47 protein-coding genes, 1 tRNA gene and 1 pseudogene (1 of these 49 only partly in view) are annotated in these 54,430 nt (G+C 67.6%); 18 read left to right on the top strand and 31 right to left on the bottom strand.

Translation table 11 applies throughout. From position 1 onward, the window contains the following. Positions 1-406: 406 nt before the first annotated feature. From HUK65_RS02565 to HUK65_RS02540, 6 genes and pseudogenes are all read right to left on the bottom strand, one after another. Positions 407-2,344 (bottom strand): annotated as a pseudogene (locus HUK65_RS02565) (PAS domain S-box protein); the annotation flags it as partial. A gap of 194 nt (positions 2,345-2,538) precedes the next feature. Beyond that, entirely contained in the window at positions 2,539-4,986 is a 2,448-nt protein-coding gene (locus HUK65_RS02560; RefSeq protein ID WP_179904558.1) for a GcvT family protein, read from the bottom strand. 7 nt (positions 4,987-4,993) lie between these two features. Beyond that, a complete protein-coding gene (locus HUK65_RS02555) occupies positions 4,994-5,872 on the bottom strand; it encodes a phosphotransferase (protein ID WP_179904557.1) in 879 nt (292 codons plus the stop codon). Beyond that, complete coding sequence (locus HUK65_RS02550; protein ID WP_179904556.1) at positions 5,869-7,917, bottom strand: ABC transporter permease; 2,049 nt, start codon at positions 7,915-7,917, stop codon at positions 5,869-5,871. Before HUK65_RS02550 ends, HUK65_RS02555 begins: the two co-directional genes overlap by 4 nt. Beyond that, on the bottom strand, positions 7,914-8,942 hold the full coding sequence (locus HUK65_RS02545) for a quaternary amine ABC transporter ATP-binding protein (protein WP_179904555.1): 1,029 nt from the start codon (positions 8,940-8,942) through the stop codon (positions 7,914-7,916). Before HUK65_RS02545 ends, HUK65_RS02550 begins: the two co-directional genes overlap by 4 nt. Before the next feature lie 22 nt (positions 8,943-8,964). After that, a complete protein-coding gene (locus tag HUK65_RS02540; RefSeq protein WP_179904554.1) occupies positions 8,965-9,912 on the bottom strand; it encodes an ABC transporter substrate-binding protein in 948 nt (315 codons plus the stop codon). A 170-nt stretch (positions 9,913-10,082) separates the two neighbouring features. On the opposite strand from HUK65_RS02540, the gene HUK65_RS02535 reads away from it, so the two are divergent. Both HUK65_RS02535 and pip read left to right on the top strand, forming a co-directional pair. Further along, positions 10,083-10,877, top strand: coding sequence for a DeoR/GlpR family DNA-binding transcription regulator (locus tag HUK65_RS02535; protein ID WP_179904553.1), 795 nt, complete (start codon positions 10,083-10,085; stop codon positions 10,875-10,877). A 146-nt stretch (positions 10,878-11,023) separates the two neighbouring features. Beyond that, entirely contained in the window at positions 11,024-11,983 is a 960-nt protein-coding gene (pip, locus tag HUK65_RS02530) for a prolyl aminopeptidase (protein WP_179904552.1), read from the top strand. 443 nt (positions 11,984-12,426) lie between these two features. Here pip and dacB read toward each other — a convergent pair whose 3' ends face one another. The 3 genes from dacB to HUK65_RS02515 form a co-directional block, all read right to left on the bottom strand. Then, complete coding sequence (gene dacB / locus HUK65_RS02525; RefSeq protein WP_179904551.1) at positions 12,427-13,935, bottom strand: D-alanyl-D-alanine carboxypeptidase/D-alanyl-D-alanine endopeptidase; 1,509 nt, start codon at positions 13,933-13,935, stop codon at positions 12,427-12,429. A 96-nt stretch (positions 13,936-14,031) separates the two neighbouring features. Then, entirely contained in the window at positions 14,032-14,655 is a 624-nt protein-coding gene (locus tag HUK65_RS02520; protein WP_179904550.1) for a nicotinate-nucleotide adenylyltransferase, read from the bottom strand. Between the two features lie 98 nt (positions 14,656-14,753). Then, positions 14,754-14,830, bottom strand: a tRNA-His gene (locus HUK65_RS02515). Between the two features lie 115 nt (positions 14,831-14,945). Between HUK65_RS02515 and HUK65_RS02510 the strand changes: the two genes are divergently transcribed. Next, complete coding sequence (locus tag HUK65_RS02510; RefSeq protein ID WP_179904549.1) at positions 14,946-15,167, top strand: DUF6324 family protein; 222 nt, start codon at positions 14,946-14,948, stop codon at positions 15,165-15,167. 43 nt (positions 15,168-15,210) lie between these two features. Here HUK65_RS02510 and edd read toward each other — a convergent pair whose 3' ends face one another. Continuing rightward, complete coding sequence (gene edd, locus HUK65_RS02505; RefSeq protein ID WP_179904548.1) at positions 15,211-17,019, bottom strand: phosphogluconate dehydratase; 1,809 nt, start codon at positions 17,017-17,019, stop codon at positions 15,211-15,213. Positions 17,020-17,203: 184 nt separating this feature from the next. Between edd and HUK65_RS02500 the strand changes: the two genes are divergently transcribed. Next, positions 17,204-17,380 (top strand): RSP_7527 family protein, encoded by a 177-nt coding sequence (locus HUK65_RS02500; protein WP_179904547.1) that lies wholly within the window; start codon positions 17,204-17,206, stop codon positions 17,378-17,380. A 7-nt stretch (positions 17,381-17,387) separates the two neighbouring features. On the opposite strand, the gene HUK65_RS02495 is transcribed toward HUK65_RS02500, so the two are convergent. After that, positions 17,388-17,840 carry an iron-sulfur cluster assembly scaffold protein gene (locus HUK65_RS02495; protein WP_179904546.1) on the bottom strand — a complete coding sequence of 151 codons (453 nt, stop codon included), beginning with the start codon at positions 17,838-17,840 and terminating at the stop codon, positions 17,388-17,390. Between the two features lie 64 nt (positions 17,841-17,904). On the opposite strand from HUK65_RS02495, the gene hisI reads away from it, so the two are divergent. Next, positions 17,905-18,267, top strand: coding sequence for a phosphoribosyl-AMP cyclohydrolase (hisI, locus tag HUK65_RS02490; protein WP_179904545.1), 363 nt, complete (start codon positions 17,905-17,907; stop codon positions 18,265-18,267). On the opposite strand, the gene gluQRS is transcribed toward hisI, so the two are convergent. From gluQRS to HUK65_RS02475, 3 genes are all read right to left on the bottom strand, one after another. Next, positions 18,245-19,093: a tRNA glutamyl-Q(34) synthetase GluQRS gene (gene gluQRS, locus HUK65_RS02485; RefSeq protein ID WP_179904567.1), complete on the bottom strand. Its 849-nt coding sequence runs from the start codon at positions 19,091-19,093 to the stop codon at positions 18,245-18,247. The genes hisI and gluQRS overlap by 23 nt on opposite strands. Before the next feature lie 80 nt (positions 19,094-19,173). Then, on the bottom strand, positions 19,174-20,562 hold the full coding sequence (gene trmFO, locus HUK65_RS02480) for a methylenetetrahydrofolate--tRNA-(uracil(54)-C(5))-methyltransferase (FADH(2)-oxidizing) TrmFO (protein WP_179904544.1): 1,389 nt from the start codon (positions 20,560-20,562) through the stop codon (positions 19,174-19,176). 156 nt (positions 20,563-20,718) lie between these two features. Further along, the gene (locus HUK65_RS02475) at positions 20,719-21,762 is read right to left on the bottom strand and encodes a calcium-binding protein (protein WP_235441720.1); all 1,044 of its coding nucleotides are present in this window, start codon (positions 21,760-21,762) and stop codon (positions 20,719-20,721) included. 250 nt (positions 21,763-22,012) lie between these two features. On the opposite strand from HUK65_RS02475, the gene rpsO reads away from it, so the two are divergent. Continuing rightward, the gene (rpsO, locus tag HUK65_RS02470) at positions 22,013-22,282 is read left to right on the top strand and encodes a 30S ribosomal protein S15 (protein WP_179904543.1); all 270 of its coding nucleotides are present in this window, start codon (positions 22,013-22,015) and stop codon (positions 22,280-22,282) included. Between the two features lie 69 nt (positions 22,283-22,351). On the opposite strand, the gene HUK65_RS02465 is transcribed toward rpsO, so the two are convergent. From HUK65_RS02465 to HUK65_RS02435, 7 genes are all read right to left on the bottom strand, one after another. Beyond that, positions 22,352-23,269: an HAD-IIA family hydrolase gene (locus HUK65_RS02465; RefSeq protein ID WP_235441719.1), complete on the bottom strand. Its 918-nt coding sequence runs from the start codon at positions 23,267-23,269 to the stop codon at positions 22,352-22,354. An 88-nt stretch (positions 23,270-23,357) separates the two neighbouring features. Beyond that, positions 23,358-24,131, bottom strand: coding sequence for an SDR family oxidoreductase (locus tag HUK65_RS02460; protein WP_179904542.1), 774 nt, complete (start codon positions 24,129-24,131; stop codon positions 23,358-23,360). Next, positions 24,121-24,477, bottom strand: a complete 357-nt coding sequence (locus HUK65_RS02455) for a DUF6285 domain-containing protein (protein WP_179904541.1) — start codon at positions 24,475-24,477, stop codon at positions 24,121-24,123. The genes HUK65_RS02460 and HUK65_RS02455 overlap by 11 nt, the downstream gene beginning before the upstream one ends. Then, a complete protein-coding gene (locus HUK65_RS02450) occupies positions 24,474-25,520 on the bottom strand; it encodes a phosphotransferase family protein (protein ID WP_179904540.1) in 1,047 nt (348 codons plus the stop codon). Before HUK65_RS02450 ends, HUK65_RS02455 begins: the two co-directional genes overlap by 4 nt. Next, positions 25,517-26,725, bottom strand: coding sequence for an acyl-CoA dehydrogenase family protein (locus HUK65_RS02445; RefSeq protein ID WP_179904539.1), 1,209 nt, complete (start codon positions 26,723-26,725; stop codon positions 25,517-25,519). The genes HUK65_RS02450 and HUK65_RS02445 overlap by 4 nt, the downstream gene beginning before the upstream one ends. A gap of 6 nt (positions 26,726-26,731) precedes the next feature. Next, on the bottom strand, positions 26,732-28,462 hold the full coding sequence (locus HUK65_RS02440) for a thiamine pyrophosphate-binding protein (protein ID WP_179904538.1): 1,731 nt from the start codon (positions 28,460-28,462) through the stop codon (positions 26,732-26,734). Then, positions 28,459-30,030 (bottom strand): class I adenylate-forming enzyme family protein, encoded by a 1,572-nt coding sequence (locus HUK65_RS02435; protein ID WP_179904537.1) that lies wholly within the window; start codon positions 30,028-30,030, stop codon positions 28,459-28,461. Before HUK65_RS02435 ends, HUK65_RS02440 begins: the two co-directional genes overlap by 4 nt. A gap of 365 nt (positions 30,031-30,395) precedes the next feature. Here HUK65_RS02435 and nrdR point away from each other — a divergent pair, with 365 nt between their 5' ends. Both nrdR and ribD read left to right on the top strand, forming a co-directional pair. Further along, positions 30,396-30,860, top strand: coding sequence for a transcriptional regulator NrdR (gene nrdR, locus HUK65_RS02430; protein WP_179904536.1), 465 nt, complete (start codon positions 30,396-30,398; stop codon positions 30,858-30,860). Between the two features lie 99 nt (positions 30,861-30,959). Continuing rightward, the gene (gene ribD / locus HUK65_RS02425) at positions 30,960-32,057 is read left to right on the top strand and encodes a bifunctional diaminohydroxyphosphoribosylaminopyrimidine deaminase/5-amino-6-(5-phosphoribosylamino)uracil reductase RibD (protein WP_235441718.1); all 1,098 of its coding nucleotides are present in this window, start codon (positions 30,960-30,962) and stop codon (positions 32,055-32,057) included. A 9-nt stretch (positions 32,058-32,066) separates the two neighbouring features. Here ribD and HUK65_RS02420 read toward each other — a convergent pair whose 3' ends face one another. The 6 genes from HUK65_RS02420 to betI form a co-directional block, all read right to left on the bottom strand. Continuing rightward, positions 32,067-32,630 (bottom strand): hemerythrin domain-containing protein, encoded by a 564-nt coding sequence (locus HUK65_RS02420; RefSeq protein ID WP_179904535.1) that lies wholly within the window; start codon positions 32,628-32,630, stop codon positions 32,067-32,069. Between the two features lie 106 nt (positions 32,631-32,736). Then, positions 32,737-33,432, bottom strand: coding sequence for a thermonuclease family protein (locus HUK65_RS02415; protein WP_179904534.1), 696 nt, complete (start codon positions 33,430-33,432; stop codon positions 32,737-32,739). A gap of 108 nt (positions 33,433-33,540) precedes the next feature. Further along, positions 33,541-35,211, bottom strand: a complete 1,671-nt coding sequence (gene betA / locus HUK65_RS02410; RefSeq protein WP_179904533.1) for a choline dehydrogenase — start codon at positions 35,209-35,211, stop codon at positions 33,541-33,543. A gap of 398 nt (positions 35,212-35,609) precedes the next feature. Then, on the bottom strand, positions 35,610-37,067 hold the full coding sequence (betB, locus tag HUK65_RS02405) for a betaine-aldehyde dehydrogenase (protein ID WP_179904532.1): 1,458 nt from the start codon (positions 37,065-37,067) through the stop codon (positions 35,610-35,612). A gap of 11 nt (positions 37,068-37,078) precedes the next feature. Continuing rightward, entirely contained in the window at positions 37,079-38,590 is a 1,512-nt protein-coding gene (betC, locus tag HUK65_RS02400) for a choline-sulfatase (RefSeq protein ID WP_179904531.1), read from the bottom strand. Continuing rightward, a complete protein-coding gene (betI, locus tag HUK65_RS02395; protein WP_179904530.1) occupies positions 38,587-39,168 on the bottom strand; it encodes a transcriptional regulator BetI in 582 nt (193 codons plus the stop codon). Before betI ends, betC begins: the two co-directional genes overlap by 4 nt. 88 nt (positions 39,169-39,256) lie before the next feature. Between betI and choX the strand changes: the two genes are divergently transcribed. The 4 genes from choX (at position 39,257) to HUK65_RS02375 (ending at position 43,092) form a co-directional block, all read left to right on the top strand. Further along, positions 39,257-40,183 carry a choline ABC transporter substrate-binding protein gene (gene choX, locus HUK65_RS02390; protein ID WP_179904529.1) on the top strand — a complete coding sequence of 309 codons (927 nt, stop codon included), beginning with the start codon at positions 39,257-39,259 and terminating at the stop codon, positions 40,181-40,183. A 112-nt stretch (positions 40,184-40,295) separates the two neighbouring features. Next, complete coding sequence (gene choW / locus HUK65_RS02385) at positions 40,296-41,147, top strand: choline ABC transporter permease subunit (protein WP_179904528.1); 852 nt, start codon at positions 40,296-40,298, stop codon at positions 41,145-41,147. Beyond that, positions 41,144-42,235, top strand: a complete 1,092-nt coding sequence (choV, locus tag HUK65_RS02380) for a choline ABC transporter ATP-binding protein (protein ID WP_179904527.1) — start codon at positions 41,144-41,146, stop codon at positions 42,233-42,235. Before choW ends, choV begins: the two co-directional genes overlap by 4 nt. A 149-nt stretch (positions 42,236-42,384) precedes the next feature. Beyond that, positions 42,385-43,092 carry a GntR family transcriptional regulator gene (locus HUK65_RS02375; RefSeq protein WP_179904526.1) on the top strand — a complete coding sequence of 236 codons (708 nt, stop codon included), beginning with the start codon at positions 42,385-42,387 and terminating at the stop codon, positions 43,090-43,092. A gap of 177 nt (positions 43,093-43,269) precedes the next feature. Here the strand turns inward: HUK65_RS02375 and HUK65_RS02370 are convergent, their stop codons facing one another. Next, positions 43,270-44,472, bottom strand: coding sequence for a pyridoxal-phosphate-dependent aminotransferase family protein (locus tag HUK65_RS02370; RefSeq protein WP_179904525.1), 1,203 nt, complete (start codon positions 44,470-44,472; stop codon positions 43,270-43,272). 141 nt (positions 44,473-44,613) lie between these two features. On the opposite strand from HUK65_RS02370, the gene HUK65_RS02365 reads away from it, so the two are divergent. After that, positions 44,614-46,035: a helix-turn-helix domain-containing protein gene (locus HUK65_RS02365; protein ID WP_179904524.1), complete on the top strand. Its 1,422-nt coding sequence runs from the start codon at positions 44,614-44,616 to the stop codon at positions 46,033-46,035. Between the two features lie 56 nt (positions 46,036-46,091). Here the strand turns inward: HUK65_RS02365 and hutU are convergent, their stop codons facing one another. From hutU to hutH, 3 genes are read right to left on the bottom strand one after another with little or no spacing between them, the layout of a single operon-like run. Continuing rightward, on the bottom strand, positions 46,092-47,777 hold the full coding sequence (gene hutU, locus HUK65_RS02360; protein WP_179904523.1) for a urocanate hydratase: 1,686 nt from the start codon (positions 47,775-47,777) through the stop codon (positions 46,092-46,094). Beyond that, positions 47,774-48,568, bottom strand: a complete 795-nt coding sequence (hutG, locus tag HUK65_RS02355; RefSeq protein ID WP_179904522.1) for an N-formylglutamate deformylase — start codon at positions 48,566-48,568, stop codon at positions 47,774-47,776. The genes hutU and hutG overlap by 4 nt, the downstream gene beginning before the upstream one ends. Further along, on the bottom strand, positions 48,565-50,103 hold the full coding sequence (hutH, locus tag HUK65_RS02350; protein WP_179904521.1) for a histidine ammonia-lyase: 1,539 nt from the start codon (positions 50,101-50,103) through the stop codon (positions 48,565-48,567). The genes hutG and hutH overlap by 4 nt, the downstream gene beginning before the upstream one ends. A 310-nt stretch (positions 50,104-50,413) precedes the next feature. Here hutH and HUK65_RS02345 point away from each other — a divergent pair, with 310 nt between their 5' ends. The 5 genes from HUK65_RS02345 to HUK65_RS02325 form a co-directional block, all read left to right on the top strand. Beyond that, positions 50,414-50,875: a universal stress protein gene (locus HUK65_RS02345; protein WP_179904520.1), complete on the top strand. Its 462-nt coding sequence runs from the start codon at positions 50,414-50,416 to the stop codon at positions 50,873-50,875. A 164-nt stretch (positions 50,876-51,039) separates the two neighbouring features. Continuing rightward, complete coding sequence (locus HUK65_RS02340; RefSeq protein WP_179904519.1) at positions 51,040-51,624, top strand: amino acid synthesis family protein; 585 nt, start codon at positions 51,040-51,042, stop codon at positions 51,622-51,624. Positions 51,625-51,652: 28 nt separating this feature from the next. Beyond that, complete coding sequence (locus tag HUK65_RS02335) at positions 51,653-52,627, top strand: TRAP transporter substrate-binding protein (protein ID WP_179904518.1); 975 nt, start codon at positions 51,653-51,655, stop codon at positions 52,625-52,627. Positions 52,628-52,634: 7 nt separating this feature from the next. After that, positions 52,635-53,213, top strand: a complete 579-nt coding sequence (locus tag HUK65_RS02330) for a TRAP transporter small permease (protein WP_179904517.1) — start codon at positions 52,635-52,637, stop codon at positions 53,211-53,213. Then, positions 53,210-54,430: the 5' portion of a TRAP transporter large permease gene (locus HUK65_RS02325; protein ID WP_179904516.1), read on the top strand. 39 nt of this gene lie beyond the right edge of the window; only the first 1,221 of its 1,260 coding nucleotides appear in the window; it begins with the start codon at positions 53,210-53,212; its stop codon lies beyond the right edge, outside the window. Before HUK65_RS02330 ends, HUK65_RS02325 begins: the two co-directional genes overlap by 4 nt.

The following is a 54,430-nucleotide window of genomic DNA, read 5'->3' as shown; positions in this document are numbered from 1 at the left end:
TCTCCGTTCTGTGTCGCAACTGAACAGAATCACAACCTGCTGAATTCACTCAACTCATTTCCGATTGGCCTCTGAGGGCAGGGCACGCATGCCTGCCGGGACCCGGTGAAAGATGAACCGGGCCATGACGGCGGCCCCTCGATGCTGCCAGGGACGCCAAAGCTGATCCGGGGCGTTGAAAGGGTCGGCGCCGTCCCGGCAGACCGGGTTGCAGCAGATGCCCGAGCGGCCCTGGTGTCAGCGACCCGGACCGCGCAGCGCCAGGTCTCTGTGGCGTAGCCCGGGGCGCAGGCGCTCATGAAGGCCGCATCGTTAAAGCATCTATTCTGTCCCCCCCCCTGAGCCGGTTGATGGTGCGGGCAAGCCGCTCAACCCGGTCCCGGGTTGCACCGATCTTTTCGTTGACACTTTCGGTGGCCTCTCGCGCGCGTTCGGCCAGGCTGCGCACTTCGGAGGCCACGACGGCAAAGCCACGTCCGGCCTCACCGGCGCGGGCCGCTTCGACCGAGGCGTTCATGGCCAGCAGATTCGTCTGGCGCGCGATGGCCTCGATCGTCTCGACAACCTCCGAGATCTCCTTGCTGGACCGGGTGACATCATGGACAGCCTCATTCGTGTCCTTCACCGCCTGCGCCCGTGCGGTGATATCCGCCCCATACATCAGGTATTTCTGGATCGTGCCCTTGATATCCGTCAGTGTCAGGAAATAGGCCTCGAAGATGGCGTCCTGCCCTTGGGCGGTTGTGAAGATCACTTCCTTCTGCTGTTCGCCCGTCTGGTTCAGGGCGCTGATGGCGTTGCTGCCCAGCAGATCCTTCAGGGCCGGAAGCTGCTGCCTGCCCAGATACTTCCGAAGGCAGTCATTGGCAGCAATCGCCTGTCCGTCGCTGTCCCATTCCGCCATGGCCGCACTTTTCGAAATCGCCTCCAGCTTGCGCGCGAATTCAAGCGATGCCAGCTTGGTCGGGGTGATGTTGGCCTGGATCGAGATAAAACTTTCGATCCGGCCAGCCTTGTCCCTGACCGGGTTGATGGCCAGCGAAATCCAGTAGGGCGAGCCGTTCCTGTCGTAGTTCAGGATTTCTTCATAGAAGGGCTTGCCTTCGGCCAGGGCCTTGCGGATGCGGTTGACGGTTTCGGGGTCGGTCTCGGGGCCCTGAAGAAAGTGGCCCGGCTTGCGGCCCCGGACCTCCTCTGCGGTATAGCCGGTCAACCGGCAAAAGCCTGCGTTCACATAGACCAGCCGCCCCGAGACATCGGTGATCAGGACAGAATTGTCGGTTTCATCGGCCACCAGCGACAGCAGGCGTATATGTTCGCGCTGCGCCACATCCGCTGTGATATCGCGCAGGAAGGCGGTGTAGGTGATGGCTCCGTTATCGCGCGGAACCTTTGACACGGACAGGCTGGCCCAGCGCTTCTCACCATCCTTGCGCACCAGCTCCACTTCCCGGAAGGATCCGACGATACGGTTCACGCCGGTCATGCGGTTACGGTTCACATAGTCATCATGCTGGGCGCGATGGTGGTGCGGAACCAGCATGTCGACATTCCTGCCGATCACCTCGTCACGCTCAAATCCCCACAGGGCTTCGGCCGCCGGGTTGAAGAAGGTCACCTGGTTCAGGTCATCGATCTCCACCACTGCATCAATGGCCTGGTCCAGGGTTTCGCGCAGCTGCTTTTCCGCCGCCCGCAGCGACGAGATATCCTTGAGGAACGCCGTGTAGCAGATGCCTTCGGCGGTGGTGATCCTGGACAGGGTCAGGCCCACCGTGCATTGGGTGCCGTCGGCGCGTTCGATAAGCACCTCGCGCATTGTGCCGACGATCCGGTTTTCGCCGGTGGTGCGGTTGCGGTTGACCATGGCGTCATGATCCTTGCGCATCAGCGCGGGCACCAGCATCTTGACGTTCTTCCCCAACACCTTGTCGCGCGGGATGCGCCACAGATCCTCGGCCGCCTTGTTGAAGAAGGTCACATTGTTCTGCGTGTCGATCGATACAACCGCATCGAGTGCCTGCTCCAGAACCGCATCCGTGACCGAAGGCGCGGGCAGCTCCAGCGTGACCAGTGTCAGCTTTTGCCCATCGATCCGGACCGGGTGCCGACCCTGCACCGGCGGGATGCCTGTTTCGCCTGCGCGCAGACGCCCCGGCGCCAGAAGCCGGTCTAGCGGCAGGCCCAGAAGATCAGAGCCCCATTTGCCGGTCAGGTCACTGAACGCGCCGTTGGACCCCTGCACGGTGTTCTCGGCATCGACCAGCACCGCGGGTTTGGAGATTTCCTCCAGAAAGCTGAAGGTGCCGGATTTCGGTTTTGATGTCGGGTTCCAGAATCGCATGATGCATCTGCTTGTTGCGGCAACTGCCAGAACGCTAGCCTCGATGCGTTAAGAAGCCGTTTTCGCCAATGCCCGGTTCCCCCGGCAATCAGCCGCCGCCAGAAGGCGCGGTTTCGCGTCCCCTCGCCCATCGGGCTGGAGCCGACCGCCCCGATGGGCGATCGTTTGCCGCGCACAGGCGCCTTGCGGTCCGCTCAGCCCCGGACGCGGGTATTCTCGGGGTCGTATAGCGGTGCCAGATGCAGCGTGGCAGGCACGGTTTCACCTGCAACTTCAATGGCATAGCTGCCGTCGCGCAGCCAGCCCGCATCCACGCCATCACGATTGCGCACATATCCCAGCCCCATCGGGCAGCCCAGGGTATGCCCGAACCCGCCCGAGGACAGCCAGCCCGCGCGCACCCCGTTGCGCAGGATGGTTTCGCGCCCCAGCAGCACCACGGACGGATCGGCGACGGTGAAGGCCGCCAGCCGCTTTTTCACCCCGTCCCGGCGCTGGCGTTCCAGCGCGGCGCGCCCGATGAAGGGCAGGTCGGTGTTCAGCTTCACTGCCCAGTCCAGCCCGGCCTCGACCGGGGTATGGTCGGGGCCGATATCCGCCCCCCAGGCGCGATAGCCCTTTTCCAGCCGCAGGGTTTCGATGGCCCGATAGCCGGCATTGCACAGCCCCAGGGGGCGCCCCGCCGCCATGAGCGCGTCATAGACGGCCTGCGCGACCTCAACCGGCATGTGCAGCTCCCACCCCAGCTCGCCGACATAGGTCACGCGCAGCGCCAGCACCCGCGCCCCCGCAACGATGATGTGGCGCGCAGAGCCGAAGGGCAGCGCGGCGTTGCTGACGTCTTCTTCGGCCACCGCCGCCAGGATATCGCGCGCCCGCGGCCCCATCAGCGACAGCACCGCCGCGCCCGAGGTCACATCCGACAGGGTGGCGCGGGCGCCTTCGGGGATGTTGCGGGCGATCCAGTCGAAATCATGCGTGGCAAAGCCGGTGCCGGTGACGATGTAGAAGCGATCCGCACCCAGCCGCGCCACGGTCAGGTCGCATTCGATCCCGCCCTGTTCATTCAGCATCTGGGTATAGCTCAGCCGCCCCGGCGCGCGCTCGACCCGGCCCGCGCAGATGCGCGACAGCACCGCCGCCGCATCGGGTCCCTGCAAGCTGAACTTGGCGAACGAGGTCTGGTCGATCAGCACCGCCGCCTCGCGCGCGGCGCGGTGTTCGCGGGCCACGGCCTCGACCCAGCCGGGGCGGGTCATGCTGTAGCGGTCGCGCGGTTCCTCGCCCTTGTCGATATCGGCAAACCAGTTGGGGCGCTCCCATCCCAGCTTTTCGCCGAAACAGGCGCCCGCCTCCTTCAGCGTGGCATAAAGCGGCGAGCGGCGCAGAGGGCGGGCGACCTCGGCCTCCTCGCCGGGCCAGGCGATGGTGTAATGGCGCCCGTAGGCTTCCAGCGTGCGCGCCCGCACCCAGTTTGTGGACGCATGCGGCGCGCCGAAGCGGCGGATGTCCACCGGCCACAGGTCGAAGGGCGGCGCGCCGTTGGCCACCCATTCCGCAAGCGCCATGCCCGCCCCGCCGCCCGCGGCAATCCCGAAGGCGTTGAACCCCGCGCCGACAAAGAAACCCGGCAGGCCCGGAGCCTCGCCCAGGATGAAATTGCCGTCAGGGGTGAAGCTTTCGGGGCCGTTGACCAGTTGCTTGATGCCTGCGCTTTCCAGCGCGGGCACGCGGCCCACGGCGGCCTCCATGAACTGTTCGAACTGTTCGTAATTCGATGACAGCAGGGTGTAATGGAAGCCTTCGGGGATGCCATCCACGGCCCAGGGGATGGGGTTGGGCTCATACCCGCCCATGACCAGCCCGCCGACCTCCTCTTTCCAGTAGATCAGGCGATCAGGGTCGCGCAGGGTCGGCAGGTCCGATGTCACGCCTGCAACGGGTTCGGTCACCATATACTGGTGTTCGACCGATACCAGCGGCACGCTGACCCCCACGGTCGCGGCCAGATCGCGGGTCCATTGCCCGGCACAGACGATCAGGCCCTCGCAGTCCACGGTCCCGCGCGAGGTTTCGACCCCGCGCACGCGGCCCTTCTCCACAACAATCCGGGTGACGGCGGTATCTTCGACGATCTGTGCACCCGCCATGCGCGCGCCCCGTGCCAGGCTTTGGGTGATGTCCGAGGGGTTGGCCTGACCATCGGTGGGCAGGTAAGCCGCGCCGATCAGGTCATCGACGTTCATCAGCGGCCACAGCGCCTGCGCCTCGGACGGGGTCAGAAGCTGCATGTCCAGGCCAAAGGAATGCGCCGTGGTGGCCTGGCGCTTTACCTCCAGCCAGCGGTCCTCGGTGCAGGCCAGCCGCAGCCCGCCGTTCATCTTCCACCCCGTGGCGATGCCGGTTTCGGCCTCCAGCCTGCGATACAGGTCCACCGAATACCCCAGAAGCTGCGTGATATTGGCATTGCTGCGCAACTGCCCCACCAGCCCCGCCGCGTGAAACGTGGTGCCCGAGGTCAGCTTGTGGCGCTCCAGCAGCAGCACCTCCCATCCCAGCCGGGCCAGATGATAGGCGGTCGAACAGCCGACGATGCCGCCGCCGATGATGACCGCGCGCGCGGATGTGGGAAACTCGTTCATGTTGTCCTCAGGATTGAAGGAAGTCGGCCATGGCGGCGCGGAACGTCACCAGGTTGGTTTCGGTATAGGCGGCAAAGTCGAAATCGAGCGTCGAATGGGTTTCGGACACCATGCTCCACAGGGTTTCGCGCAGGGCGGCGGCGCATTTCATGGCGCGATAGGCGCGCAGGCGCCCGCCATCGGGGGGTGTTCCGAAATAAGCTTCGAGCATGTGCAGCTCCTGCGCCTCGGACAGCCCGTTGTTGGCCGCCAACCCGCCCAGGTCAAAGAGCGGTGAGCCCCAGCCGGCATAATCCCAGTCGATCAGCCACAGCCGCGCGCCGTCATCGATCAGGTTCGCGGGCAGCAGGTCGTTGTGGCCGAACACCATGTCCACCGGGCCGGTCGCGGCCTCCAGCACCGCCGCCGCCGCCATCAGGTCGGGCACCAGCCCCGCGCGGGGGCTGCCTTCGGCCACCAGCCGGGCGCCATAGTCGCGGATGACGTGATAGACCCAGAACGCCAGCGTTGCCCCGCGCAGATGCGCGGGCATGTCGCGGTGCGCGCGCGCCACCAGGTCCAGCACGCGCTCCAGCATGGCGTCCTGCGCCACGTCCTCGGCCGCCAGTGTGCGCCCGTCGATGAACTCGATCACCAGCAGCCCCGGTTCGGAATGCAGCACCGCCGGAGAAATGCCCGCCGCATGGGCGGCACGGCTGGCCGCCAGTTCGTTGAAGCGCATCACCTGATGCACCGGAATGTCGGCGCCCAGCCGCACCACCGCGCGAACGCGCCCGTCGGTGGCCAGATGGTTGACATTGGTGATCCCGCCATCGAGCGGCGTGAACGTCACGCGCCCCTGCCAGATCGGCAACGCGCGGGCGCGGTCCAACAGCGCTTCGGTCATGATCCTCCCCTCCCTGTCAATCCCAGCCGTGCGCGGGTGCGCGCGGCCCCCGCCGCGATCAGCCGGTCGGCGATGATGGCGATGGCGGCCACGCCCAGCCCGGCGATGATCCCCTGCCCCACATCGGCGCGGGTCAGCGCGATATAGACTTCCTGGCCCAGATCACGGGTGCCCACCAGCGCGGTGATGACCAGCATCGAGAGCGCCAGCATGATGGTCTGGTTGATCCCCAGCAGGATTTCCGGCACCGCCATGGGCAGCCGGATGCGCCAGAGCATCTGCCAGCGGGTGCAGCCGCTGACGGTTCCGGCCTCGATCAGTTCCGACGGCACGCTGCGCAGCCCGTGCGCGGTGTAGCGCACCGCCGGGGCCAGCGCATAGAGCACCACCGCGATCATGGCGGCAAAGTCGCCGACGCGGAACAGCATCACCACCGGGATCAGATAGACAAAGGACGGCAGGGTCTGCAGCGTGTCGATGAACCCGCCGATCACCCGCCCCGCCCGGTGGCCCGAGGCCGCCAGCACCCCCAGCGGAATGCCGATCAGGGCGGCGATCACCACCGACAGCCCGCACAGGTACAGCGTGATCATCGCCGGTTCCCACAGCCCGGCCATGGCGATGAACATGACCAGCGCTGCGCAAAGCCCCGCCAGCCGTGCGCCGCCCAGCCGCCAGCCCGCCAGCGTGACCAGCGCCAGCACCCAGACCCAGGGCAGCGCCAGCAGGAAGCGGCGCAGCGGGATCATCACATTCAGCAGCAGCGCGTTCTTGAACGCCTCCAACTGGTCGAAATAGTTGACGTTGATGGTCCGTACCAGCGATGCCCAGAAATCGCGCGTGGTAATCTGCCACTCGGCCGGGAAGCTCTGCGCGGGGGGCCAGATCAGCCCCAGCAGCCCCGAAAGCACCGCCACCGCCACCAGCGCGGGGGCCCAGCGGTTGCGCGCCAGCCAGGACATGCCGCTGGCAGTGGGCGGGCGGGCACTGCGCCGGGCATAGGCCTGGCTGAGCCGGTCCAGCGCCACGGCCAGCGCGACAATGGCCAGCCCCGCCTCGATCCCCGCGCCGATGTTGAGACGCCGCAGCGCGTTGAGCACATCGAACCCCAGCCCCCCGGCGCCGATCATCGAGGCGATGATCACCATGTTGAGCGAGAGCATGATCACCTGGTTGACGCCCACCATCAGGTCCGGCTTCGCCGCAGGCACCAGCACCCGCCAGATGCGCTGGTTGCGCGTGCAGCCGACCATGGCGGCAAACTCGCGGATTTCCTCGGGGACCGAATGCAGCGCCAGCGTGGTCACCCGCACCATGGGCGGCATGGCATAGATCACGGTCGCCACCAGCGCCGCCACCGGGCCGAAGCCGAACAGGAACAGGATCGGCACCAGATAGGCGAAGATCGGCACCGTCTGCATCAGGTCCAGCACCGGGCGCAAGGCGCGGTCGAACCGGGGCGAGAGATAGGCCGCAACCCCCAGCAGCAGCCCCAACCCCACGCCGAACGGCACCGCAATGACGATCGAGGCCAGCGTGACCATGGCGCTGGCCCATTGCCCGAACACCGCCAGATACAGGAAACACCCGCCCACGAATGCCGCCAGCCGCCAGCCCCCGGCGTGCCAGCCCATGGTGGTGACAATGGCGGTGATGGCGATCCAACTCAGCGGCGGGAAATGGGTGACGGCGCGCGCGCCGCGCCCCTCGACCCAGCCCTCGACCAACACGAACCGCGCCGCCTGATAGGGCTGGTCCACCAGCCAGGCGATGCCGCGCGTCAGCTCCCGAAAGGTGAACAGCCCGAAATGGGCGCGGTTCACCAGCCAGTCCATGAAGCCGCGCACCGCCGCCTGCATGTCGATCACCAGCGCCGATGGCACCCGGATCAGCCAGCCCAGCCCCGGCAGCGCCTCCAGCAGCGGCGCCGCCCATCCCAGCGCCAGCGTCAGCAACAGAGCCACCGGCCAGAGCCAGCGTTGCGCCCCTGGGCGCTGCGGACCGGCCGGTGACGCCGTGGCGTGGTCGGGCGCGGCCAGTGTCATCCCCTCCCCCGGTTCACCAGCACGTCGATCACCGCCTGCCGCCCCACATGCCCGATCACCCGGTCCGCATCGTCGATCACCGCATGAGGCAGCGCGCTGGCCTCGATCCGGGCGGCCATATCCTCGATCCGCGCCGAGGCCGGCAGCCTGCCCGCCGTATCGCCCGGCGGAGCGCCCTCGGTCATGATCGCGCCCAGCGTGACCACCTTGGCCCGCGCCACATGGGCGGTAAAGGCGGCGACATACTCATCGGCGGGGCGCAGCACCAGTTCCTCGGGCGTGGCGACCTGCACCAGCACGCCATCCTTCATGATGGCGATCCGGTCGGCCAGGCGGATCGCCTCGTCAAAATCATGGGTGATGAAAACAATGGTTTTCTGCAAAAGCCTCTGTACGCGCAGGAATTCGTCCTGCATCTCGCGCCGGATCAGCGGGTCCAGGGCCGAGAACGGCTCATCCAGGAACCAAAGGTCCGGCTCGGCGGCCAGGCTGCGGGCGATGCCGACGCGCTGCTGCTGGCCGCCCGAAAGCTCGCGCGGGTAGTGGCCTTCGCGCCCTTCCAGCCCCACCAGCGCAATCACCTCACGCGCGCGATCCTCACGCGCGGGGCGGGCCATGCCCTGCACCTGCAGCGGGAAGGCCACGTTCTGCAACACGGTCAGATGCGGCAGCAGGGCGAAATGCTGGAACACCATGCCCATGCGGTGGCGCCGGATCTCGATCAACTCGCGCGGGGAGGCGCGCAACAGGTCCTGTCCGTCGAACAGGATTTCCCCGGCGGTGGGTTCGACCAGCCGCGACAGGCAGCGGATCAACGTGGACTTGCCGGACCCCGACAACCCCATGATGACGAAGATCTCGCCCGCGCGCACCTCGATGTCCACGCCGCCCACCGCGCAGACATGCCCCGAGGCGGCGATGGCCGCCGCATCGGGGACCGACCCGCCCGCCAGCAGGGCGGACGGATCGGGGCCATAGATCTTCCAGACATTGCGGCAGGCGAGGGTGACCGTGCCTTCTGTCATAGGGTCCGACACCCCGGGTGACTCACCCTTCGACCCAGGCGCGCCAGGTGTCCTCGTTCTCCCACAGCCAATCCTCGACCACATCCTCGACAGCGCCGCCTTCCAGATCAACCAGCGCGATCAGGCCGCCCATGGTGTCATTGTCGATGCTGAAGGCTTCGATCGCCGATGCAGCACCGGGCCATTTGTCGGCCACGCCCGCCCAGGCCACCTTCCAGATGGGGCCGCGCGGCTTTCCGCAATCAAAGGCCATGTCCGGGTTGATGCCCCAGGACGGGTCCTCGTAGCATTCGGCGGTGTATTCGGGGAACTCCACCCATTCACCGTCAAACTGCATCGGCGCCCAATGCGGGGCATAGACCCACAGCAGGATCGGCGCCTGCCGCTGGTAGGCGGATTCAAGCTCGGCGAAGAGCGCGGCATCGGTGCCCGCGTGGATCACCTCATAATTCAGGCCCAGCGCCTCCACCCGCTCGGGGTCGAAGCCGCCCCATGTCACCGGCCCGCCCAGATACCGGCCCCGGGGCGCGGTTTCGGCGGTGGCGAAGACCTCGGCGCAGTCGTTCAGCGCGGTCCAGTCCGGCAGGCCGGGGCACAGCTCCTTGACATAGGAGGGATACCACCACTCCTCGATCGCCTCCATGCCGGTGGAACCCATGTTGACCACGGTGCCGGTGGCGACGGCTTCGTCCATCGCCTCACGCCCGGTGGTTTCCCACATCTCCATCGCCACATGCAGATCGCCGGTCTTCAGCCCCGCGAACTGCGCCAGGTAATCGGCCTGCACCAGTTCCACATTATAGCCCGCTTCTTCCAGCACCCGGGCCATGATGTTGGTGGTGATCAGCTGCCCGGTCCAGTCATGCAGGGTCATCCGGATCGGATCGGACGATTCGACCTGCGCCAGCGCGGGCGCCCCCGCGCCAAGCGCCACAACAGCCGCCGAGGCCATCAAATTCCTGAATGTCATGTCCCTGTCTCCCCGCTGGTATGGCTGCCCTTGCGGCACCCTGTGGGAAAAGCATCTGCGCGCATCACAAAGCTGTCAACAAAAAATGCATATAATGCCGGTTTGGTGTTGCTGATTACGGATTAAACGTTGATAATCTGATTGTTTTCTACGCTGACACAGGCCGGATCATGGACCCATCGCCCCGCGCACGCGCCATACTTGATGCGATTTCGGCCACCGGCACGGGGCGAATCCCCGATCTGTCACGGCGGCTGGGCGTGACCGAGGAAACCATCCGCCGCAACCTGCGCCGGATGGAGGAAGCGGGCCTTGTCACCCGGTTGCGGGGTGGCGTGCGCTTGCGTGACCGGGTGGGTGAAAGCGCGGGCGAGGCAAGTTTCGTGCATCGCTTCGCTGAGAATGCAGCCGCCAAGCAACGGATCGCGGCGCATCTGGCCGGGATGATTGCGGATGGCGCGACCCTGTTTCTGGACGTGGGCGCCACCACCGCCCATGTGGCACAGGCGCTGCGGGTGCGCCGCGATCTGATGGTGGTGACGAATTCCCTGCCCGTGGCGCAGGCCCTGGTCAGCCATAACGGCAACCGCGTGTTCATGGCGGGGGGTGAGTTGCGCGCCCATGACGCGGGCGCCTTCGGGGATGAGGCGCTGAGCTTCGTGCGCCAGTTCCGGGTGCGCCACGCGGTTCTGTCGGCGGCTGCGGTGCAGGCGGACGGCGGCTTCGCCCTCCATGACCTGCGCGAGGCCGAATTCTCGCGCGCGATCATCGACTGCGCCGAACAGGCGATCATCGCTGCCGATGCCAGCAAGTTCACCCGCAGCGCCCCGATCCGCCTGACCGACCCGGCGCGGATTGCGACCCTTGTCACCGACGCTCCGCCCCCATCGGCCATCGCCCGGATGCTGGCCGCCGCCGAGGTCCGCGTGGAAATCGCCCCGCCTCTGCGCCCCGAGGGCGGGTAGGGGCACAACCCGGCCAGAAGGTTGCCTCCCCGGGGCGCACCCGTGACGGCTGCCCCGCGCCCGGGACCTGCAACCCCAAGGTGCCTCCTCCCTTGCCAATCGGTTCGTCACATCGTCAGATGGACGCAAACCAAGGGACAGGTATCATGGACGCATTGCAGGATTTCTACCCCGAGACAGACCCCTATGAGACCGGGTTCCTGGACACCGGCGACGGGCATCAGGTTTACTATGAACGCGTGGGCACGCCCGGTGCGCGCCCGGCGGTGTTTCTTCATGGCGGGCCAGGGGGCGGGATCAACCCTGAGGTCCGGCGTTTCTTCGACCCTTCGCGCTATGACCTTCTGTTGTTCGACCAGCGCGGCTGCGGCCGGTCCACGCCCCATGCCTCATTGGAGAACAACACCACCTGGCATCTGGTCGCCGATATCGAGCGGTTGCGCGTCCTGGCGGGACATGACCAATGGCTGGTTTTTGGCGGCTCCTGGGGATCGGCGCTGGCGCTGGCCTATGCACAGACCCACCGCCGGCGGGTCAGCGCCCTGATCCTGCGCGGCGTCTATACCGTGACCCGAGCCGAGATCGACTGGTACTATCGCTTCGGCGTCTCGCAGATGTTCCCTGATGCATGGGAGCGCTTCATCGCACCCATCCCCGAAGCGGAGCGCGGCGACCTTGTGGCCGCTTTCCGCAAGCGGCTGACCTCGGACGATGCGGGCGCGCGCCTTGAGGCGGCCCGGGCCTGGGCCATCTGGGAGGGTGAGACGATCACCCTTCTGCCGCGCCCGGGCATCGAGGCGAAATTCGGCGATCCCCATTTCGCGCTGGCCTTCGCCCGGCTGGAAAACCACTACTTCCTGCATGATTGCTGGCTGGAGCCCGGGCAGTTGTTGCGCGATGCGCACAAGCTCGACGGGATCAAGGGGGAGATCATCCACGGTCGCTATGACATGCCCTGCCCGCTGCGCACCGCCTGGGATCTGCACAAGCGCTGGCCAGCCTCCCGGCTGCACATCGTGGAGGGTGCAGGTCATGCGGCGACCGAGCCGCAGATCCGCGACCGCTTGCTGCGCGCCACGGACCGTTTCGCGCAAGAGGGCGAATGAAGCTTTTGCCGCGCGACAGGGTTGCGCCGGGGCACGGGCCGGGGGTGAAAGCTGAAACCCCAGGACCTGCCTGGCCATCGCCAGCGCATGGCCCGCGGCGATCTGCGCGGCTTCGCCCGCCAAAGGTTAACGATCCGCTAACGCCCCACATGGCATGGTCATCTTGCCGCGAATGATTGATTCGCATGATGGCAAAAATCATTGATATCGGGCGGTGCGCCCGGGGCCTTGCGCCTCATTCGCCCGCCTCAAGAAGTTAGTCGCATGCCGTAACTCTCCGGCCGACGGAGGGCATGCGCAGTGACGCAAGGCGGTCACGTTCCACGACCCATTTCCGTGGAGGCCGCTCGGCGTGTCGGGGGGGTCCTGAATTTCCAGGGCGCCCCCGACGAATATTCCCTTTTCTGACCGGCGCGCTGCGCCATCTGCTGCCTTGCGGGCCGTCAGCTTTGCAGCGCGGCCCAGCGCTCGATCAGCTCCTGCTGCATCCGTCGGGCGCGGCGTGTCCAGGCCACACCGCCTTCGGGGCGTTCGCGCTGGTCATCCGGCAGCCCCGCGCGGCGCGGCAGGTCGGATGCGGAAATGGCAAAGGCCAATTGCCGCCCGCCCGGCACCTCGACCACGCCCCCCAGGGCCGAGACGAAATTCAGCGTGCCGGTCTTGGCGCGCACGGTCAGCGGATGGTTGCGGATGGCATTGCCATTGGCGTCGCGCATCTCATGGTCGCGCAGCAGTTCAGGCAGGGTGCCCTCGGCGCCGCTGCGGGCAAAGAAGCGCGCCAGATCAGCCATCGAAACCCCCGCATCGGCGCCCAATCCGGAATGATCGGTAAACCCTGCCGTGGTCAGACCGTAGCGTTGACGCGCCCATTGGTTCATGGCCTGGGCGGAATGGGCCAGCGACCGCGGCCCCACGCCCAGCGCCGTGCTGGCGGCCAGGCCCAGGGCCTCGGCGGTGATGTTGGTAGAAAAGCGCAGCATGTCGCGGATCAGCAGCGGCAGCGGGTCGGACTGATGTTCGGCAAGGACGGTGCCGCCGGCGCGCCCGCCAGTCTGCCCGGCAGGCAGGGTCACGCCCTGCCCGGCGGCAAGCGTGCGAAAGACATCAGCCGCATACAGCCCCGGCTGGCGCACCGGCAGCCAGCGCGCCCCGGAATTGCCCAGCGCCGCCTGCGCCACTGTCCAGCGGTCGCGCCCGCCATCGCTGGCAAAGGTGTAGACGGGGGATCGCCGGTTGATCACTTGCATTTCGGCCATGCCGACCACCGGCTGCAGCCGCGCCGAGCGTGCATCCATGGCCACCGCATAGCCCCCGCCGCTGCGCCGCCAGCTGAAATGCACGCGGTTGAAATTCAGGTTGAGCCCCGAGATCGTGGCATTGTACCCCGCCTGCACCGGCTGATCATTTGCAATACGGGCAATCGCGGGCAGGGCGCTGTCATCCACCAGAAACCGCCCCGAAACCCTCTGCACCCCCCGCGCCCGGAGGGCCGCGGCCAGTCCGGCGAGGGCATCGGTATCCAGCACCGGATCGCCGCCTCCGGCCAGCACGAGATCGCCCTGCAGCACCCCGCCCGAAATGCTGCCGGTCGATGTCAGCCGGGTGCGGAAGCGGTGCGCCGGGCCCAGCGCGTCCAGCGCGTAAAGGGCTGTCACCGCCTTGGTCACGCTGGCAGGCGGCAGCGCGCGGGTTTCCGCCGCCGATTCGATCATCCGCCCCGTCTGCATGTCGATCACCGCATAGCCCACAGTGCCCCCCAGCCGTGCGCGGGTGATGATGTCATTGACCGGGGCGGCCGGGGCCAGCCGTGCGGCACCGCCTGCCAGGGGCCGGGCCGCCGGGCGGGGCGAGCGTGAAGGCGCCTGGGCACAGGCCGGAAGCGCCGCCGTGGCGGCGCCACCGGCGATCAGTTGCAACAGGGTTCGACGCGAAAGAATACGGTCCGGGGTCATGCCTGGGTAATGAAAGCTGCAATATGTCCAGGCGTGATTAACCACCCTGCGGCGGCGGCGTTCAAGTGTGGAATCCGGTTTTTGCGAAACTCTTTGTCATCTGTGCGGGGACAATCTGTCCGACTCCTGCCCGGTGCGGCGCAGTTCGGTTGACGAGATCGGCACCATAGGCATGTCGATGAAGCACCAGCGCGGCGCGCGGCGCTGTGCCAGGGTCGGGGCCAGGCGCGCGGGCAGGCGGGCACCCGCATAGCTGCGCGCCGCCACCGATCCAAGCGCCGCCAGCCTCTGACCGGGGCGGGCAAAGACGGCAATCGGCACCGATTCGATGATGCTGCGCCAGTCCTGCCAGCGGTGCAGATCGCGCAGGCCGTCGGCGCCCATCAGCCAGACCGGCCGCAGATGCGGGTACAGCCTGCGCAGCCGGACCAGGGTATCGGCGGTGTAACGGGTGCCCAGCTGCTGTTCGATATCGGTGGCCTGGACGCGCGGATGACCATCCAGAAGCGCCTGCGCCCGGGCCAGGCGTCTGTCCAGCGCTGCCGGCCCATGGGGTTTGAGCGGGTTTCCGGGGCTGACCAGCCACCAGATCCGGTCCAGCCGCAACCTGCGCATGGCCGCCCGGCTGAGCGCCAGATGCCCGGCATGGGCCGGATCGAACGACCCGCCGAACAGCCCGACGCTGGCCCCCGGCGGGGCGAATGGCAAGCGGTGTCGCATGGATTACGCCCCTTGTTGGCCGCAAGACCCTGGGCAGCCCTTGCCATAGCTTGCGCCGGGATGCGAGTCCCCGGGCGGGTGCTGCGTATGTGAAGGGATGGTACCGCCTCCCCGGCTTGAACGGGGGACCTCTGGATCCACAATCCAGCGCTCTAACCAACTGAGCTAAGGCGGCACTGCGCGCGATTTAGCCCCGGCGGCCACCAAATGCAAGGCCAAGATGCTTGAAAACCGCCCTCGCCGGGCGTATCGCTCGGCGCAAGGGAAGCGGCTTGGCATTGGGGAAAGCAATGGGCATCAACAAGGAAAGCGACGTCGAGGCCAGCCTGCAGATCGGCCCGACCAGCCTGGGCATGGTCCGGATCTATATCGCCGGAAACGGCGTGGACCTGCCGCTGGATTTCGACCCTGACGAGGCCGATGAGATCGCCGAGGAATTGGCCTCTGCGGCACGGGCCGCCCGGTCCATGGGCGAAAAGCCAAAACCAAAGGGCGGGAAGCGCACGCGCTGATCTCATCTGACCGGCGCTGCGCCGCAAGCAGCCGGGCGCGCCGTTACAAACCCAGCACCCCGGCACCCGCGGTCGAATCGCTGACATTGGCGCGGAACAGGCCGAACATCTCGCGCCCGATGCCGCTGTGACTGGCGCTCAGATCGGGGCGGGCGGGGGTGCGCGCGTCGAAATCGGAGGCCAGAACCTCCAGCGTTCCGGCATGGGCATCCAGCCGCACCAGATCGCCATCGCGCAACCGGGCCAGGGGGCCTTCCTTGGCGGCTTCGGGGCTCATGTGGATGGCGGCCGGAACCTTGCCGCTGGCCCCTGACATGCGCCCGTCCGTGACCAGCGCAACCTTGTAGCCACGGTCCTGCAGCACCGAAAGGGTGGGGGTGAGCGCATGCAGCTCTGGCATGCCATTCGCCGCGGGGCCCTGAAACCGCACCACCACCACAACATCGCCGGTAAATTCCCCGGCCCGGAACGCTGCCTTGACCGCGTCCTGATGCTCGAACACGCGGGCAGGGGCTTCGATCACCATCCGGTCCTCGGCCACGGCCGAGGTCTTGATGACCCCGCGCCCCAGATTGCCTTGCAGCTGCCGCAACCCGCCGGTGGGCTGGAACCCCTCGGCCACCGGGCGCAGGATCCGGTCATTCAGGCTTTCGCCCGCGCCGTCTTCCCAGACCAGCGCGCCGTCGCGCAGCTTCGGCTCCTGTGCGTAGCGTTTCAACCCGTCCCCCGCCACGGTGCGGGCGTCTTCATGCAGCAGCCCGGCCTCCAGCAATTCGCCGATCATGTAGCCCAGGCCCCCTGCGGCGTGGAAATGATTCACATCCGCCAGCCCGTTGGGATAGACCCGCGCCATCAGCGGCACGGCGGCGGAGATCTCGGCGAAATCCTCCAGGTCCAGGATGATCCCCGCTGCCCGCGCCATGGCAGGCAGATGCAGCACCAGATTGGTGGAGCCCCCGGTGGCCATCAGCCCCACCATCCCGTTGACAAAGGCGCGTTCATCCAGAATTTCCCCCGCCGGGCGATAGTCATTGCCTAGCGCCGTGATCTGCGCCGCGCGTTCGACCGCCGCCGATGTCAGCGCCTCGCGCAGCGGCGTGCCGGGGTTGACGAAGGCCGCGCCGGGCAGGTGCAGGCCCATGAACTCCATCAGCATCTGGTTGGTGTTGGCGGTGCCGTAGAAGGTGCAGGTGCCGGGGCCGTGGTAGCTTTCCATCTCGGCGCGCATCAGGGCGTCGCGGCCGACCTCTCCGGTGGCGAATTGCTGGCGGACCTTGGCCTTTTCATCATTGGGCAGACCGCTGACCATGGGCCCTGCGGGCACAAACACCGCAGGCACATGCCCGAAGCTGGCCGCCGCGATCACCAGCCCGGGCACGATCTTGTCGCACACCCCCAGCCAGAGCGCGGCATCGAAACAGTTATGGCTCATGGCCACCCCCGCCGACAGCGCGATCACATCGCGCGAGAAGAGCGACAGCTCCATCCCCGGCTGGCCCTGGGTCACACCGTCACACATGGCCGGCACGCCGCCCGCCACCTGCGCGGTGGCGCCCGCAGCCCGCGCAGCCGAACGGATCAGGTCCGGATAGCGTTCGAAGGGCTGATGCGCCGACAGCATGTCATTATATGCGGTGACGATCCCCAGATGCGGCGCGCGGCCTTCAGCCAGGGCGGACTTGTCAGCCTCCATCGCCGCATAGGCATGGGCCTGATTGGAGCAGCTCAGATGCGCGCGCACCGGGCCGGTTTCGGCAGCGGCGCGCAGGCGCTCCAGATAGCGGCCGCGCGTATCGGCGGAGCGGTTGCGGATGCGGTCGGTGACCTTGGCGATGCGTGAGTCCAATGGCATGAGCGGCCCTCTCTCGGTCTGCGCCTGGGGGATGATATAGCCAGTTAGCGCTAACGAAGCAATGCCCGCACCATATGCCTTGCGCGGCGTGCATGGCGGGGCTGTGGAAATGGCGGTAGCGGCGCGGCCTGCACCTGCCTAGATCACAGGCAGTTTAAAAAACACCGCTCACGGATCGATTCCCATGCAGACCCACCCGTTTCACCTGCCTTATCCTGATGACAGCACGCTTGAACGCCAGGTGCGCGCCATGCAGGCACGCGCCATGCGCGCGATGCTGGCCAATGCCCTGCGCTGGGCGCTCGCCAAGCTGCCCCGGCACGCGGATGCCAGCGCCGCGCCCGGTAGCCGCATCGCCTAAACGCGGCTCAGGCCGGATTCGTCGCCTCGGCCTCGGCGGCGGCTTCGGCTGCCGCTTCGATCGCCAGCAGGATCGACGCATGGCGGTTGCGATACTCCCGCGCCGGCTCCAAAACCTCATATCCGTCAAAGGGCGCGGAGGGCACCGGCCCCCCGGATTTCAGCATCGCCTGCAACTGATCGCGCGCGGCCTCCAGCTCTGCCCGGCTGCGCCCGATCACTGCCGCCCCCAGCACCGCCGCCGCCGCCTGCCCCAGGGCACAGGCCTTCACCTCCTGCCCGAACCGGCTCACCCGCCCCGCCTCCATGTCCAGCTCAACCGACACCATCGATCCGCACAGCGGTGAGCGGCGCTTGACCCGCGCCTGCGGGTGCTCCAGCCGCCCCAGATGCGGAATATCCGCCGCCAGGGCCAGAATCCGCCCGGAATAGAGCTTGATCAGGTCGGCATTCTCGGTCACCGGGCTTCCCCTTGCATCCATCCTGTCCTAAGCGGTATCCCCGCCCACATTCAGGAGATAACGCATGCGCTTCGATCCGCAATCCCTACGTTATGACGAAATGGGCCTGATCCCCTGCATCGCGCAAGATCATGACAGCGGTCAGGTGCTGATGGTCGCCTGGATGAATGTCGACTCCGTGGCCCGAACTCTGGAAACCGGGCGCGTCACCTATTGGTCCCGCTCACGCCAGGCATTCTGGGTCAAGGGCGAAAGCTCCGGGCATGTCCAGCACCTGGTCGAGCTGCGCATCGACTGCGACCGCGACTGCCTTCTGGCGCTGGTCAACCAGACCGGCCCCGCCTGCCACACCAACCGCCGCAGCTGCTTCTACACCGCCCTGCGCGACGGCGAGGAGGTCGAGATCATGGCCCCGCAGGCAGATTGACCAGCGCCCGTATATCCGCCGGGCTGGCCCCTTCAGCCCGATAGAGCGCAATCGCCCGCGCATCGTCGCGCTTGGCCAGCCGCTTGCCCTTTTCGTCGCGGATCAGCCGATGATGGTGATAGCGCGGCACCGGCAACGCCAGTAGCCGCTGCAACAACACATGAATGAAGGTCGCTTCAAACAGATCGGCGCCGCGCACCACCTCGGAAACCCCCTGCGCGGCATCATCGACCACCACCGCCAGGTGATAGCTGGTGCCCAGATCGCGCCGCGCCAGAACCACATCCCCCACCTGGCTGCGCATCCACTCCGGGTCAAGCGCATGCTCCCCGGCAAACCTCGCGCCGGTTTCCACAAAATGCGCCGGCCCGGCCAACACCAGCGCCCGGCCCATATCCAGCCGCAATACATCCCCGGGCCCGGCACGGTCCATGCCGCGCCCGCGACAGGTACCCGGATAGACCAGCCCGTCCGGCCCAATAGCCGCCGCACCTTCCTGCGGCGCCGAAACCGCGGCCTGGATATCCCTGCGGCGACAGCGGCAGGGATACACCACCCCCATCCCTGCCAGCCGCTCCAGCGCCGCGCGATACGCCCCCATCCGCGTTGACTGCCGCATCACAGGCTCGGGCCAGTCCAGCCCCAGCCAACGCAGATCCTCGAAGATCGCGGCCTCGAACACCGACCGACACCGCGCCTGATCGATATCCTCGATCCGCAGCAGAAACCGCCCCTGCCCCCTCGCGCGCTCCCAGGCCACCAGTGCCGAATAGGCATGGCCCAGATGCAACAACCCTGTGGGCGAGGGCGCAAACCGTGTCACCATCCCCGCAGCGCCCATACCCCTTTCATCCTTGTGAAAATATCCCGGGGGGTCCGGGGGGCTGGCCCCCGGGGCTGAACTTGCTACGGGACGCGCTGGTCACCCGCCGCGCCATCGGCCACCACAGCCCCCTCACCTTCGGCCGCCAGCCACGCGCCAAAGGCCTGTTTCGCCCGATCGGTGTAGGCGCGATACCGCTCCTTGCGTCCGCGCCGCCCGCCACGCGCGTCAATCGGCGGGAACAGTCCGAAATTCACATTCATCGGCTGAAAACTCTTCGCCTCGGCATCGCCGGTGATATGCGCCACCAGCGCGCCCATCGCCGTGTCGCGCGGCGGCGGGGGCAGGGTCCGTCCCAGCAACTCCGCCGCCGCCAGCCGCCCGGCCAGCAGGCCCATGGCAGCGCTTTCCACATAGCCCTCGACCCCGGTGATCTGGCCCGCAAAGCGAATCCAGGGCCGCGCGCGCAACCGCATCTCGCGGTCCAGAAGCGTCGGAGAATTGATGAAGGTATTCCGATGGATCCCCCCCAGCCGCGCGAATTGCGCCGCTTCCAGCCCGGGGATCATCCGGAACACCTCAACCTGCGCGCCGTATTTCATCTTGGTCTGAAAGCCCACGATATTATAGAGTGTTCCCAATGCGTTATCCCGCCTCAACTGCACCACCGCATGGGGCTTCACCTGCGGCGCATGGGGGTTGGTCAGCCCCACGGGCTTCATCGGGCCATGACGCAGCGTCTCGCGCCCGCGCTCGGCCATGACCTCGATGGGCAGGCAGCCGTCGAAATACTGCGCGGTCTCACCCTCGCGGAATTCGGTCTTGTCGGCGGCCAGCAGCGCGTCGATGAACCGCTCATACTGGTCGCGGTCCATGGGGCAGTTCAGATAGGCGGTGCGCTCTTCCTCGGTCTCGCCCTTGTCATAGCGAGACTGGAACCAGGCCTTGGACAGATCCACCGTGTCGAAATGCACGATCGGCGCGATGGCGTCGAAGAACGCCAACTGGTCGGCGCCGGTGGCTTCGCGGATCGCCTCGGCCAGCGGACCCGAGGTCAGCGGCCCGGTGGCGATGATCCACTGCCCCTCATCCGGCAGATCGCGCAACTCATGGCCCACCACGCGGACCCGCGGATGCGCGCGCAGCCGTGCCGTCACCCCGGCGGCAAAGGCATCGCGGTCCACCGCCAGCGCGCCGCCCGCGGGCAGCGCATGGGCGTCCGCCATTTCCATGATCAATCCGCCCGCGGCGCGCATTTCCCAATGCAGCAACCCCACGGCGTTGTTCTCGTCATCGTCCGAACGGAAAGAGTTCGAACACACCATTTCGGCCAGATCGCCCGTCCGGTGCGCAAAGGTGCCGACCTCGGGGCGCATCTCGTGGATCACCACGTTGACGCCCATGTTTGCAGCCTGCCAGGCAGCCTCGGCCCCGGCCATGCCGCCCCCAACAATGTTCAGAACCTGTGTCATGGGCGTGATCTAGCGCCTTGGCGCCCATCTGTGAAGGGTGTTCCGGCCCCCTTTCGCCGAACGCGCCCGCGCGTTCGGCAGCGCCCCCGAGGCGCGCGGGGTGGGCGGGTGGGCGCGGCTCGGGGGCGCTTCTCCCCGGCAACGGCCCGCGCCGCGTCAGGCACCCTGTGCGACTCCGTCCTCCGACCCCTCGGCGATCAGGTCGATATCCTCGACCCGCAGCCCGGCGGCGTTCAGCACCAGGCCGATGTCTTCGCCATCCAGACGGATCACCGCGTTGTTCGGGTCATCCGGGTCCGGGCTGACCAGCAGCTCCGGGTCCGGGTGAATATCCGGGTTGATCAGCAGCTGAATCCGGTCCTCTCCGGGCGTGTAATCCATGATGGTCACACGCTCTCCCGGGCCGATCCAGTCGCCCAGCACAAAGCGGTCCGCGCCGGGGCCGCCATGCAGCACATCATCGCCACCACCGAACAGCGTATCATCCCCTGCGCCGCCATTGAGGAAATTCTGCCCGCCATGGCCATCAATGCCGCCGATCAGCACGTCATCCCCCGCCCCCCCCATCAGGACGTTGCTGCCTCCGCCGGCGATCAGCAGATCATCGCCCCAGCCCCCCACCAGCGTATCATCGCCCGGCCCGCCGATCAGGATGTCATCACCCGGCCCTCCGTTCAGGGCGTTGTTGCCTGCAACGGCAACCAGAATGTCATTCCCCGGCCCACCGTTGAGCGTGTCATTCCCCGCCCCGCCCAGCAATGTGTCATCCCCGGGGCCGCCCTGGAGGGTCTGACCACCATCATGGGCGCGCAGGAGCTGCGGGGTGGTCCGGTCCTCGGGCGGCGGGAAACTGTCGCTGCTGTGCACGCCATCGTCCAGCGCCGGGTCATGCCAGCTGGCGTCCGGACTTTCATGCGCGGGCTGGCCATTGGCAAAGGGATGGCTGTCCATCGGGTCATGGTCCCAGGGCAGCTCGGGCGACAGGCTGGCGCTCGGCTCTGCCATGTATGCGGGGGCGTCGACTTCCTCGGGCGCGGCATAGGCCAGCAGGTCGATGCTTCCGCCACCCTCTGCCAGCGGCGCCGAATCATCCGCGTCAGGATCTTCGGACGACTCCGGCTCATCCAGCGCGTTTTTCATGAACGCATCGGCAGCGCTGCCAGCAAGGGCAGCCGCCAGCAATCCCAGCAGCCAGTACATACCACACCCAATCTGTCACCCACCCCGCAGTATCTGCGATTCGCGCGAACAAACGAAGCACAAGTCATGGTGAACGCCGCGCTTTCCGCGCAAATGGTTAACACAAGCCCGTGCCGCTGCCCGGGGGCTTTTCAACGGCGCGCGGATCGCCTATACGCCGCGCAGCGTCCTGGACGCGTTCCTCCCGGGGCTTGCTGGACGACATCCCGGCCCGCACCCGAAACCCCATCTTCCGGAAAAGGAGACCCCGATGTCGATCACCGTTGAAGAGAAGACCCGCATCATCAAGGAATTCGCGCGCGCCGAAGGCGACACCGGCTCGCCCGAGGTGCAGGTGGCCGTGCTGACCAGCCGGATCGCCACCCTGACCGAGCATTTCAAGACCCACAAGAAGGACAACCATTCCCGCCGTGGGCTTCTGAAACTGGTGGCCACGCGCCGCAAGCTGCTTGACTACCTGCGCTCGAAGGACGAAGGCCGCTACCGTGACCTGATCGGCAAGCTGGGCATCCGCCGCTGAGGCAGCGCAGCCCGAACGCCCTTGCAACGCCCGCCCCTTCGGCGGGCGTTTTGCGTTTTGGGCGAAAGCTCAGGTTGTCTGCGCAATCACATCCGGCACGATCCCCGATGCAGCGATGAACCGCGCCGGATCATGGCCGCGAAACAGCCCGTGGCCCGCGATCAGCACGGTGCCAAACCCCGCCGCCCGCCCGCCCAGCACATCGGTGTGCAGCGTGTCGCCCACCATGGCGATGCGGTGGCGCGGCAGGGTGCCCATACGGGCATAGGCGGCCTCGAAGGCCGGGCCGTGGGGTTTGCCGAAGAACTCGGGGCGGACGGGCAGGTCGGCGGCGAAATGGCCGGGCTCCAGGGCGAATCCGGCCTCGTTCGGTGAGATCACATCGGGGTTGGCGATCACGACCGGGCGCGGGCGGGCGGCCAGTGCGGCGGCCAGCGTGGCGTTGCGCGCCGCAGTCCAGCCGTCCGAGCCCAGGAAGACAAAGCCATCGGCACGCTCCAGCAGGCTGGCGTCCTGCGACAGCGGGGAGACCGGCACGGGAAGGTCATCGAACCCGGCCCCCGGCCCGGCAATCGCCGCCCACAGAAACCCCGGCTCCGCCTGCGCCAGCCGCCCGGCGGCAACATCGCGGCTGGCCACAACCTCGGGCGCGGTGAAATCAAAGCCCCAGGCGGTGTATTTCGCCAGCGCCGTGCGGCGCGGCACGCTGGCCCCATTGGTCAGCACCACCACCGCCTTGCCCGCCGCGCGCATCTGCGCGATCCGCTCCACCGCGCCGGGGATCGCCCGCCCGCCAACATTCAACACGCCGTAAGCATCCAAAATGAAGCCGTCATAGCGGTCGAACACCGCTGACAGGTCGGTGACATGGGTGCTCTGGGCCGGGAAATCGGCCTGGGGCAGAAGGGGGCGCAGGGTTTCATAGCGGGCACAGGCCCAGTCGGCGTCGATCTCGGCCGCGGCAGGGGCGGGGCAGGGCAGGTCCAAGGCGGCGGCTCCGGGTCGGTGAACTGGCCCCGTTTCTGGCCCCTTCCTGCCCGGCTGGCAAGGCGATATCGCCGGTTGCACTGGCCCGTCACAGCGGGCTGGTCAGGTGCCCGCCATCCGCCACCAGAACCGATCCGGTCATGAAGCGCCCGGCGTCCGAGGCCAGCAGCAGAAGTGGCCCGTCCAGATCCTGCGGCTGGCCCAGGCGGCGCTGGGGGATGCGCTTGATCATCGCCTGCCCGTGGGGCCCGGCGAAGTAATCGCGGTTCAGGTCGGTCTGGATATACCCCGGCGCCAGCGCGTTGACGCGGATGCCATGGCGCGCCCATTCCAGCGCGTGGTGTTGCGTCATCTGGATCAGCGCGGCCTTGGTGGTGGCATAGGCGCTGACCCCGGCCCCCTGCCGCAACCCCAGAATGGAGGCCACGTTGACCACCGCCCCGCCTTGGCCACGCGCGACCATGCGCCGGGCGGCCTCCACCGCCATGCGGCGGGCACCGTCCAGATTGACGGCAAAGATACGCGCCCAGTCGGCGTCTGATTGGTCCAGCGCGGCGCCGGGTTCGGCGATACCGCTGTTGTTGATCAGGATATCCACGGGGCCCAGCGTGGCCTCGGCGGCGTCAAAGGCATTGGTGACGGCCTTCGGGTCGGTCACATCCAACGCGACCACCATGGCGCCGGTTGCGGCCAGCCGCTCGCGCAAAGGCTCCATGGCCTGGGTGCGCCGCGCGGCCAGCACCACCGAGGCCCCCGCCCCCGCCAGCGTTTCGGCAAAGCGCGCGCCGAGGCTGCCCGAGGCGCCGGTGACCAGCGCCACCTTGCCCGTGAGTGAAAAGCGGTCGGCAAGATCAGGTGTCATGGAGGTCCTTTGGCAGATGGGTGGCGCGATCCTCGGGGCTGAGGCTGCGCGGGTCGGCGATCCAGGCGCGCAGGGCGGCGCGGGTTTTCAGCCGGGCGTGGAGGCTTGCGTCCTGGTCATGGGCGCCTGCGCGGATGGCGGCGGGGTCGAGCCCGGCCAGCGCGGCATCGGCGGTGGCCAGATGGGGGGCGGCGCGGGCCTCGCGCGCGGCGGTGGCCACGGCATTGGCGGCCAGAAGGGCGTGGTAGCGGGCGGCGCCGGTGAGCTGTGGGGCGAGGGTCTGGCGCAGCTCGGTTGCGGCCTGGTCCAGCAGGTCGATGCCGCGGGGGGGCATGGGGTGGGTCATGGGTTGGAGCCTTGGGGGCTGGAGTTCTGGGGGCCGAAGTTCTGGGGGGCGGTCATGCGCAGCAGGGCAAGCTCCAGCGTGTCGGCGATGCGCCCGGTCAGTTGCAGATGCAGCGCGCGCTCCTGGCCGCTGGTGTGGCGGGCCTCTTGCTGCAGCGCGATGACCGCCCAGCGAAGATGGGCCATCACCTCCCACCAGGCGATGCGCGCAGGGTCGATGGGGGCGCCGCCCTGGCCCGTGTAACCGGCATAGAAGGGCGCGCGCGCGGCGATCCCGCCAGCCTCCAGCTCTGGGCGCGAGAAACGCCAGCATTCGGCGCAGAACCAGCCGATATCGGCCATCGGATCGCCCCAGCCTGCGAATTCCCAATCCAGCACCGCCGTCAGCCCCTGCGCATCCACCATGTAGTTGCCGGTGCGGAAATCTCGGTGCGCAAGGACCACATCGCCGGGCGGGGGCGCGTGGAGTTCGCAGTGCCGCAGCGCCCAGTCCAGCCCGGGATGGGGGGTGCCCAGATCATCGAGCCAGCCGCGCAGAAGGGCGATCTCGGCCACCGCCGGGTCTTCGGGACGATCCCCAAGTATCGCCCGGATCTGCCCCTCGGGGCGGAGTGCGTGGATGGTTGCCAGTTGCTGCCCCAGGGCGTGGGCCAGCGCATCGCGGTCCCCGCCGAGCGTGGTGTCGCGCACCAATTTGGGGCCGTAGCCTTCGCCCGCGACACGTTCGAGCACGGCGAAGGGGGCGCCGAGGATCTGGTCGTCATCGCAGAACCCTACCGGGCGGGGGACGCGCACGCCGCCCGCATGGGCCGCCGCCAGCAGCGCGTATTCCTGCGCGCGGGGGCGCGAGGCGCCGATGGTGGCGGGGGCGTCCCGGCGCAGGACCAGCGCATGGGTGGCCCCCCCGGCGGTGACGTCCAGCGCCCAGTTTTCCTGGATCGCACCGCCCGAGAGTTTGCGCGCCGCCGTGACCTGCGCCTTGGCCGCCCCCAGGGCGGTTGCCAGCCAGTCCGCCAGCGCGGGGTTGGCGGTCAGGTCGCTCATGCGCCCCAGGTCCAGAACCTGTCACCCTCCTGCGCATAGGCGCCCGCCAGCACCATTCGGTGCACTTCGGAGGCGCCATCGACAAGCCGCGCCTGCCGGGCGTAGCGGTAGATCCATTCCACCACCCGGTCCTTGGAATAGCCCTGCGCGCCGCACAGCTGGATGGCCGTATCGGCGGCCTGGTGCAGCGTGTCGGCGACATGGATCTTGGCCATGGACACCTCCTTGCGCGCGAAATCCCCCTGATCGAGCTTCCAGGCCGCGTGCATGGTCAGCAGACGCCCGATCTGGATGTCATGTGCCACCTGCCCCATCATCAGCCGCACCGATTCGCGGTCGGCCAGGCGAATGCCGAAGCCCTCGCGCGTGGCGATGTAATCCTGCGCCTCGGCCATGGCGCGTTTGGCCAGGCCCAGCCAGCGCATGCAATGGGTCAGCCGCGCGGTGCCAAGCCTGATTTGCGTCAGCTTCAGCCCGTCGCCGACCTCCATCAGCCGGTCGCTGTCCGGGATTTCCAGCCCGTCGAAGCTCAGTTCGCAATGCCCTCCGTGTTCCTCGGGGCCCATGATGGGGATGCGGCGGGTGATCTCCCAGCCGGGGCTATCGCGGTGGAACAGGAACGCCGTCAGGTGGCGGCGTTTTTCGTCCGCGTTGTGGTCGGTGCGGGCGATGAGGATGAAATGATCGGCTGCGCCCGCGCCGGTGATGAACCACTTTCGGCCCGTGATCCGCCAGGTGTCGCCGTGGCGTTCGGCGCGGGTGCGGATCATGCCGGGGTCAGAGCCACCGCCCGGCGCGGGTTCAGTCATCACGAAGGCTGAGCGCGCTTTGCCGTCGATCAGCGGTTGCAGCCAGCGGTCCTGCTGCGCGGGCGTAGCGCGGCGGGACAGGATGTCGATATTGCCGTCATCGGGCGCGGCGCAGTTGAAGACCACGGGGCCAAAGAGCGAGCGGTTGGCTTCCTCATACATCACCGCGCGGGCCGTCACCGACAGCCCCATGCCGCCACGGTCCACCGGCGCCTGCGGGCACCAGAGACCATCGCGCATGGCACGCGCGCGCAGGGGCGCCAGCGCGTCCAGGCGGATGTTCTCATGGTCGTCCCAGGTGCTGCGGTCAGCCTCGACCGGCAGGATATGGGCCTCGACGAAAGCGCGGGTGCGGGCGCGAAGGTCCTCGATCTCGGGCGAAAGTGCGAAATCCATCCGGGGTTACTCCTGGCCTCGGCGTTTCAGTTCGGCCGCGTTCCAGGCGGTCAGGGCCTGATAGTCGGGCACGAAGCCCAGCCCCTTGGTGGCATCCGAACTGACAACCTGTTGCGAGGTCACAATATCCACCACTGCGGGCGCATTGGCCAGCGCGCGTTCCAGCGCGGGGGCCAGATCCTCGGGGCGTTCGACGCGCTCGCCATGGGCACCCAGCGCGTGGGCCATCCCGGCATAGTCCGAGTGGCGCAGCGTGGTGCCGATGACGCGGCCGCCGTAATTGTCCTGCTGATCGAAGCGTTCGATGTTCCAGGCGGCATTGTTGGACACGATGAACACGGCCCTGGCGCCATGGCGCACGGCGGTGTCGATCTCCATGGCGTTGAGCCCGAAGGCCCCGTCGCCATTCACGGAAATCACCTGCCGGTCCGGATGGGCCAGCGCGGCGGCCACGGCAAAGGGCACGCCCACCCCCAGGCAGCCAAAGGCGCCCGCGTCCATATAGGTTTCGGCCTGCAGCCCCACGCGGGCAAAGCTGAGCAGATCGCCCCCGTCGGCGATGCCGATGTGATCCGGCGCGGCCAGATCGCGCAGGGCCTCGAATATCGCCATGGGGTGGATCGCGCCATCGGGGCCAGTGGCGGGGCGGTTGGCGGGGGGCTTGCGGGCGCTGCGCTCCAGGTGTTTGGCGTGCAGCCCGGCCAGCCAGTCGCGCGGGGCTTGCGGCGGGCTGGCTTCCAGTGCGTCGGCAATGGCGTCCAGCGCCAGCGCCGGATCGGCCAGCAGTTCGGGATCGCCTCGGCGGTTGTCCAGCAACTCGCCCGCGGTGTCGGCGATGCGGATGAAACGGGCCTCGGGAAAGACCGCCGGCGAGCCGTAACCCAACTGATAGTCCAGCTTGCGCCCCACCACGACCACCAGATCGGCGCCACCCATGGCCTGCGCGCGCATGGCGCCGACCACCGCGCCATGATCGCCCGGCACCAGGCCGCGGCTTTCCTGCGTGTCCAGATAAGCCGCGCCCGAGGCGTCCAGCATCCGCCGCAGCGCTGCCCCGGCCCCGCGCGCGCCCCGCCCGGTGATGACCAGCGGGCGCTCCGCTCTGCGCAGGGCGTCCGCGATCTGCGCCACGGTGTCCGGGTCCGGCAGCGGGCGGCGGAAGGGCTTGGCGCGCATCCAGTCGGCCAGCACCAGGTTTTCGGGCACATGGGTGCGCAGCACGTCGGTGGGAATTTCGATGTAACTCGGCCCCGGCTCTCCCATGTCGCCCATGGCGCGGGACCAGGCCTCGTCCATCTCGCGGATGACCTGATCGGCCACCCGGGCGGTGCGGGCGTAGCGCGACACGGGGCGCAGGATGTCCACATGCGGGATGTCCTGCAACGGCCCCATGTTCGCCTGCGGGCGCGAGGTGCAGCCGCCGATCAGCACCACCGGCACGCGCGCCAGCGACGCATTCGCCATGGCCGTGACCGTGTTCGTCACCCCCGGCCCGGCGGTGACCATGGCCACGCCCACCCCGCCGGTCAGCTCCGCATGGGCGTGCGCCATGTGGACGGCGGCGGCTTCATGGCGCACGTCGATGATGCGGATGCCGAGGCGGCCCAGGAAATCCCAGATCGGCTGGATATGCCCGCCTTGCAGGCCGAACACCCGGTCCACCCCGCGTTCCAGAAGGAAGCGCGCGATCCATGCGGCGCAGGATTGCGGGTCGGTGTTCAGGTCGATGCCGCTCATGTCATTTCTCCGTTCTGGGGGGCGCTGTAGCGCGCGCGCAGTTCGCGATGCAGGATCTTGCCGGTGGCCGTGCGGGGCATGTCATCATAGGACACAAAGGCCACCGACCGCGGGCGCTTGAACCCGGCGATACGGCCCTGCGCCCAGTCGATGATCGCCTGCGCATCCGGCGCGGCGCCCGCGTGGGGCACGATCACGGCATGGACGCTTTCGCCCCATTTCTCGTGCGGCACGCCGATCACGGCCACATCCTGAACGGCCGGATGGCCGCCCAGCACCTGCTCCACCTCGGACGGATAGACGTTCTCACCGCCCGAGATGATCATGTTCTTCTTGCGGTCGATCAGCTTGATGAAACCCTGCTCATCGCGCAGCGCCATGTCGCCCACGGTGCAGTAATCGCCGCGGAAGGCTTCGGCGGTTTTCCCGGGCAGGTTCCAGTATTCCTCGAACGTGTAGGGCGTGCAGTGGTAGAGCTCGCCGGGCTGGCCGTCGGGCACCTCGTTTCCATCCTCATCCAGGATACGAATGGGGGCCGAACCCACGCATTCGCGCCCCACGGTGCCCAGATGGTCGAATTGTTCATGCGGATGCAGGAAGGTGACCCAGCCGCCCTCGGACGACCCGTAAAGTTCGTAGAGGCCCGAGTTCGGGAACATCTCCATCACCGCGCGCTTGGTATCGGCGCGCGCCGGGGCGGAGGAGATCATCAGCTTGCGGATGCGGCTGAGGTCCAGCGCGCTGCGCGCCTTCGCGGGCAGGGACTGCATCAGGATGTAATGCGTCGGCACCAGCGAGGTGAAGCTGACCCCCATCTCGGCGATGGTGCGCAGCGCGTGTTCCGGGTCGAAACTGGCGCGGCTGTAGATGCTGACCCCGCCGCCGCAATAGGCGAAGGAGCCGAAGAAATTGACCGAATTGGCGTGGCACATGGGCATGACCAGCAGCGCATCATCGCTCCGGTGAATGCCCAGCTCGATCTCGGTCACCATGGACAGAAGCGCCGCGCCGCGGTGGCTGCGGATCACGCCCTTGGGGTTGCCCGTGGTACCCGAGGTATACATCAGCGTCCACGGGTCCGAAGCCGCGACCGCCACGCCGGGTTCGCTGTCACTTGCGCGCGCGATCAGGTCCTCATAGCCCTGCCAGCCTGCGGGCGCATGGCCCCCGAAATGGATGAACCGCCCGTCGGGCAGGGCGAGGTCCGCGCGCACCTCCTCCAGCACGCCGTGCAGCCCCTCCTGCACGATGACCGCCGCCGCCCCGCTGTCGCGCACCGCAAAGCCGATCTCGGCCGGGGTGAGGCGAAAATTGATGGGAACCACCACGATCCCGGCCTTGGCCACGGCGACATAGATCTCGGCCCATTCCACGCAGTTCCAGGCCAGAACCGCCAGCCGGTCCCCCTTGACCAACCCCAGCCCCGCCAGCGCATTTCCCAGCGCACAGGCGCGCCGGTTCCACTGCGCCATGGTCATCGCGCGTTCCAGATCACGCGCGCCCGGCGCCTCCGGACGCAAGCGCGCCTGCGCCGTCAGAACCTGACCAAGCGTCAAAAGATCCCGCATCCGCGCCTCCGGTGGCTTACGAGTGAGCAGGGCGTTACCCCTACTGAATTCTGAATTCGATACCAGCCCACTTCCAGGCCGTCAAGGCCTTGGACAAGTGCTGTCTGATCGACAGCACATGAGCACGGCCAGTGCTTTCTGCCCGGATTTCATCAGGCTAACCCGTGGGGTCATCGCTGTCCGGTTCCCGCTGACCCTCGCCCACTACCCGCCCCGGCCCTTCTGCGGCCCTTCTGCGGCCTGAGTCTCAAAGGCAACAGAGGGGCCGCGCCGAATGTGGTGGGGGCCAATTGACGCTACCCAATCTGTCGCGGTGTGCCTATAGTTCTGCGGTTACTGCCCCGCAGCCACCCAAGGGAGAGGTCATGCGCTGTCCATTCTGCGGCAATATCGACACCCAGGTGAAGGATTCGCGCCCGGCCGAAGATCACGTCGCCATTCGCCGCCGACGCTTCTGCCCGGCCTGCGGGGGGCGCTTTACCACCTATGAACGGGTGCAGCTGCGGGATCTGGTGGTGGTGAAATCCAATGGGCGGCGCGAACCGTTCGACCGCACCAAGCTGGAACGCTCGATCCGGATTGCCATGCAGAAGCGGCCGATCGAGCCTGAGCGGATCGATCAGATGATTTCCGGCATCGTGCGGCGGCTGGAAAGCCTGGGCGACACGGATGTGCCGTCCAAGACCATCGGCGAGATCGTGATGGAGACGCTCGCCCGGATCGACACCGTGGCCTATGTGCGTTTTGCCAGCGTATACAAGAATTTCCAGGCGGCCGACGATTTCGACAAGTTTGTGTCCGAGCTGCGGCCACCAACGCCGGGGGAATGACGCCGGGCGAATGATACCGAACGCAGCAGGGGGCGCCGCCCCCGTCGCCCGTTGGGCGCCCCCCCCCGGAGTATTTAGGGCAAGATGAAGCAGGGTGACATGCACGCGCAGGACCTCCGCTTCATGCGTCTGGCCATTGCCCTGGGCCAAAGGGGGCTGGGGCGCGTCTGGCCCAACCCGGCGGTGGGCTGCGTGGTGGTGCAGGACGGGCGCATCGTCGGGCGCGGCTGGACCGCGCCGGGTGGGCGCCCTCATGCCGAACCGCAGGCACTGGCGCAGGCGGGTGCGGCGGCGCGGGGCGCCACTGTCTACGTCAGCCTGGAGCCCTGCGCCCACCATGGCAAGACCCCGCCCTGTGCCCGCGCGCTGATCGATGCGGGCGTGGCCCGCGTGGTCACGGCCCTGACCGACCCGGACCCGCGCGTGGCAGGTGGCGGGCACGCCATGCTGCGCGCCGCCGGGATTTCGGTGACCGAAGGGGTGATGGCGCAGGCGGCGCGCGTGGCAAATGCCGGGTTCCTGATGCGGGTGGAGCAGGGCCGCCCCTGGCTGACGCTGAAACTTGCGCTGACCCTGGACGGGCGCATTGCCACTGCGCAGGGTGAAAGCCGCTGGATCACCGGCCCGCAGGCCCGGCGCGCCGTCCATGCCATGCGCGCGCGCCATGATGCGGTGCTCGTTGGCGCCGGAACGGCGCGGGCCGATGACCCGGACCTGCGGGTGCGCGATCTGGGCACCGAATGGCAGCCGCTGCGGCTGGTGGCCGACCCGCGGCTGAGCCTGCCCAGCGACAGCCGCCTGGGCCGCAGCGCCGCAGCGCCGCCGGTCTGGATGCTGCATGGCGCAAGCGCGCCGCTGCCTGCGCGCAGGGCCTGGGGTGCCACCGGCGCCGGGCTGATCGAAGTTGCGGCCAGTGCCACCGGTCAGCTTGATCCCGCCGCCATGTTGCAGGCACTGGGCGCGCGGGGTCTGACGCGGGTGCTGTGCGAAGGCGGCGGCCTGCTGGCTGCCAGCCTGTTGCGGGCGGGACTGGTGGATGAACTGGTGGTGTTTTCCGCCGGAAAGGTGCTGGGGGCCGAGGCCCGCCCTGGCATCGGCCCGCTGGAGTTGGACCGGCTCGCCGATGCCCCTGGCTTTGCACTGACCGAGTTGCGCACGGTCGGCCCTGATGTGTTGCAGATCTGGCGCCGGGGCTGAGCGCGACCGCTACATGCGCGGTGCGTGGTGCAGGATCACCGGCACAACCAGGTCTTCCTCATCCACCAGATGCCGGTCCAGGAACCCCGCAAAGCGGGTCAGCCGCGCTTCCAGCGTTCCGGCGGCATCGCGCCCGGCGGTGTGGTCACGCGCGCGCAGATGCCCGAGCATCAGGTTGGTGTCAGCCGCCAGCCCGTGCAATTCGCCGTCCAGCGCGTGATGGTCGGAGTCCAGCAACTCGAAGCCTTTGCTCAGCCGGGTTTCCAGCCCCATCAATTGCGGGAAATACTGCATGTCTTCGATCTTGTGATGCCCGTCCAGCTGGTTGAGGAAAAACCCCATCAGCCGTGCGGTGTCCGGCGAAAACCGTGCCGGATCGGCGCCCTGGTCGATGAAGCTGCGCGTCTCGGCCTGCAGGCGCTCCAGCACCTGGCGGAACATCAGATGCCGTTCCAGCCAGAACCGGGTCAAGCCGTCGAAATTGCGGTGCGACTCCCAGATGTTGCGCGGATACTGGGCCAGCAGCACCCGCAGTGCATCGGGCAGGCCGTCACGTTTTGCAAGATCGCTCATCAGGTGCATCCTTCCGCCGCCTTGGATAGCTGCAACCTAGGGACTTCGGCGCCGGAATGACAGCGCGCCTGCCCTGCGCAGATGCAGAGGGGGTGTGCAAACGCCCTCAGCGCTGGGCGGGGCGCCAGCCGGCCTGCTGCGCCTCGGCCTCGGAGCAGAACCAGCGCTTGTCCGGGTGGTTCATGTTGACCCGGTCATAATGCGCCTGCCCCGGCAGGTGATAGATCCGGCCATTGCCCGAGACATTGCCCTTGATCATGCAATCGCCCTCGGGGGCGGGGTTGGCCAGCTCAGCGCGCGACTGGCGCAAGGCACAGAACCCCGCGGGCGGGTTCAGGGGCCCGGCGAAGATGCCTGCCTCGCGGTCGCGGGCGCGATCCTCGGCATGGGCATAGACCTCCAGCACGCCTTGTTCGGCGGCGTAGCGGGGGCAGACCCGGGCGATACCCTGGTCAATCAGGGTTTCCGCCACATCCCGCCCATCGAAATAGCAGCGCGCCACCATCCGGTCATGGCTGCGCGCGCCCAGGTCCACGCAGCGCAACACCTGCCCCTGGAACAGGCGCTCGGTTTCATACCAGGCCCAGCGGCCACAGGCCCAGACCGCGCCCGAAGGATGCGTACAGCTTTCCGCGCGCTCGGGCGCGTCGATCCCGCCGATCCGGATGCGCGTGCCCGAGATCTCGAACGTGTCGCCATCGATCACCCGCGCCGCGCCCACCAGAACCATTTGCCCGGCATCGCTGGGCAGGGCCAGCAAGCAGGCCAGCAAGGGTACAAGAAGGGAACGCAGGCGGAACATGCGCCTGTGATCCGGGAAAGGCGCGCCCCGATCAAGGTAAAAATTAACTAATCATTAACCTTCGTTAACGATGTTGCCGTTCCTGCACGCATTCTCGCGCAAAGCGTGTCAGCGCTGCGCCTGCTGCCAGTTCGGGTTGATCCAGGGCTCCAGGTTCTCGCGCGCAGGCGCCGGACGGCCCAGGATATGATCCGCCATCTTCTCGCCCACCATGATACTGGGGGCGTTGAGGTTGCCGTTGGTGATGCGCGGAAAGACCGAACTGTCGGCCACGCGCAGCCCTTCGACCCCGATCACCCGTCCCTGCGGGTCCACCACCGCCATGGGGTCATCCGCCCGCCCCATCCGCGCCGTGCCGCAGGGGTGATAGGCGCTTTCCACATGCGCGCGGATGAACGCATCCAGCGCGGCATCCTCCTGCGCTTCGGCGCCGGGCTGGATTTCATGGCTCAGATAGGGGGCGAAGGCGTCCTGGCCCATGATCTCGCGGGTCAGGCGGATGCAGGTGCGGAATTCGGCCCAGTCATCGGGGTGGCTCATGTAGTTGAAGCAGATGCGCGGCGCGTCCTCGGGACGGGCCGAGGCCAGCTTCACCCAGCCCCGGCTTTTGGAGCGCATGGGGCCAACATGGGTCTGGAAGCCATGCCCCTCGGCCACGGCCTGGCCGTCATAGCGCACGGCAATGGGCAGGAAATGATACTGGATGTCGGGGTAATCGATGCCAGCGGCCGAGCGGATGAAGGCCGCGGCCTCGAACTGGTTCGAAGCCCCCGGCCCGCGCCCCAGGAACAGCCATTGCGCGCCGACCCAGGCCTTGCCCAGCAGGTTCCAGTATTTGTAGAGCGTGATCGGCTGGCTGGCGGCGTATTGCAGGTAAAGCTCCAGATGGTCCTGCAGGTTCTGCCCCACGCCGGGCCGGTCCGCCAGAACCTCGATCCCGTGTTCGGCCAGATGCGCCCCCGGACCGATGCCCGAAAGCATCAGCAGCTTCGGCGTGTTGATCGAAGACGCCGCCAGCACCACCTCGCGCCGCGCGCGCAGGGTTTCCACGCGGCCCTTCCGGCGCACCTCCACGCCCACGGCGCGCCCGGCATCGAAGATCACGCGTCGCGCCTCGGCCCGGATCAGGCGGCAGTTGTCACGCTTCAGGGCCGGGCGCAGATAGGCCTGCGCGGTGGACCAGCGCCGCCCCTTCCAGATCGTCGCCTCCATGGCGCCGAAGCCTTCCTGCTGTTCGCCGTTATAGTCCGGGGTCACCGGGTAGCCCGCCTGCCGCCCGGCCTCGATGAAGGCGTTGAACAGCGGGTTGTCACGCCCCCCGCGCGAAACATGTAGCGGCCCGGCCTGCCCGCGCCAGACGCCGGCGCTGCCGTTGGCCCGGGCATCTTCGGCGCCGTGCCAGCACTCCATCCGCTTGTAATAGGGCAGAACATCGGCAAAGCTCCAGCCATCGGCGCCGCTCTCGGCCCAATGGTCGAAATCCCGGGCATGGCCGCGGACATAGACCATGCCGTTGATGCTGGAAGAACCGCCGATCACCCGCCCACGCGGACAGGCCAGCACCCGCCCGCCCAGATGCGGCTCGGGCTCGGTCTGGAAGCCCCAGTCATAACGGCGCATGTTCATCGGATAGGACAGCGCGCCCGGCATCTGGATGAACGGGCCGAAATCCGTTCCCCCGGCTTCGACAACCAACACCTGCGCGCCCGCCTCGGCCAGCCGAAAAGCCACCGCCGCCCCGCCCGAGCCCGAGCCAACCACAATGAAATCCGCTTCCATCACTTCACCTTGCCCAGGGCTGCCGAGGACCGGATCAAGGATCGCGCAAGCGACCCCCGAAGGGGGCTTGTCCTTGACCCGGCTCCCTTGCAGCCCAAACACTCGACATGGCGCGTTCAGGGCAGACCTGCCCCTGAACCGCCTCTCAGCACATGCTGCACCCTCTGCCACCATCGCACCGTGTCCATGCCGTGTCCTGAAGACACAGATGGCCGACTGACACAGCGCAGACCCTCCGGCCGATGGCGCTCCCGCCCCCTGCAACGCTCGCAGGTTCCCTGCGACCGCGCAGGCGTTGGGCCGGGCCGCGCGCTTTGCGCGCGGCCCGGCCCAACGGGAGGGGGCGGATTTTCAATCCGAACCCGACGGGCGGGAGCGCCACCTTTGACAGTTGCGCTTCAATAGGGGGCATCAACGCCTCCCATGCTTACATGGACAGTCTTGATCTGCGTGTAATATTCCAGCGCGGCGTGGCCGTTTTCGCGCCCGACGCCCGACAGCTTCACCCCGCCAAAGGGCATTTCCACCGGCGTCAGGTTGTAGCCGTTGATCCAGCAGGTCCCCGCCTGCAGGCGCGAGACCACCCGGTGCCCACGGCTCAGGTCCGCGGTGAACACGCCGCCCGCCAGGCCGAAGCCGGTGGCATTGGCCCGCGCCACGGCCTCGTCTTCGGTGTCGAAGCCCAGAACGCACATGACCGGGCCGAAGATCTCCTCGCGCGCGATCACCATGTCATCGGTCACATCGGCAAAGACCGTGGGCTCCACGAAGAACCCGTCATTGCGCCCGCCATTGCCGCCGCCGCAGACCAGCCGCGCGCCCTCCTCAACGCCCGCCTTGATATAGCCCATCACCTTGTCGCGCTGCGCCGCGCTGACCAGCGGGCCCATCTGCGTGGCCTCCTCCATCGGATCGCCCAGCACGATCGCGCGGCTGCGCGCCTCCAACCGGTCCAGGAACGCCCCAATCGCGCTCTTCTGCACGAAGACCCGCGTCCCGTTGGAGCAGATCTGCCCCGCCGAGTAGAAATTCCCCAGCATCGCCGCGCCCACGGCATCGTCGAGGCTGGCGTCATCAAACACCAGCAGCGGCGACTTGCCGCCCAGTTCCATGGTCACATGCCGGATGCCCTCGGCCGCCGCCGCATAGACCTTGCGCCCGGTCTCCACCGATCCGGTCAGCGACACCTTGGCCACGCGCGGGTCCGTGACCAGCGCCGCACCGACCGCGCCCGCGCCCTGCACCACGTTGAAGAGCCCTGGCGGCAACCCGGCCTCGGTCAGGATTTCGGCCAGCTTCAGGGCCGAAAGCGGCGTCAGCTCCGAGGGCTTGAACACCATGGCATTGCCGAAGGCCAGCGCCGGCGCGGCCTTCCAGCAGGCGATCTGGGTCGGATAGTTCCAGGCCCCGATGCCGGCGCAGACGCCCAGCGCCTCGCGCAGGGTATAGGCGAAGTCGCCGCCGCCCAGGGCGATGGTCTGGCCCGTCACCGTGGGGGCGTAGCCGCCGAAATACTCCAGTGCATCCGCGCCCGAGGCTGCATCGGCCACCAGCGTTTCCTGCAGCGGTTTACCGGTGTCCAGCGTCTCCAGCTCGGACAGGGGGCGGTTACGCTCGCGGATGATCTCGGCGGCGCGGCGCAGGACCCGCCCGCGCTCCACCGGCGGGCGCGCGGCCCAATCCGCCTGCGCGCGCTCTGCCGCCGCCAGCGCGCGGTCCAGCACCGCGGGCGTGGCGGCATGGAGCCGTGCCACCGCTGCGCCGGTATAGGGGTAGATCACGTCGAAGGCTGCGCCGTCGGTATCCTCGACGAACGCGCCGTCGATGTAATGGCTGGCCTGCGGTTGTGCCTGCATCGCCTGTCCTTTCATTCGCCGCGGGGAAACCGCTGGTTTTCCTCCAGCACGTTCAGGTCCATGTGGTTGCGCATGTAGCGGTCCGAGGCGCGCTGCAGCGGCTGGTAATCCCAGGGGTAATAGGCGCCGTTGCGCAGCGCCTCATAGACCACCAGCCGCCGCGCCTGGCTGTGGCGAACCTCGGCGTCATAGGCGGCCATGTCCCAGCGCGCAGCGGCCATGGCGCGGAAGGCTTCCAGCCGTGCGGCATGGGCCGGGTCGGCGGCCAGATTGCGGCTCTCCTGCGGGTCAGTGCGCAGATCAAAGAGTTGTTCCGGGTCCACCGGGCAGGCGGTGTATTTCCACCCTTCGGCCACCAGCGCCACCATGGGCGCCACCGACCCCTCGGCCACATATTCCATCGCCACCGGGGCTTCGCGCGCGGCCCCACCGGCCAGCGGCAACAGCGTTTCACCATCGACCCAAGGCGCGACCTCGGCCATCCCCACCCCGGCCAGATCACAGAGCGTGGGGCACAGGTCCAGCGTGCTCACCGGCGCATCCACCCGCCCCGGCGCCAGCCCCGGCGCGGCGATCATCAGCGGCACCCGGGCGGAGCCTTCGCGGAAGCTCATCTTGAACCACAAGCCACCCTCGCCCAGCATGTCGCCATGGTCCGAGGTGACGATGATCACCGCCTCCTGCCGCGTGGCCTCCAGCACGTCCAGGATCTGGCCGATCTTTTCATCCACATAGCTGATATTGGCGAAATAGCCCTGCCGGGCACGGCGGATGTGATCTTCGGAAATGTCGAAATTCCGCCAGTCATTGGCATCGAACAGGCGCTTGCCATGCGGGTCCTGCGCACCGTAGCCCGGGTCCGGCAGGCCGGGCAGCAGATGCTCGCAGCCCTCATAGAGATCCCAGAACCGCCGCCGCGCCACATAAGGGTCATGCGGATGGGTGAAGCTGACCGTCAGGCACCACGGGCGCGGATCGCCCCCGCGCGCCAGATCATAGAGCTTTGCCTGCGCGTGATGGGCGACCTCGTCATCGTATTCCATCTGGTTGGAGATCTCGGCCACCCCCGCCCCGGTGACCGAGCCGAGGTTGTGATACCACCAGTCGATCCGCTCGCCGGGGCGCCGCCAATCCGGGGTCCAGCCGAAATCGGCTGGATAGATATCGGTGGTCAGGCGTTGCTCGAACCCATGAAGCTGATCGGGGCCGACGAAATGCATCTTGCCCGAAAGCGCGGTCTGATACCCCGCGCGGCGCAGATGATGCGCATAGGTGGGGATGTCCGAGGCGAATTCGGCCGCGTTGTCATAGACGCGCGTGCGGCGCGGCAGCAGCCCGGACATGAAGCTCGCCCGCCCCGGCGCGCACAGGGGACTGGCGGTATAGGCATTGGCAAACCGGACCGAAGCCTCCGCCAGCCGCCGCAGGTTGGGCGTGTGCAGCCAATCGGCGGGACCGTCGGGGAACAGGGTTCCGTTCAGTTGATCCGCCATCAGGATCAATATGTTGGGCGCGCGAGTCATGCGCGCCCCTCCAACTGCGCATCCAGCCAGCCTTCGACCATGCGCGCGGCGGCGCGGCCATCGGGCTCACCCGCACCCAGCGCCTCACGCAGATAGACCCCGTCCACCATGGCCGCCACGCCTTCGGCCAGCGCGCCCGCACGCGCCCCGGCCACGGGGCGCAACGCATGGGTCAGGTTCGATACCAGCCGCCGCTGATAGACCCGCAGCAGCCGCGCCGCATCCGCGCGCGTCTGGGCTAGCACATAGAAGTTCAGCCAGGCGGCAATCACCTCACGCCGGAAACTGGTCGGCGTGAAGCTGGCGCGAATCAGCGCCCGCACCCGCGCCGCCGGGTCATCGGCCACGGCCAGCGCGCCGCGCACCTCGGCCCCGTAAACCGCCAGCACATGGCGCATGGCGGCCAGAAACATCGCATCCTTGGAGCCGAAGTAATGATGCGCCAAGGCCGAGGACATCCCCGCGCGCCGTGCGATACGGCTCACGGTCACCTCCAGATTGCCCGCCTCGCCGATCTCGGCAATCGTGGCTTTGATCAACGCATCGCGCCTGATAGGCTCCATCCCAAGCTTCGGCATATCCTGGTCCCTGCGACAAAATGGTTGCACCCGTGATAGCCGGAGGTTTATTGATTGGTCAATCAACAAAACACAACCGGAGGTCCCAATGACTCTGCGCAATCTTGCCCTTGCCACTTCTGCCGCCGCATTGCTGGCCGCGCCCGCCGCCGCAAATTGCGATAGCGTGACCTTCTCGGACGTGGGCTGGACGGATATCACCGCCACCACCGCTGTCGCCACCACCATCCTCGATGCGCTGGGCTATCAGACGCAGACGCTGGTGCTGTCGGTGCCCGTCACCTACACCTCCATGGCCAATGGCGATGTGGATGTGTTCCTGGGCAACTGGATGCCCACCATGGAGGCCGATATCGCGCCCTACCGCGAGGCCGGGACCGTGGACACCGTGCGCCGCAACCTCGAAGGGGCGAAATACACCCTGGCCACCAACGCCGCCGGGGCCGCGCTGGGGATCGGCGATTTCGCCGATATCGCGGATCATGAAGGCGCGCTGCAGGGCCGGATCTACGGGATCGAACCGGGCAATGACGGCAACCGCCTGATCCTGGACATGATCGAGGCCGACGCCTTTGGCCTGGGCGGCTGGGAACTGGTCGAAAGCTCTGAACAGGGAATGCTGAGCCAGGTCGCGCGTTCCGATCGCCGCGATGAGCCGGTGGTGTTCCTGGGCTGGGAGCCGCACCCGATGAATGCCAATTTCGACCTCACCTACCTTGAAGGCGGCGATGACTGGTTCGGGCCGGATCTGGGCGGCGCCTCGGTCTATACCAACACCCGCGCCGGCTTCGTCGAGGACTGCCCCAACATCGGCCAGTTCCTGGAAAACCTGGAATTCACGCTGGAGATGGAAAACGCCATCATGGCCGCGATCCTCGATGAGGGTCAGGACCCCGAGGCCGCGGCCCTTGCCTGGCTGTCGGACAACCCCGATGCCATGGGGCCGTGGCTGGCCGGCGTGACCACCCTTGACGGCGAAGACGCGCTCCAGGCGGTGACGGCAATCCTGAACTGATCCGCGCCTGCATTTTCTTGCCCCAAATACTCCGGGGGGGACCGGCCCTGAACAGGGCCGGTCGGGGGCAGCGCCCCCATCCCCGCCCGGCCAAGCAGCCTGGACCCGCCCGATGCTCGATATCCTGTCCGATGCCATAACCGGCGCGAAAATCCCCCTCGGCCGTTCGGTGGCCGATGCGTTCGACTGGTTGCAGGACAGCTTCATCGGCTTCTTCGACGGGCTGGAAATGGGGCTGCGCCAGGCGGTGACGCTGCTGGCCAACGCGCTGAACACGCCGCATCCGGTACTGATGATCCTCTTGTTCGGCGCCATCACCTGGGGGTTGCAACGCCGGCTGGCGCCGGTGCTGATCGTGATGGCCTGCGCGCTCTTCGCGCTCAACCAGGGCTACTGGCTGCTGACCATGCAGACGCTGACGCTGGTGCTGGGGTCCTGCTTCGTCTGCATGGCGATCGGGGTGCCGCTGGGCATCTATTCGGCGCATCATCCGCGCTTCTATCGCTGGCTCACACCGGTGCTGGACCTGATGCAGACGCTGCCGACCTTCGTCTATCTGATTCCGGTGCTGGTGCTCTTTGGCCTCGGCATGGTGCCGGGGCTGGTGGCCACCGTGATCTTTGCCATGCCTGCGGCGATCCGGCTGACCGAACTGGGCATCCGCTCCACCCCGAAGGCCCTGACCGAGGCCGCCACCGCCTTTGGCGCCACCACCCGCCAGCGCATCCTCAAGGTCGAACTTCCCTACGCCTTTCCGCAGATCATGGCGGGGCTGAACCAGACCATCATGCTGTCGCTTTCCATGGTGGTGATTGCCGGGCTGGTGGGGGCGCCGGGGCTGGGGGTGCCGGTGGTGCGCGCGCTCAACCAGGTCAACGCCTCCCTGGGGTTCGAGGCCGGGGCCGTAATCGTCGCCGTGGCCATCATGCTGGACCGGATGCTGCGGGTGGAGGTGAAGCAATGACCAGCCCTGCCGTCAGCTTTCGCAATGTCTCCATCGTCTTTGGCGACAGCCCCTATCGCGCGCTTCCGCTCATGGAGACGGGGCAAAGCCGCGCCGATATCCAGACCGCCACGGGCCAGATCCTGGGCGTTCATGACTGCACGCTCGATGTCGCCGAGGGCGAGATCGTGGTGCTCATGGGCCTGTCGGGGTCCGGCAAATCCACGCTGCTGCGCGCGGTCAACGGGCTGAACCCGGTGATCCAGGGCGATGTGCTGGTCAATGACGGGGAACGCATGGTCAGCGTGCCAAAGGCCAGCGCCGCCACCCTGCGGCGGCTGCGGATGCGCCATGTGGCCATGGTGTTCCAGCAATTCGGCCTGCTGCCATGGCGCTCCGTGCGGGAAAATGTCGGCCTGGGGCTGGAACTGGCAGGTGTGCCCCGGCGCGAACGCCGTGACAGGGTGGAGGCGCAGCTGGAGCTGGTGGGGCTCGGCGCCTGGGCCGACCGCGCGGTGTCCGAACTGTCGGGGGGCATGCAGCAGCGCGTGGGTCTGGCCCGCGCCTTCGCGACCGAGGCACCGATCCTGCTGATGGACGAGCCCTTCTCGGCGCTGGACCCGCTGATCCGGACGCGCCTGCAGGATGAATTGCTGGAACTGCAGGCGCGGCTGAAACGCACCATCGTCTTTGTCAGCCATGATCTGGACGAGGCCTTCAAGATCGGCAACCGCATTGCCATCCTCGAAGGCGGGCGGATCATTCAGTGCGGCACGCCCTCGCAGATCTTCACCGCCCCGGCCAATGACTATGTGGCCGACTTCGTGGCCAACATGAACCCGCTGGGGGTGTTGCGGGCCTGTGATGCCGTGGTCCCGTCCAGCTGGCCGCCGCCGGGGGGGCAGATCGATGCCGACACCCCCATCCGTGATGCCCTGCGCGCGTTGCATGGCGCCGCCGAAGGGCTGACCGTGACCCGCGAGGGCCAGATCATCGGCAAGATCACCCTGGATTCGGCAGTGCAGGCCCTGGTGCGCACCCGCGGCATGCAGGCGCCTGCAACCGGGCCGACGGAAAAAGGCGCAACCGGGACTGCAGAGGGGGCATGAGCCGCTGCAGACAGCGCGCCGGGTGGTGATGGCCTTGACCGCTGCGGCGCTATGGTCAAGAAAACAGAATGTCATCAGGGCGCGGCGCGGCAACGGTCAGACCACAGCCCCCGGACCCCGTGACCTGGCCTGGAACAGGAAGTCAGACCTTGCGCCCATTGCAGACCGCCCCCAGCCGCAGCGAACAAGTCTATACCGCCCTGCGCGACAGTATCCGCGACTGCACCCTGGCCCCAGGGACCGCACTGGTGCAGGAAGATATTGCAAATATGCTGGGCGTCTCCCGCCAGCCGGTGCAACAGGCCATGGCCCTGCTGAAGAATGACGGGCTGGTAGTCGAACGCGGTGGCCGCGGCTTGTATGTGGCGCCGATCGATGCTTCGCGCATGGCGCATCACTATCAGATTCGCATGGTTCTGGACCAGTTGGCGGCACGGTTGGTGGCCGACCGCGCCAACCGGCAGCCCGGGTTTCGTGCAGAGGTGGAACAGCGCGGCTTGGCCATCCTTGCCGCCGGTGATGCCGCGCTGAAAGCCGGCAGAGCCGCCGAGGCCGTTGCCCATGATGCCGAATTCCATGCCCTGCTGTATGAACTGTCAGGCAACCCGCTGATCGGCCCCACGGCGGAAATGCACTGGAATTTCCTGCGCCGGGTCATGGTGGGGGTGCTGACCCATGCCAGCCGCGGCGCGGTGGTCTGGGATCAGCACCGCCAGATCCTGGAAGCCATTCTGTCCGGCGATACCGATGCCGCCGCAAGTCTGGCAGCGGATCATGTGATCGGCGCGGAACAGGCGCTGCTGGCAGCCGACCGTGACGGCAGCCTGGTGGACATGACCACACGCCCCGAGGCCTGAGAACTGCCGGGATGTTCCGCCGGGGCATGCAGGGATGCCGCGCGCCTGTGGCCGAAGGTCAGAAAAGCGCCCCCAAGCCGCGCCCACCCGCCCACCCCGCGCGCCTTGGGGGCGCTGCGCGGCGCATGGCTGCGCCGCGCAGGGAAGCTGATGGGCCGGTCTGCTGGCCCTGGGGGATCATTCGGCAGCGATAGCCGGGCGCGCGGACTGCCCGGGCGCCGGGGCATAGACCTGCTGCGCAGCCGCCACGCCGGACCCGTAAGGGATACGCGCGCCAGCGGCATTGAGCGCCATCTCGGCGATGGACAGGGCGCTCAGGCACATGCCTTCGTTCAGGTCACCCAGGTGACCGATACGGAAGGCCCGCCCGGCCAGCGGCCCCAGCCCGGCGCCGAAGTAGCAATTGAACTGGTCGCGGGCGATGGCGATGACCTCGCGCGCATCCACACCATCGGGGGTGTAGATGGCGGTCACGGTGTTCGATGCACAAGCCGGGCTTTCCGCCACGCAGCGAAGACCCCATGCCTCGACCGCGGCGCGCACACCGCGGGCCAGCCGCACGTGGCGGGCATAGACATTGTCCAGCCCTTCGGCATTGAGCCGGTCCAGCGCGGCGCGCAGCCCGTGCAGAATCGGTGCGGGCGGGGTGTAGGGGAAGCTTCCGGCTGCATGCGCATTGGCCATATCGCCCAGGTGGAAATAGGCGCGCGGCATGGTATTGGTCTCGGCCAGGGCCAGGGCCCGCGGGCTGAGCGCCAGCACCCCCAGTCCGGCGGGGCACATCAGCCCCTTCTGGCTGCCGGCGATGGCCAGATCCACGCGCCAGGCGTCCATTTCAAACGGAACCGAGGCCACGGACGACACGCCGTCCACGAACAGGAGCGCGTCATGGCCGCAGGCGTCCATTTCGGCGCGCACGGCCTCGACATCCGAGGCCACCCCGGTCGCGGTTTCGTTCTGGGTCACGAATACCGCGCGGATGCTGTGTTCGGAATCATCGGCCAGGATGCGGGCAAAGGTTTCCACCGGGCAGGGGGCGCCCCAGGGCACATCCACCAGTTCCACCTGCAGACCCAGCCGCGTGGCCATTTCCGCCCAGAGGGTCGAGAACATGCCGTGGCGCGCCATCAGCACCTTGTCGCCGGGGTTCAGCGTGTTGGCGATGGCGGCTTCCCAGGCGCCGGTGCCGGACCCGGGATAAAGCAGTATGGTCCCTTCGGTGGTGCCGAATACGGGTTTGAGGTCCTGCAACAGGGGCGTGACCAGGGCTGCGAATTCGGGCGCGCGGTGGTCCTGCATGGGCACCGCCAGGGCGCGGCGGACGTCTTCGGGCAGGTTGGTGGGGCCGGGGATGTAAAGATGCGACAGGCCGGTTTTCATGGGGGATCCTCCTCAAGATTGGCCCAGCCATGCCCCAGATGCGCCAATCCGTGAAGTGAAATCAGGTTCTGCTGTAAACGCGAGGATTTACAGACCCGGGAATCGGTAATATTGTAAACCCAACAGTATTGGGTATACCACATGCAAGCACGCAAGACCTTCATCGGACCCCATCTGCGGCGGCTGCGCCGGGAGCGCGACCAGACCCAGGCCGAAATGGCCAAGGCGCTGGGGATCAGCGCGGCCTATGTCAACCTGCTGGAAAACAACCAGCGCAGCGTGTCGGTGTCGGTCATGCTGCGGCTGCTGGAAGTCTATGGCGTGGACTGGCGCGAGATCACCGACGAGGACACCGGCGCCCGGCTGGCCGATCTGCGCGGCATCCTGCAGGACCCCATCTTCGATTCCACCCGCCCGGACCTGCAGGAACTTCGCGGCGCGCTGGCCCATGCACCGCGCATGCTGTCAGCCTTTGCACAGCTTCACCATGCCTATCAGGCGGCGATGGACCAGATCCAGGTGATCGCCGCGGGCATGGGGGCGGATGAACCCTTGCTCAACAGCGCCCCCGAGGCTGTGGTCCACAATTACTTTCGCCGCAACCGCAACCATTTTCCCGCGCTTGAAGCTGCGGCCGAAAGCTTCTGGGGCGGGCCTGCGCCGGCATCGGATGACCTGTATGCGGCGCTGAAGGCGCGGTTGCATGCATCGCACAAGATCATCGTGCGACTGGTCAGGGTGGCCGATCTGCCCCGCACCCTGCGCCAGTATGACGAAGCCCGCGCCGAATTGCTGCTGTCCGAGGCGCTGGACCATCCCAACCGGATTTTCCAGCTGGTTCATGTGCTTGGCCTGATAGAATACGAAAAGGTGATCGAAGAGCTGCTGACCGATGCGGCGCTCAACAGCCCGCAGGGGCGCGCCCGCTGCCGGGTGGAGCTGGCCAATTACTTCGCCGCTGCGGTGCTGATGCCCTACGGCGCCTTTCTGGCCGAGGCGCGCGACAGCAAGTATGACTTCGACCATCTGGCCACCCGGTTTGGCGTCAGTTTCGAACAGGCCTGCCACCGCGCCACCACGCTGCAGCGGGACGGGGCGCATGGGGTGCCCTTCTTCTTCCTGCGAATCGACAAGGCAGGGAATGTGACCAAGCGGTTCAACGCCACCGATTTCCAGTTGGCAGAATATGGCGGCGCCTGCCCGCGCATGGATGTGCACATGACCTTTCGCACGCCCGGGCGAATCATCCCGCAGCTTGTCGAAATGCCGGATGCATCGCGCTATTTCGTGATCTCGCGCACGGTGGACCGGCCGACATTCGAGCGCCACGGCCAGGACAACCGCCTGGCGGTTGCCATGGGCTGCACCGTGGAACACGCCACCGACCTGGGCTATGCCGAGGGCATGTCCCTGGGCGATGCCCATGCCACGCCGATCGGGATCAACTGCCGGGTCTGTCCCAGGGTGGGTTGCGAACAGCGCGCCCATCACGCCACCATCCTGACCGCGCCGGTGGATGAACACCGCCGCGGCGCCACGCGCTACGATACCTTTCAGGGCTGAGCCAGGCGTTACGAACGCCGCCTGCGGATGACGGCTGCGGATGGCAGGCCCGCGCCTCAGGTGCCCGGTAGTCCCGGCAGGCGCAGCCCGTGGTCGCGGGCGCAATCGCGGGCGATGTCATAGCCCGCATCGGCATGGCGCATGACGCCAGTGGCCGGGTCATTCCACAACACCCGCTCCAGCCTGCGGTCGGCGTCCTCGCTGCCGTCGCAGACGATCACCATGCCCGAATGCTGCGAGAACCCCATGCCGACCCCGCCGCCATGGTGCAGGCTGACCCAGGTGGCCCCGCTGGCCGTGTTCAGGAGCGCATTCAGCAGCGGCCAGTCGCTGACCGCGTCGGACCCGTCCAGCATCGCCTCGGTCTCGCGGTTGGGAGAGGCGACCGAGCCTGAATCCAGATGGTCGCGCCCGATCACCACAGGGGCTTTCAATTCGCCATTGCGCACCATCTCGTTGATCGCCAACCCGGCGCGGTGCCGGTCCCCCAGCCCGATCCACATGATCCGCGCGGGCAGGCCCTGAAAGGCGATGCGGTCACGGGCCATGTCCAGCCAGTTGTGCAGATGGGTATTGTCGGGGAAAAGCTCCTTCATGCGCGCGTCGGTCTTGTAGATGTCCTCGGGATCGCCCGAAAGCGCGCACCAGCGGAACGGGCCGACGCCCCGGCAGAACAGCGGGCGAATATAGGCGGGCACGAAACCGGGGAAGGCAAAGGCGTTTTCCAGCCCTTCCTCAAGCGCGACCTGGCGGATGTTGTTGCCATAGTCCAGCGTCGGCACGCCCGCGTTCCAGAAATCCACCATCGCGGCGACATGGGTCTTCATGCTGGCCCGCGCGGCCGCTTCCACCGCCTTCGGGTCGCTCTCCTGCTGCGCGCGCCACTCGGCCACGGTCCAGCCGAGCGGCAGATAGCCATGCACCGGGTCATGGGCCGAGGTCTGGTCGGTGACCATGTCGGGGCGCGGGCCGCCGTCCTGCATGCGGCGGGCGAGTTCGGGGAAGATTTCGGCAGCGTTGCCGATCAGCGCCACCGACTTGGCCTCGCCCTTCGCGGTCCAGTCGGCGATCATCGCCAGCGCCTCGTCCAGATCATGGGTCTTGGCGTCGCAATAACGGGTGCGGATGCGGAAATCGGCGCGGGTCTCATCGCATTCCACCGCCAGGCAGCAGGCCCCGGCCATCACGGCGGCCAGCGGCTGCGCGCCGCCCATGCCCCCCAGACCGGCGGTCAGGATCCAGCGCCCCGTCAGATCGCCGCCGTAATGCTGGCGCCCGGCCTCGGCAAAGGTCTCATAGGTGCCCTGCACGATGCCTTGCGTGCCGATGTAGATCCAGCTTCCCGCGGTCATCTGCCCGTACATCATCAGCCCCTTGCGGTCGAGTTCGCTGAAATGCTCCCATGTGGCCCAATGCGGCACCAGGTTGGAATTGGCGATCAGCACGCGCGGGGCGTCGGCATGGGTGCGGAAAATGCCCACCGGCTTGCCCGATTGCACCAGCAGGGTCTCGTCGCCCTCCAGGTCGCGCAGGGCGGCGCAGATGCGGTCGAAATCCTCCCATGTGCGGGCGGCCCGGCCAATGCCGCCATAGACCACCAGTTCATGGGGGTTCTCGGCCACATCCGGGTGCAGATTGTTCATCAGCATCCGCAGGGGCGCCTCGGTCAGCCAGGTTTTCGCGCTGATCTCGGCGCCGGTGGGGGGGTAGATGTCACGGGCATTGTGGCGGGGGTTGGTCATGGCTGGCTCCTCAGGCGGGGGGCAAGGTCGATGAGCGCATTCAGGATGCGCGCCAGCACCGGGCGCAGCCGCGCGGCGCGGGCGGCGTCCCAGTCCCAGGGCGGGCACTCCTGCATATAGGCGGATTGCGCCAGTTCCATCTGGATCGCATGGATGCCACTGTCGGGGCGGCCGTAATGCCGGGTGGTCCACCCGCCCCGGAACCGGCCGTTCACCACATGGCTGAACCCCGGCGCGGCGGCGCAGATATCGGTCACGGTGGCCTGCACCGCGGGGGCGCAGGTGGTGCCATTGTCGGTGCCGATGTTGAAGTCCGGCAGGGTGCCGTCGAACAGGAACGGGATCTTTGACCTGATGGAGTGGCAGTCATAGAGGATCGCCACCCCATGCCGGGCGCGAACACGGTCCAGCTCGGCGCGCAGGGCGGCGTGGTAGGGGGCGTGATGCGCGGCGCGGCGGGCGGTGATCTCGGCCGTATCGGGCGGGTCGGACCAGATGGGGGTGCCATCGAAATCGGTCAGCGGGACCAGCCCGGTGGTGTTCTGCCCCGGATAGAGGCTGGCGCCCGTGGGGTCGCGGTTCACATCGATCACATAGCGGTGCAGGGTCTGGCGCACGGTGGTCACGCCCGCGGCCAGCCCGTCATGCAGGGTATGGATATGCCAGTCGGTATCGGCCAGGACGCGGCCGGTATCGTTCAGCCGGGCGGCAATCTCAGGGGGGAGATCGGTGCCGGTGTGGGGCAGCCCCAGCACCAGCGGGCTTTCCCCGCGTGTGACCTCGATGCTCATGGCGTGACCTCCAGCGGCAAGGAGACCCCGGCGGCACGGGCCAGCGCGCCGGAACGCACCAGCGCGGTGGCAGCCTCGATATCCGGGGCCATGTAGCGGTCAGCGCCCAGCGGCGGCACCTGCGCGCGCAGGCAGGCCAGCGCGGCCTGCAGCGGCGCGCTGCTGCGCAGGGGCGCGCGGAACTCCACCCCCTGGGCGGCGGCCAGCAGCTCCACCCCCAGGATCGCGCCCAGATTGCGCCCCATCCGGTCCAGCCGCACGGCGCCATGGGCGGCCATGCTGACGTGATCTTCCTGATTGGCGCTGGTGGGGGTGCTGTCGGTGCTGCAGGGATTGGCCAGATGCTTGTTCTCGCTCATCAGGGCGGCACTGGTGACTTCGGCGATCATCAACCCCGAGTTCAGCCCCGGATCCGGCGTCAGGAAGGGCGGCAGGTCATGGCTGAGCGTGGGGTCCACCATCAGCGCCACCCGGCGCTGGGCAATGGCGCCCAGTTCGGCCATCGCAAGCGCAATCTGATCGGCGGCAAAGGCCACATGTTCGGCGTGGAAATTCCCGCCCGAGACGATCTGCCCGCTGTCCACCAGCACCAGCGGGTTGTCGGTCACGGCATTGGCTTCGATCAGCAGGGTGCGCGCGGCCATGCGCAGAAGGTCCATGCAGGCGCCGGCCACCTGCGGCACGCAGCGGATGCAATAGGGGTCCTGCACCCGCGCATCGCCGTCACGGTGGCTTTCACGGATGGCGCTGCCCGTCATCAGACCGCGCAGGGCGTCGGCAACCTCGATCTGCCCGGCATGGCCGCGCAGGGCGTGGATTTCCGGCGCCAGCGGCGCGGTGGAGCCCATGATCGCATCGGTGGACAGGGCGGCGGTGACGGCGCTGGCCTCCAGGCAGTCCCAGGCGGCAAACAGCCCCGCAAGCGCGCAGGCGGTGGAAAACTGGGTGCCGTTGATCAGCGCCAGCCCTTCCTTGGGGCCCAGAGTCAGCGGGGTCAGCCCGGCGCGGTCCAGAGCCTCGGCCCCCGGCAGGGGCGTGCCATCATCGACCACGGCCTGCCCCTCGCCGATCATCACCGCGGCCAGATGCGCCAGCGGCGCCAGATCGCCCGAGGCCCCCACCGACCCCTGCAGCGGCACCACCGGGGTGACCCCGCGCGCCAGCATGGCCTCCAGCATCGCCACCACGTCCCAGCGCACCCCCGAGGCCCCCCGCGCCAGCGAGGCGGCCTTGAGCACCATCATCAGCCGCGTGGTGGCCCAGTCCTGCGGCGCACCGACCCCGCAGCAATGCGACAGGATGAGGTTGCGCTGCAATGTGGCGGTGTCTTCGGGGGCGATCTTGCGGCTGGCCAGTTTGCCAAAGCCGGTGTTGACCCCATAGACCGGCGCCGCGCCCTGCGCCGCATCCGCCACAATGCGTGCGGCGCGGTCCACCTGTGCCTGTGCGGCGGGGTCAATGGCGGGCACTGCGGCACCGTCCCGGATGGTGCGCAGCAGGGCAAGGTCAAGTGTCCCGGGGGTCAGGGTCCGCATGGCGCATGTTCCGTGCTGAAGTGGTTCTGGCAATATTATGTATGCACATTATTTCCGAGTCAATCCGGTTCTCGCCCCGCCCTGCAATCTCTGGCCAGGATGAGGGACCGGTCGGTGGCGCCGAGCCCGCAGCGCCGTGCCAAGGGATTGGCGCCGCACCTGGGGACGGTGCGGCAGATCCCATGCAGGTGATTTACAAATCCGTCGGATCATGCCAATCTTCGAGGTTGGGGAAAAAACGATAAAAACCAATGCCCTGCCCGTGCCATGAAGTTATATGGCATCAAGGGCGTGGCTTGCCGGGGGAAAGATGCGCAAGTTTCTGGTGGTTCTGGACGACAGCAAGGAATGCCTGAACGCGATCCGTTTCGCCGCCCTTCGGGCCGCCCGCACGGGGTATGGCGTTCAGATCCTGTCGGTCATCCCGCCCGAGGAATTCCAGCATTTCATGGGCGTGGCCGACCTGATGCGGGCCGAAGCGCGCGAGCGCATCGAAGCCCATTTCGAGGTTTATGCCAAATGGATGCGTGACCGGCAGGGCGTCACCCCCGAACTGGTCATCCGCGAAGGCGACCCGGTCGAACAACTCATGGCCCAGATCACCGAAGACCCGCAGGTCGGCATCCTGGTGCTGGGCGCGGGCACGGACAACCGCGGGCCGGGGCCGCTGGTCACGCATCTGGCGCGCAATTCGGGCGCGCTGCCGGTGCCGGTGCTGATCGTTCCCGGCGACCTGCCCCGCGACAAGCTGGAAGAGATCGCCAAGGGCTGAACCTTCGTCCCGCGCCCGGGCCGCCCCGGACGTTTCGCCGCATCCCGCCACCCCGGACGTTTTGCCGCACCCCGCCACAAGGCTGGACATTCCCTGCGGCAGCAGGCACAACCCGTGTCCAGATTTGCAAGGCCCGGCTTCCCCATGGGAACGGAGGAAACGCCATGTCCGATCTGCGCATCCGCAAGCAGGCGCTCCAGCTCGAAGAGCTGTTTCACGATGGTGGCCCGGCCAATGGCCTGCCCCAGCGAAAGCTGGCCATGGTCACGGTCATCGCCAACCCCTTTGCCGGGCGATATGAGCCTGACATCCTGCCCTTCGTTGAAACCCTCAAACCCCTGGGCCGCGCCATGGCGCAGCGCATGGTGGACATGCTGGGTGGTGATCCCGCGCAGGTGCAGGGCTACGGCAAGGGCGCCATCGCCGGCGAGAATGGCGAACTGGAACACGCGGCATTGTGGCATGAACCCGGCGGCTGGGGCATGCGCGAGGTGCTGGGCACGGCGCGTGCCATCGTGCCCTCGACCAAGAAGCTGGGCGGGGCAGGCACGCGGCTGGACGTGCCGGTGACGCATATCAACGCCTCCTATGTGCGCAGCCATTATGACGCGATGGAGGTCGGCCTGAACGACGCCCCGCGCGCCAATGAACTGGCGCTGATGCTGGTAATGACCACCGGCCCCCGGCCCCATGCCCGCGTCGGCGGGCTGCGGGTGCAGGATATCTCTGCCCATGACGGGCTGCGCTGAGCGGCCCCATCCCAAAGGACCCACGCCCATGATCCGCACCACCCTTGCCGCCCTTGGCGCGCTGTTGCTGGCGCTCCCCGCCACCGCGCAGGAGCGCGAATTCCGACTGGGCCTGATCACCCCGCCCGTGCATGTCTGGAATCAGGAGGTCGCAGCACTCTCCGGCACGCTGGCCGAACTCTCGGACGGGCGTTTCACGGTGGCGGCCTTCCCCTCGGGGCAACTGGGGAATGAAGCGGCAATGCTGCAGCAGATGCAGACCGGCGCGCTGGACATGGCCTGGCTGACCACCGCCGAGATCACTACCCGCGTGCCTGACATGGCCGCGCTGCATGCGCCCTTCCTGGTGGACAATATCGCCGATGCCGCGCGCGTCCTGCGCTCGGATGACGCGCGCGAGATCCTGGACGCCCTGCCGCGCGCCACCGGCACCGTGGGGCTGTGCTATGCCATGACCGGCATGCGCCAGCTTGTCACCCGCGCGCCGGTGGACTCGGCCGCCGATCTGCGCGGCATGCGCTTTCGCATCACCCCCGCCCCGCCGATCCGCAGCTTCTTCGAGATGTTCGGCGCCGCCCCCGCGCCGATGCCGCTGACGCAGGTCTATGACGCGCTGGCCAATGCGCAGATCGATGCCATCGACATGGATTTCGAATCGATCATCAATTTCCGCTACCATGACCACGCGCCGCACCTGATGGAAACCAACCACCACATGTTCGCCATGGTGGCGCTGGTATCGGCCCGCGTCTGGGGCAGCCTGTCCGAGGACGACCGCGCCATCATCACGGACGCCACCCAGATGCACTGCGACCGCACCATCGACCGCTTTGTCGAGGAAGAGGCCGACAAGTTGGAGCGGCTGAAAGCCGAACCGGGCGTGCAGGTGACCGAAGCCGTCGGCCCCGGGTTCTTTGGCGATATCGTCGAACGCTGGGATGCCGAATGGCGCGACCAGACCCCCTTCGTGGACCGGCTGCGCGCGCTGGTGGACGGATTCTGAACCCGCCATGGCCCGTCTGATCCGCCTGCTGTCCGAGGCGCTGATCACCATTGAACGGCTGGTGTTGATGGCGCTGATCGCCGCCGTTGCGGTGCTGGTGCTGCTGAATGTGGGCGGGCGCGCGCTGGGCGTCACCCTGGCTTGGGCCGATGAGCTGGCGATCCTGGCCATGGTGCTGGCGGCCTTTGTCGGCGCGGCGCTGATGCTGCGCGCGCGGATCGATCCGGCGGTGCTGATCCTGCATGAACTGCTGCCCGTCCGCGCCGTGGCGGTGCTGCGCGGGGCGGTGTCGGTGGTGGGCTTCGGTTTCGGTCTGGCGCTGCTGTGGATGTGCTGGCGCTGGCTGGACCCGGCCGGGTTGGCCGCCAGCGGTTTCGATGTGGCCGAATTCGAAATGACCCGCTTCAACTTCGCTTATACCGAGGTGACGCCGGTCCTGGGCCTGCCCTACTGGTGGTTCTATCTGATAATGCCCTGGTTTGCCCTGTCGGTCAGCCTGCATGCGCTGGCCAACCTGCTGGAGGATGCGGGGCTTTCCCCCCCGCGCGCCCTGGCGTCCGAGTTGCGCGGGAACGGCATGTCATGACCGCTGCGGGGTTTGTGCTGCTGCTGTTGCTCGGCGTGCCCATCGGGCTGGTGCTCTGCCTGGCGGCGGTGCTGTTCATTGTCGAAACCGGAAATCCGCTGCTGTTCGACAGCTATGCCATGCGGCTGTTCGGATCGCTGGACAATTTCGGCCTGCTTGCCATCCCGCTGTTCATCCTGATCGGCGAGTTGATGAACGGTGCGGGCATCACCACGCGGCTGGTGCGGCTGGCGTCGATCTTCGTCGGGGCCTTCCGCGGCGGACTTGCACATATCAACCTGCTGGCCAACATGATGGTGGCCTCGATCCTCGGCTCGGCCACGGCGCAGATCGCGATGATGAGCCAGATCATGGTCCCGGAAATGCAGCGCGCCGGGTATGACCGCGCCATGGCCACCGGGATCACCGCCTATGGCGGGCTGCTCGGGCCGATCATCCCGCCGTCGATCGTGTTCGTGGTCTATGCGGTGCTGGCGCAGGTGGCGGTGCGCGACATGCTGATCGCGGGGATCGTGCCGGGGCTGTTGCTGGGGGGGCTGTTCATGGGCACCGTGGCCGCGCTGGGCTGGCGCCACGGGTTTCCGCGCGGCGAGGTGCCTGCCCCCGGCGCACGCGGGACGGCCCTGCGCCAGGCGCTGCCGATGCTGGCCATTCCACTGGTGATCATCGGCACCATTCTGGGCGGCTTCGGCTCCCCGACCGAGGCGGCAGCCATCGGCGCGCTGGTGGCGCTGGGGCTGGGGCTGTTCCACACCCGCAGCCTGCGGCTGGCCGATCTGCCCGCGATCCTGCTGCGCACCGGGGTTAATACCGCGCTGGTGCTGTTTCTGGTGGCCGCGGCGGGGGTGTTTTCCTGGGTGCTGATCTATGGCCAGATCCCGCAGATGGTGGCGGTCTCGGTGCAGGCAGTGGCCGGGACACCGGCGGGCTTCATGCTGCTGGTGCTGGCGCTGCTGCTGGTGGTGGGCACCGTGATCGACGGGATCCCGGGGCTGATCATGGTGGTGCCGATCCTGCTGCCCATCGCCACCGGGGTCTACGGGATCGACCCGCTGCATTTCGGGGTGGTGGCGTCAATCACGCTGATCCTGGGGCTGCTGTCGCCGCCGGTGGGGATCGGCCTGTATGTAGCGGCTTCGGTCAGCGGGGTCAGCCCGCTGCGGGTGTTCACCGTGGCGCTGCCCTTCTTTGCCGTGGCCTGCGCCGCGCTGGTGCTG

Origin of the sequence: Rhabdonatronobacter sediminivivens (assembly GCF_013415485.1) — a bacterium.
Classification (GTDB): domain Bacteria; phylum Pseudomonadota; class Alphaproteobacteria; order Rhodobacterales; family Rhodobacteraceae; genus Rhabdonatronobacter; species Rhabdonatronobacter sediminivivens.
This window is presented reverse-complemented; position numbering and strand designations above follow the sequence as displayed.

Bases quoted from the DNA above. Each gene is read 5' to 3' on its own strand.
- HUK65_RS02420 (WP_179904535.1), bottom strand. From the start codon at position 32,630: ATGAGCGATCTTGCAAAACGTGACGGCCTGCCCGATGCACTGCGGGTG.
- nrdR (WP_179904536.1), top strand. From the start codon at position 30,396: ATGCGCTGTCCATTCTGCGGCAATATCGACACCCAGGTGAAGGATTCG.
- choX (WP_179904529.1), top strand. From the start codon at position 39,257: ATGACTCTGCGCAATCTTGCCCTTGCCACTTCTGCCGCCGCATTGCTG.
- rpsO (WP_179904543.1), top strand. From the start codon at position 22,013: ATGTCGATCACCGTTGAAGAGAAGACCCGCATCATCAAGGAATTCGCG.
- choV (WP_179904527.1), top strand. From the start codon at position 41,144: ATGACCAGCCCTGCCGTCAGCTTTCGCAATGTCTCCATCGTCTTTGGC.
- hutG (WP_179904522.1), bottom strand. From the start codon at position 48,568: ATGAGCATCGAGGTCACACGCGGGGAAAGCCCGCTGGTGCTGGGGCTG.
- HUK65_RS02345 (WP_179904520.1), top strand. From the start codon at position 50,414: ATGCGCAAGTTTCTGGTGGTTCTGGACGACAGCAAGGAATGCCTGAAC.
- betA (WP_179904533.1), bottom strand. From the start codon at position 35,211: ATGGAAGCGGATTTCATTGTGGTTGGCTCGGGCTCGGGCGGGGCGGCG.
- betB (WP_179904532.1), bottom strand. From the start codon at position 37,067: ATGCAGGCACAACCGCAGGCCAGCCATTACATCGACGGCGCGTTCGTC.
- hutU (WP_179904523.1), bottom strand. From the start codon at position 47,777: ATGACCAACCCCCGCCACAATGCCCGTGACATCTACCCCCCCACCGGC.
- ribD (WP_235441718.1), top strand. From the start codon at position 30,960: ATGCACGCGCAGGACCTCCGCTTCATGCGTCTGGCCATTGCCCTGGGC.
- HUK65_RS02540 (WP_179904554.1), bottom strand. From the start codon at position 9,912: ATGACATTCAGGAATTTGATGGCCTCGGCGGCTGTTGTGGCGCTTGGC.
- HUK65_RS02335 (WP_179904518.1), top strand. From the start codon at position 51,653: ATGATCCGCACCACCCTTGCCGCCCTTGGCGCGCTGTTGCTGGCGCTC.
- HUK65_RS02460 (WP_179904542.1), bottom strand. From the start codon at position 24,131: ATGACACCTGATCTTGCCGACCGCTTTTCACTCACGGGCAAGGTGGCG.
- HUK65_RS02365 (WP_179904524.1), top strand. From the start codon at position 44,614: ATGCAAGCACGCAAGACCTTCATCGGACCCCATCTGCGGCGGCTGCGC.
- HUK65_RS02555 (WP_179904557.1), bottom strand. From the start codon at position 5,872: ATGACCGAAGCGCTGTTGGACCGCGCCCGCGCGTTGCCGATCTGGCAG.
- dacB (WP_179904551.1), bottom strand. From the start codon at position 13,935: ATGACCCCGGACCGTATTCTTTCGCGTCGAACCCTGTTGCAACTGATC.
- edd (WP_179904548.1), bottom strand. From the start codon at position 17,019: ATGCCATTGGACTCACGCATCGCCAAGGTCACCGACCGCATCCGCAAC.
- HUK65_RS02415 (WP_179904534.1), bottom strand. From the start codon at position 33,432: ATGTTCCGCCTGCGTTCCCTTCTTGTACCCTTGCTGGCCTGCTTGCTG.
- hutH (WP_179904521.1), bottom strand. From the start codon at position 50,103: ATGCGGACCCTGACCCCCGGGACACTTGACCTTGCCCTGCTGCGCACC.
- HUK65_RS02550 (WP_179904556.1), bottom strand. From the start codon at position 7,917: ATGACACTGGCCGCGCCCGACCACGCCACGGCGTCACCGGCCGGTCCG.
- HUK65_RS02440 (WP_179904538.1), bottom strand. From the start codon at position 28,462: ATGAGCGGCATCGACCTGAACACCGACCCGCAATCCTGCGCCGCATGG.
- HUK65_RS02330 (WP_179904517.1), top strand. From the start codon at position 52,635: ATGGCCCGTCTGATCCGCCTGCTGTCCGAGGCGCTGATCACCATTGAA.
- HUK65_RS02475 (WP_235441720.1), bottom strand. From the start codon at position 21,762: ATGTACTGGCTGCTGGGATTGCTGGCGGCTGCCCTTGCTGGCAGCGCT.
- betI (WP_179904530.1), bottom strand. From the start codon at position 39,168: ATGCCGAAGCTTGGGATGGAGCCTATCAGGCGCGATGCGTTGATCAAA.
- hisI (WP_179904545.1), top strand. From the start codon at position 17,905: ATGCGCTTCGATCCGCAATCCCTACGTTATGACGAAATGGGCCTGATC.
- HUK65_RS02340 (WP_179904519.1), top strand. From the start codon at position 51,040: ATGTCCGATCTGCGCATCCGCAAGCAGGCGCTCCAGCTCGAAGAGCTG.
- gluQRS (WP_179904567.1), bottom strand. From the start codon at position 19,093: ATGGTGACACGGTTTGCGCCCTCGCCCACAGGGTTGTTGCATCTGGGC.
- HUK65_RS02435 (WP_179904537.1), bottom strand. From the start codon at position 30,030: ATGCGGGATCTTTTGACGCTTGGTCAGGTTCTGACGGCGCAGGCGCGC.
- HUK65_RS02545 (WP_179904555.1), bottom strand. From the start codon at position 8,942: ATGACAGAAGGCACGGTCACCCTCGCCTGCCGCAATGTCTGGAAGATC.
- HUK65_RS02455 (WP_179904541.1), bottom strand. From the start codon at position 24,477: ATGACCCACCCCATGCCCCCCCGCGGCATCGACCTGCTGGACCAGGCC.
- trmFO (WP_179904544.1), bottom strand. From the start codon at position 20,562: ATGACACAGGTTCTGAACATTGTTGGGGGCGGCATGGCCGGGGCCGAG.
- HUK65_RS02500 (WP_179904547.1), top strand. From the start codon at position 17,204: ATGCAGACCCACCCGTTTCACCTGCCTTATCCTGATGACAGCACGCTT.
- HUK65_RS02520 (WP_179904550.1), bottom strand. From the start codon at position 14,655: ATGCGACACCGCTTGCCATTCGCCCCGCCGGGGGCCAGCGTCGGGCTG.
- HUK65_RS02535 (WP_179904553.1), top strand. From the start codon at position 10,083: ATGGACCCATCGCCCCGCGCACGCGCCATACTTGATGCGATTTCGGCC.
- pip (WP_179904552.1), top strand. From the start codon at position 11,024: ATGGACGCATTGCAGGATTTCTACCCCGAGACAGACCCCTATGAGACC.
- HUK65_RS02560 (WP_179904558.1), bottom strand. From the start codon at position 4,986: ATGAACGAGTTTCCCACATCCGCGCGCGCGGTCATCATCGGCGGCGGC.
- betC (WP_179904531.1), bottom strand. From the start codon at position 38,590: ATGACTCGCGCGCCCAACATATTGATCCTGATGGCGGATCAACTGAAC.
- HUK65_RS02370 (WP_179904525.1), bottom strand. From the start codon at position 44,472: ATGAAAACCGGCCTGTCGCATCTTTACATCCCCGGCCCCACCAACCTG.
- HUK65_RS02510 (WP_179904549.1), top strand. From the start codon at position 14,946: ATGGGCATCAACAAGGAAAGCGACGTCGAGGCCAGCCTGCAGATCGGC.
- HUK65_RS02450 (WP_179904540.1), bottom strand. From the start codon at position 25,520: ATGAGCGACCTGACCGCCAACCCCGCGCTGGCGGACTGGCTGGCAACC.
- choW (WP_179904528.1), top strand. From the start codon at position 40,296: ATGCTCGATATCCTGTCCGATGCCATAACCGGCGCGAAAATCCCCCTC.
- HUK65_RS02445 (WP_179904539.1), bottom strand. From the start codon at position 26,725: ATGGATTTCGCACTTTCGCCCGAGATCGAGGACCTTCGCGCCCGCACC.